The sequence below is a fragment of the Synechococcus sp. 'PEA 65AY6A-5F PE A' genome, assembly GCF_047462575.1.
GTDB lineage: Bacteria > Cyanobacteriota > Cyanobacteriia > Thermostichales > Thermostichaceae > Thermostichus.
This window is the reverse complement of the sequence record NZ_JAOALE010000005.1, coordinates 56362-100779: the sequence shown is the minus strand read 5'-3', so window position 1 is coordinate 100779 and position 44418 is coordinate 56362. Positions and strand designations below refer to the sequence as shown.

The 44418-nt window shown below is 60.3% G+C and carries 37 protein-coding genes (1 of these 37 only partly in view); 13 read left to right on the top strand and 24 right to left on the bottom strand.

Features of this window, described 5'->3' with window-relative positions; genetic code table 11:
* The first annotated feature begins 115 nt into the window (after positions 1–115).
* A complete protein-coding gene (locus GG26_RS03235) occupies positions 116–835 on the top strand; it encodes a hypothetical protein (protein WP_414388857.1) in 720 nt (239 codons plus the stop codon).
* 49 nt (positions 836–884) lie between these two features.
* On the opposite strand, the gene GG26_RS03230 is transcribed toward GG26_RS03235, so the two are convergent.
* The 4 genes from GG26_RS03230 to csaB form a co-directional block, all read right to left on the bottom strand.
* Positions 885–1967 carry a mechanosensitive ion channel family protein gene (locus GG26_RS03230; protein ID WP_011431621.1) on the bottom strand — a complete coding sequence of 361 codons (1083 nt, stop codon included), beginning with the start codon at positions 1965–1967 and terminating at the stop codon, positions 885–887.
* Between the two features lie 154 nt (positions 1968–2121).
* A complete protein-coding gene (locus GG26_RS03225) occupies positions 2122–2964 on the bottom strand; it encodes an alpha/beta hydrolase (protein ID WP_346426052.1) in 843 nt (280 codons plus the stop codon).
* Between the two features lie 149 nt (positions 2965–3113).
* The gene (locus GG26_RS03220; protein WP_414388854.1) at positions 3114–3698 is read right to left on the bottom strand and encodes a type II CAAX prenyl endopeptidase Rce1 family protein; all 585 of its coding nucleotides are present in this window, start codon (positions 3696–3698) and stop codon (positions 3114–3116) included.
* A 151-nt stretch (positions 3699–3849) separates the two neighbouring features.
* Positions 3850–5001 (bottom strand): polysaccharide pyruvyl transferase CsaB, encoded by a 1152-nt coding sequence (gene csaB / locus GG26_RS03215; protein ID WP_240527773.1) that lies wholly within the window; start codon positions 4999–5001, stop codon positions 3850–3852.
* A gap of 788 nt (positions 5002–5789) precedes the next feature.
* On the opposite strand from csaB, the gene GG26_RS03210 reads away from it, so the two are divergent.
* The 3 genes from GG26_RS03210 to GG26_RS03200 all read left to right on the top strand — a co-directional run bounded on the left by GG26_RS03210 (position 5790) and on the right by GG26_RS03200 (position 8917).
* A complete protein-coding gene (locus tag GG26_RS03210; protein ID WP_414388851.1) occupies positions 5790–7772 on the top strand; it encodes a transglycosylase domain-containing protein in 1983 nt (660 codons plus the stop codon).
* On the top strand, positions 7769–8128 hold the full coding sequence (locus GG26_RS03205) for a hypothetical protein (RefSeq protein ID WP_414388849.1): 360 nt from the start codon (positions 7769–7771) through the stop codon (positions 8126–8128). The genes GG26_RS03210 and GG26_RS03205 overlap by 4 nt, the downstream gene beginning before the upstream one ends.
* Before the next feature lie 189 nt (positions 8129–8317).
* Positions 8318–8917, top strand: coding sequence for a superoxide dismutase (locus tag GG26_RS03200; RefSeq protein ID WP_011431628.1), 600 nt, complete (start codon positions 8318–8320; stop codon positions 8915–8917).
* Positions 8918–8982: 65 nt separating this feature from the next.
* On the opposite strand, the gene GG26_RS03195 is transcribed toward GG26_RS03200, so the two are convergent.
* Entirely contained in the window at positions 8983–10611 is a 1629-nt protein-coding gene (locus tag GG26_RS03195) for a serine/threonine protein kinase (protein WP_414388846.1), read from the bottom strand.
* A 261-nt stretch (positions 10612–10872) separates the two neighbouring features.
* On the opposite strand from GG26_RS03195, the gene GG26_RS03190 reads away from it, so the two are divergent.
* On the top strand, positions 10873–12951 hold the full coding sequence (locus tag GG26_RS03190) for a cation:proton antiporter (protein ID WP_414388844.1): 2079 nt from the start codon (positions 10873–10875) through the stop codon (positions 12949–12951).
* Positions 12952–13403: 452 nt separating this feature from the next.
* Positions 13404–15602, top strand: a complete 2199-nt coding sequence (gene glyS, locus GG26_RS03185) for a glycine--tRNA ligase subunit beta (RefSeq protein WP_414388859.1) — start codon at positions 13404–13406, stop codon at positions 15600–15602.
* Positions 15603–15644: 42 nt separating this feature from the next.
* Here glyS and GG26_RS03180 read toward each other — a convergent pair whose 3' ends face one another.
* The 11 genes from GG26_RS03180 to GG26_RS03130 form a co-directional block, all read right to left on the bottom strand.
* Entirely contained in the window at positions 15645–16568 is a 924-nt protein-coding gene (locus tag GG26_RS03180; RefSeq protein WP_414388842.1) for a fructosamine kinase family protein, read from the bottom strand.
* A gap of 7 nt (positions 16569–16575) precedes the next feature.
* The gene (locus GG26_RS03175; RefSeq protein ID WP_011431634.1) at positions 16576–17028 is read right to left on the bottom strand and encodes a hypothetical protein; all 453 of its coding nucleotides are present in this window, start codon (positions 17026–17028) and stop codon (positions 16576–16578) included.
* A gap of 112 nt (positions 17029–17140) precedes the next feature.
* On the bottom strand, positions 17141–17680 hold the full coding sequence (locus GG26_RS03170) for a GTP-binding protein (RefSeq protein ID WP_011431635.1): 540 nt from the start codon (positions 17678–17680) through the stop codon (positions 17141–17143).
* A 56-nt stretch (positions 17681–17736) separates the two neighbouring features.
* Entirely contained in the window at positions 17737–18291 is a 555-nt protein-coding gene (locus GG26_RS03165; protein WP_011431636.1) for a protoglobin domain-containing protein, read from the bottom strand.
* A gap of 53 nt (positions 18292–18344) precedes the next feature.
* Positions 18345–18713 carry a roadblock/LC7 domain-containing protein gene (locus tag GG26_RS03160; protein ID WP_011431637.1) on the bottom strand — a complete coding sequence of 123 codons (369 nt, stop codon included), beginning with the start codon at positions 18711–18713 and terminating at the stop codon, positions 18345–18347.
* 124 nt (positions 18714–18837) lie between these two features.
* Positions 18838–19719 (bottom strand): DUF4388 domain-containing protein, encoded by an 882-nt coding sequence (locus GG26_RS03155; RefSeq protein WP_414388839.1) that lies wholly within the window; start codon positions 19717–19719, stop codon positions 18838–18840.
* 334 nt (positions 19720–20053) lie between these two features.
* On the bottom strand, positions 20054–20887 hold the full coding sequence (locus GG26_RS03150) for a DUF4388 domain-containing protein (protein ID WP_099812672.1): 834 nt from the start codon (positions 20885–20887) through the stop codon (positions 20054–20056).
* Positions 20888–21173: 286 nt separating this feature from the next.
* On the bottom strand, positions 21174–23681 hold the full coding sequence (locus GG26_RS03145) for a heavy metal translocating P-type ATPase (protein WP_414388836.1): 2508 nt from the start codon (positions 23679–23681) through the stop codon (positions 21174–21176).
* Between the two features lie 92 nt (positions 23682–23773).
* Positions 23774–24043 (bottom strand): hypothetical protein, encoded by a 270-nt coding sequence (locus GG26_RS03140; protein ID WP_011431642.1) that lies wholly within the window; start codon positions 24041–24043, stop codon positions 23774–23776.
* A gap of 12 nt (positions 24044–24055) precedes the next feature.
* The gene (fabF, locus tag GG26_RS03135; RefSeq protein WP_414388834.1) at positions 24056–25351 is read right to left on the bottom strand and encodes a beta-ketoacyl-ACP synthase II; all 1296 of its coding nucleotides are present in this window, start codon (positions 25349–25351) and stop codon (positions 24056–24058) included.
* 67 nt (positions 25352–25418) lie between these two features.
* Entirely contained in the window at positions 25419–25664 is a 246-nt protein-coding gene (locus tag GG26_RS03130; RefSeq protein WP_011431644.1) for an acyl carrier protein, read from the bottom strand.
* Positions 25665–25868: 204 nt separating this feature from the next.
* On the opposite strand from GG26_RS03130, the gene rpsF reads away from it, so the two are divergent.
* From rpsF to GG26_RS03110, 4 genes are all read left to right on the top strand, one after another.
* A complete protein-coding gene (gene rpsF / locus GG26_RS03125; RefSeq protein WP_228375378.1) occupies positions 25869–26186 on the top strand; it encodes a 30S ribosomal protein S6 in 318 nt (105 codons plus the stop codon).
* Positions 26187–26273: 87 nt separating this feature from the next.
* Positions 26274–26672 carry a single-stranded DNA-binding protein gene (locus GG26_RS03120; protein WP_099812668.1) on the top strand — a complete coding sequence of 133 codons (399 nt, stop codon included), beginning with the start codon at positions 26274–26276 and terminating at the stop codon, positions 26670–26672.
* Between the two features lie 26 nt (positions 26673–26698).
* Complete coding sequence (locus GG26_RS03115) at positions 26699–27328, top strand: M14 family zinc carboxypeptidase (protein WP_011431647.1); 630 nt, start codon at positions 26699–26701, stop codon at positions 27326–27328.
* 212 nt (positions 27329–27540) lie between these two features.
* Positions 27541–28074, top strand: coding sequence for a universal stress protein (locus tag GG26_RS03110; protein WP_041438695.1), 534 nt, complete (start codon positions 27541–27543; stop codon positions 28072–28074).
* A 20-nt stretch (positions 28075–28094) separates the two neighbouring features.
* Here the strand turns inward: GG26_RS03110 and GG26_RS03105 are convergent, their stop codons facing one another.
* The 5 genes from GG26_RS03105 to purM all read right to left on the bottom strand — a co-directional run bounded on the left by GG26_RS03105 (position 28095) and on the right by purM (position 34177).
* Positions 28095–29516, bottom strand: coding sequence for a DUF4340 domain-containing protein (locus GG26_RS03105; protein WP_414388831.1), 1422 nt, complete (start codon positions 29514–29516; stop codon positions 28095–28097).
* Positions 29517–29533: 17 nt separating this feature from the next.
* Positions 29534–31102, bottom strand: coding sequence for a GldG family protein (locus tag GG26_RS03100; protein ID WP_414388829.1), 1569 nt, complete (start codon positions 31100–31102; stop codon positions 29534–29536).
* Positions 31103–31126: 24 nt separating this feature from the next.
* Positions 31127–31912, bottom strand: coding sequence for an ABC transporter permease (locus GG26_RS03095; protein ID WP_011431651.1), 786 nt, complete (start codon positions 31910–31912; stop codon positions 31127–31129).
* Positions 31909–32919: an ABC transporter ATP-binding protein gene (locus tag GG26_RS03090; protein ID WP_099812663.1), complete on the bottom strand. Its 1011-nt coding sequence runs from the start codon at positions 32917–32919 to the stop codon at positions 31909–31911. The genes GG26_RS03095 and GG26_RS03090 overlap by 4 nt, the downstream gene beginning before the upstream one ends.
* 202 nt (positions 32920–33121) lie before the next feature.
* Entirely contained in the window at positions 33122–34177 is a 1056-nt protein-coding gene (gene purM, locus GG26_RS03085) for a phosphoribosylformylglycinamidine cyclo-ligase (RefSeq protein WP_011431653.1), read from the bottom strand.
* 145 nt (positions 34178–34322) lie between these two features.
* Here purM and GG26_RS03080 point away from each other — a divergent pair, with 145 nt between their 5' ends.
* Entirely contained in the window at positions 34323–35426 is a 1104-nt protein-coding gene (locus GG26_RS03080; RefSeq protein WP_099812662.1) for a septal ring lytic transglycosylase RlpA family protein, read from the top strand.
* On the opposite strand, the gene GG26_RS03075 is transcribed toward GG26_RS03080, so the two are convergent.
* The 3 genes from GG26_RS03075 to GG26_RS03065 form a co-directional block, all read right to left on the bottom strand.
* Positions 35427–36449 carry a response regulator gene (locus GG26_RS03075; RefSeq protein WP_011431655.1) on the bottom strand — a complete coding sequence of 341 codons (1023 nt, stop codon included), beginning with the start codon at positions 36447–36449 and terminating at the stop codon, positions 35427–35429. It lies immediately after the preceding gene.
* Positions 36450–36460: 11 nt separating this feature from the next.
* A complete protein-coding gene (locus tag GG26_RS03070; protein ID WP_414388826.1) occupies positions 36461–39493 on the bottom strand; it encodes a PAS domain S-box protein in 3033 nt (1010 codons plus the stop codon).
* 195 nt (positions 39494–39688) lie between these two features.
* Positions 39689–40687 carry a ribose-phosphate pyrophosphokinase gene (locus GG26_RS03065; protein WP_011431657.1) on the bottom strand — a complete coding sequence of 333 codons (999 nt, stop codon included), beginning with the start codon at positions 40685–40687 and terminating at the stop codon, positions 39689–39691.
* 119 nt (positions 40688–40806) lie between these two features.
* On the opposite strand from GG26_RS03065, the gene GG26_RS03060 reads away from it, so the two are divergent.
* Entirely contained in the window at positions 40807–42339 is a 1533-nt protein-coding gene (locus GG26_RS03060; RefSeq protein WP_099834726.1) for an ABC transporter ATP-binding protein, read from the top strand.
* Between the two features lie 410 nt (positions 42340–42749).
* Positions 42750–44418, top strand: the 5' end (the start) of a protein-coding gene (locus tag GG26_RS03055; RefSeq protein WP_414388823.1) for an NINE protein. The gene runs 2954 nt beyond the window's last position; the window shows 1669 of its 4623 coding nt (coding positions 1–1669); the start codon lies at positions 42750–42752; the stop codon falls past the right edge of the window.

The following is a 44418-nucleotide window of genomic DNA, read 5'->3' as shown; positions in this document are numbered from 1 at the left end:
CCCCAAAATAATCCGCCGCTTCTCTCGGTTTTACATACCTAGCCATACCAAGCAGTCATACTGAACATACTGTACATTATTTTCAGTATAGTCCAGTATATCATTGACTAGAGTCATGCTCTGTGGCCGGCTGAGGGCCCGCTACAGCGAACGGGATCCGCGGGTGCTGGGCTTTTTAAGTATGCAATTCCACTACACGGGGCAAATGGTCTTGCAAGCCCTATCCCCTCAAGAGCGCGGCCTCTTCCACCCCTACTTGAAGGTCATGGACGACCACCTCTACATGCCCCTCCAGAGGATGTACGAGGGTGCCGCCGCCCATGCAGGCGATACCTTTTCCGCCCCCCTGGCTGCCGTGCAAGAGCTCTTGCCTCTGGTTACCAGCGTGGCAGAGTCCATCTGTGCTGAGGTGGCGCAGCGTTTCCCAGGCTATCGCTGCGAAAGCGGCCCCTTGAGGGATCTGGAGGTGCGGATTTCCAGCATCCGCGATGTGGAGATGTTCCAGGTGTACTTGGGCCTCTGCGTCCTGGAAGGCAGTGTGGCGGCTGTCCAACAAGAGCTGTTTCCCCTGTGTGTGATGCTCTACCCTCCTTTGAAGGTGGAGTGGAAGCTGGTGCGGCAGATGCTGGAGCTTTTGGATGAGGCGCTGCGCTTTCAGCTCACCCCGGCCAGCTACACCGTCCTGCTGCCTTATCTGCGAGCCGTGCAGAGCATGTTCTCGCTGGAGGTTTTCCTCGAAAGCGACCCCATCTGGAGCCATCATCCTGACGTGATGCGCTTTATGGGAACGGCGCAGAACCTGTTGCAAGAACTGATGGGTCAAGGAGCTATCTGAAAACCCGCCGGCAGCCCCATTCCCATCCCACTTCTTTACTAAGAGAGGACTAAGAGAGGTTGGTGAGGGCACCCTGCTGCTTCGAGCTCAGGTAGAGCAACTGCGTTGGGTAGGCAAATTCGATTCCCTGTTCCTGAAAAGTTCGCTTCAGAGCCAAGTTGATGCGCTCCTGCACATCCATGTAGAGGTTGTAGTCTGGGCTGAGCACGTAGTAAACCACTTCGTAATTGAGGCTGAAATCTCCGTAGGCGGCGAAGTGGGCGCGGTCAAATTGGGCGTTGGGCTCGGCTTCGATAATTTGTCTCACCAAGGTTGGAATGGCCTGCAGCTTTTCGGGGGGAGTTTCGTAAACAACGCCAAAGCCAAAAACCACCCGCCGCCGCTGCATACGTTTGTAGTTGCGAATTCGGGATCCGGTGATATCGGTATTGGCCATCACGATCTGCTCTCCGCCCAAGCTGCGTAGGCGCGTGGTTTTGATGCCGATGTACTCTACGGATCCCATAAAATCGCCCAAAATTATAAAATCCCCAATCTCGAAAGGCCGATCCATCAAAATAGAGATATAGGCAAACAGATCCTGTAAGACTCCTTGCGCCGCCAAAGCAATGGCTATACCGCCAATGCCCAAGCTGGCCACCAGTGCTGCCACATCAAAACCCAGATTTTCCAGCAGAAACAAGATACCGATAAGGGTAAACACCACCCGGATCAGAGGGGAGAGCAACAGCAAGCTTTGCTCGGTGGTGGCATCGCCTTTTTTGCGCATCAGGTAAATGCGCAGAGCATACTCTACACTGGCGCTGAGGAGATTGATGCCCAAGTAGGTGCCAACGACAGTGGCCAGGATGTCCAGAGTTTGCCGCAGGACGGTGGCCAAATTTAGGCTGCTCAAACAGACGTAAATCAGAGCCAGGTAGAGCAAAGGGATCAGGTAGCGCTCTACTAGTTGAATAGGAGTATTGCCGGGGATCCCGCTGAGTTTAGAGAACCAACCTGCCAAGGTTCGGAGAACCAAGCCCCGCAACACAGTGCGGATGGCGAAGATCCCGACTACAAAGATGAAAAATACCAGCAGGTAGTTCCAAAGGGGGTTGCCCAGCAGTTGGAAGCTGAGAATCTCCTGAAGCATGGCCTTGAAAACCGCCTTCTTCGGTCAACCAACAGCGAATAAAAGCAGCGGGAAAGCCCAGGGCAAAAGAGTCGCCTGGATTTGCTGCTTCTGTAACCAGTACCCTCTGGGTCTTAGCTAACAAAACAGGGACATCATAACACTGTGTTTATCGCTACTTAGCCGGCTGCTTGGAGAAAGGATGCTCGGGATCCACCAGCTCGGCCACAAATTGGTGCAGGATGGGCAGGTAGCGCTCCCCGGCCACTTGTAGCAAATTGTTGTGATCGGCTCCCTCGATGGGCACCAAACGCTTGGGATCCCGTGCCGCTTGGTAAAGGGCTTCGGCATGCCAGAAGGGGATCAAGCGATCCTGGGTGCCGTGCAAAATCAGCAGTGGGCAGTTGATCTGGGCGATGCGGCTGAGGTTGTCGAAGCGATCAAAAGGCAGCAGCGGGATGCGGGTCAAGACGCGAAAAGCAGTTACAAAGGTCGATTCCAGGATCAGACCCCCCACCGGCTTTTGGGCTGCCAAGTAAACCGAGGGCCCGCCCCCCACCGAGCGTCCGTAAACCAAAATCCGCTCCGGCGGGATCCCCTGCTCCACCAGATAGGCGTAGGCGGCCTCAATGTCCTTGTAGGCACCGGCTTCGGAAGGGATCCCTTCGCTGGTGCCGTAGCCGCGGTAGTCGTAGGCCAAGACGGCAAACCCCCCCTGCTGCAGGCCAGCCAGGCGCGGCAAGATATCTCCCAAGTCCTCGGCGTTGCCGTGGCTGTAGAGGAGGGTATAGGTGGCTTCGGGGTTGGGCAGATACACCGCCGAAATCTGCAGGCCATCGGCGGTGGTGAGCTTGAAAATGGCATCCCCATCCTGGTAGCTGGCGGGGCGAGGCAAAAAGATCAGCCGCTCCGATTGAAACCAGCCCAGCCAGAGCAGGTAGCCGTACACCCCCAGGCCAATAAGCAGCAAGGATCGCCCCACCTGCAGCCCCGGGAAGGATCCCAAAATCCAATTCAAAGGCTTTAACATCCCTCGGCTTGGCATCGAGATAATTCTCCTCACCCCCGGCCCCTCCCCCAGAGGGAGAGGGGGAATTGGTGGCGGCGACGTCGGCAACTAAGGCCTACGGCCCGCTGACGCGAAAGGCCTACGGCCCGCTGACGCGATCAGGATTCGGCTGGCAAGGCGGAACATTTCCAAAGGCAAACCCCAATCCAGTTAACCAGAGTATGGGCGACGATGGTCACCAGCAGGTTTCCCGACAGCCACACGCCCAGCCCCAGGAGGACGCCCACGGTGCTGGCCCAGACGGCATAGGGCCAACCCTGCCATCCCAGCCAATGCAAAACCCCAAACAAGAGGCCGCTCAAGAGGATCCCGCCCGTCCACCCCAAGGGACTGGCCACCAGGGATCCCATCAGCACGCCGCGAAACAGCCATTCCTCGCTCCAGCCCGGCAGCACCCCCACCCAGAAGATATCTGACCACTGCAGGGGATCCGCCACCAGGTGCAAGTAGGCGGAAGCCGCCCGGCGATAGGCCGGCCAAAGCCAGTAAGCCCCGCAGCTGAGCAGCGCCACCCCCAGCCCCAGCGCCGTTCCCCAGGCAACGGCCAGCGGATCCCAACGGAAGGGCACGCGCAGGGATCCCAGCCAGATCCAGAGGCCGGCGATCACCGCCGCGATCAGGCTGGTCAGGCCCATCCCGATCAGGATCTGTTGGCGCGTACAGGGTTGAATCTCGGCACTCATGGGAGGGGATTTGGCTTGGCACCCTATTCCCAGGGTAGAGCGAATCTCGACAAGGACGGCTGCCTGAATCCACACTGGCAGCGGGGAACACTCCAAGCCCTGAAGGGCGGGGCCTAGGCCGCCATTGTCTCGGTCAACAGGGTAGGAGCTCTCAACTCCCCGCTGCTTGCCAGTGGAGGTGCTGCCTCAACAACTGGGCGTGCTGGGCCGATCGCTCCACCCAAACGGCCACTTGGTCAGGGCCGAGGGCCGGCCCATCGGCATAGCAGGCCAACCAAGCCCGGTGCAAAGCTTCCGGATCCTCTGGGATCGCCTCGAGATCCCAGCCGGGCATGCCCAATTCCTCAAGCAGCGTTGTCACCTTGGGATCGTAGCTGAGGCCAAAGCAGGCACAGCCCTCGGCTGCCGCCATCACCAGGCCGTGGTAGCGCATCACAATTGCCAATTTCACCCCCCGAAAGACCCCCTTTAAAAGATAGGGATCCCGAATTTCCAACACCTGGCTGTGGCCGGGCAAGCGCTGTTGCAGCCGTTGCGCCAAGCGGTAGTCTGGCCCCAGGTCGGGGGATCCAGGCGGAGCCAGTTGGAAGGGCAGCAAAAGCAGATAAGCTCCGGTGGCAGCCTGGAGGCGTCTCAGGCCCTCAGCCAAAATCTCCAATCGCGCTGGAGTGAGCTGGGGATGCTGCCGCAAGACCACGGCAATGCGGGGCTGAGGCCATCTTTCCCACTCCGGCAGGGTTTTGGAGGGCAGGCCCCAAACCGGATCCGGGGCCACCTGATGGGGGATCCCCCAGGCTCGCAGCCATTGAGAAGCAACGGCGTCGCGCACGCTGATGGCTGTACAACCTGCTAGAGCGCGGCGGGCCAGCTCGCGGATCCAGCCCCGCTGCAACGGCCCGATCCCCTGGGCCCAGGCCAAGGTTTTCAGCCCCCGCCGCTGGGCCCAGAGCATCAGTCCCAGGTAGTAGAGGGGGCTGCGCCAACTGGTGCGATCCTGCAGCAGGCTGCCCCCACCCCAGATAAAAGCTTGAGACTGCCTCAGATAGCGCCGCAAAGCCCAGCCATCGAAGCGCGGGCAGGCCAGTACCCCATAGGTGGCAGCCGTTTCCGCGGGGCGAGGAGAGAGCACCACCGGCTGTACAGGGCCGGACAACTGCTGGAGTTGCCGCAGTAGGGCCAGCAACAACGCCTCGTCGCCGGCATTGCCGTAGCCGTGGTAGCCACAGATCAAAACCCGTGGCCCCTGCATCGAGCCGATTTGCTCAGGCAAGTTGCGCCGGGATCCCCAATCAGTAGCAGTCAAGGTTGGTCGAACTCGGCCCGTTGCATCGAGAACCTAATCCAGCCTACAGCTTCCTTCCGGGATCCAGAGCGCTGCCGGCGCAGACATCTCCCTTGCAGCGGAAGGTCTCAGACAGGTCTTCCTTGATGTTCTCCCCACGGCTATAGCTTGCTTCCGCGCAGCGCTCTGCCAGGGGGGTCTTTCTCAGCTTGTGGGATGGCTCCCACTTGCCGAGCTGCCCAGAGCATGCGGTTTGCATCGCAGGGGACGCCGTAACCCCAACCCCCAGACCTATGGCCCGCTTGCGGGAAGGGATGTGGAAACACCCCAGATACTTCCTCTTCTTGCCGCAGTTTCGTATCTCGGCTATTGCTCTAGCCACCTGGCAAGACGCTGCCCTGGATCTTCTGGCCCTGCCAACACTGCCAATGACAAGAGTCCTGGATATCGAGATAGCGCTTCCAGGCGCAAGATCTCAACGCGGTGGGACAGGGATCCCTTTTGCAGAAAAGTTTGCTAAGCAGTTCTAACTGAGTTTTTCGCACGTCGATAACAATCTTGCCGCCCTTCTGGGGCGAGATAGCGGCGAGGCAGCCGCCTGCCCTGCGAAACAGCATGTCGAGATCCGGGCTGGTAGGGAACTGGGGATCCCAGCAGCCAGCAGACAAAGCACTCGGAAACCCCCCACGCTCACCCGGATTTGGCCCACTCAGAGAGGGAAAGGATCCCCTGCCGGCCTAAGAAGCGCCGCCCTATAATGGGTCAGACTTGCGGTCGCTCCGCAACGCTGAAGTGACGGGGTTTTTGAGGTGACCTACGGTCGCAGACCATCGGCCCGCTGGGCTAGGAATTCGGCTTCGCAGCATCCTTACAGCCGCCCCTTTCCGGGGTATGACGAGTATGCCGACGCCGCCCGACCCGCTCGCCCCTCCTGGAGAGCTCAGGCCGCCGCCACGGTGGGCAACCTGTTGCTGGGATCCCTGCTCTTGGGATCTACAGCGACGGCTGCCGGCTTGATGGGGTTGGCCATCAGCTTCCGCAACCTGCCCGATGTGCATCAATTGCGGGACTACGTGCCGGTGGCCACCACCCACATTGTCGATATTCGCGGCGAGCCGATTGCCAGCTTGCACGGGGAAGCCAACCGGGAAGTGATCTCGCTGGAAGAGGTCTCGCCGGAGATGAAAAAAGCCCTGCTGGCCATTGAAGACAGCCACTTCTACACCCACCCCGGCATCAACCCGGTCAGTTTGGGCCGGGCGCTGCTGGGCAGTGTTGAAGGGGGGTTGGGCTCGGCAGGAGGCGGCTCCACCCTGACGATGCAACTGGTGAAGAACCTGTTTTTGAGGCCGGAGCGCACCCTCAGCCGCAAGGTGGCCGAGATTGTGCTGGCGGTGCGGCTGGAGCAAGTCTTTACCAAAGACGAGATCCTGGAGATGTACCTCAACCAGGTGTACTGGGGGCACAACCTCTACGGCATCCAGGCGGCGGCCCGCAGCTACTTCAACAAGGATGCGGCGGAACTGAACTTGGCGGAAGCAGCGATGTTGGCCGGGATCCTGCCGGCCCCGGAAATCCTCAGCCCCTTTCGCAACCTGGAAGGGGCCAAGCGACGGCAGCGGCTGGTGCTGGATCGCCTGGTGGAGCTGAACTGGGTTACCCCGGAAGAGGCCCAGGCGGCACGGGAGCAAGAATTGACCTTGGGCCGCATCACCTCCTTCCAGAGCAACGCCCCGGCGGTTACCGACGCCATCGAGGCAGAGCTGCGGCGCCGCTTTGGCGAGCAGGCCATCCTCCAGGGGGGGCTGCGGGTGCAGGCCACCATCGACCTGCGGCTGCAACGCCTGGCAGAGCGCATTGTCAACGAAGATGGGCCCCGCATCGGAGCTGCTCGCCGGGCCGACCAGATGGCCCTGGCGGCGGTGGATCCCCGCACCGGCTATGTCAAGGCCCTGGTGGGCGGCATCAACGCCCAACGGGGCCAATTTAACCGCGCCACCCAAGCCTTTCGCCAAACGGGATCCACCTTTAAGCCCTATGTGTACTACGCGGCTCTGGCTACCGGCCGCTACGGGCCCAACAGCATCCTCTACGACACTCCCATCACCTATCCTGGCTCGCCTCCCTACAGCCCGAAAAACTACGACAACACCTTCTACGGCCCCCTCACCTTTGCCCGCGCCTTGGAGCTCTCCCGCAACGTGCCCACCGTCAAGCTGGCAGATGAAGTCGGGATCCGCAACGTCATTGCGGCAGCCCAGGCCACGGGCATCAGTGCCGAGATGTTTCCCAACTTGGCCACGGCCCTGGGCTCGGCCAGCGTCAGCCCCCTGGAAATGGCCGCCAGCTATGCGGTGTTTGCCAATGGCGGCTACCGGGTGGAGCCAACTCTCTTGGCTCAGGTGGTGGATCGCAACGGTCAGATTCTCTTCGAGGCCAAGCCCCAGCCGCAGCGGGTTTTGGATCCCTGGGCGGTGGCCACCCTCAACCAGATCCTCAAGGGGGTGGTGACCCAGGGCACGGGGACGGCGGCCCGTCTGGACGATGGGCGCCCGGTGGCCGGCAAAACCGGCACCACTTCCGATTTTCGCGACGCCTGGTTCATCGGCTATGTGCCGCAACTGTCCACCGCCATTTGGATCGGCAACGACAACAACTCCCCTATGTTGCCGGGCACGGCAGGAGGCGCCTTTGTCGCCCCCACCTGGAAGCGCTTCATGAGCGAGGCCCTGCAAGGGATCCCACCCCAAGACTTCCCCAGCCCCCAGCAATTTCTTCCCCCCCGGCCATGAGCAATAGCGAGGAGCGGCTGGCGCGCATCGAGCGCGCCGTCGAGGCCAACGCCCAGGCCATCGCCCAACTGACCCGACAGAACCAAGAGGTGCTGCAAACCATTGCCGGCACCGAGGAGCGCATTGCCAGAGCCGAGGAACGCATTGCCAAAGCCGAGGAACGCATTGCTGGCGCCGAAGAACGTCTGGAGGCCGAGGTCAAACGGTGGGACGAGCGGTTTTTCCAGCTCAGCCGCGATACCCTCAACTTCACCCGCAATGTAGTGACCATCGCCGCCATCACAGCGGTTTTGATCCCCCTGCTCAGGGATGTCGCTCCCCTGCTGATCGAGCTGCTGCGGCAGGGATCCCGTTAGCTCTGGCCCCCTGCTTGGAGAGGAGGGGACGGTCTCAGCCTGCACGGAAATGGCGAGGGGATCCCAAAGCGTAATCATTCTGAGTTACACTAAGACTGCAAAGAAAGGTAACGCCGTTGTCCGATTTATCTTTGCCTTCGCTGCGTCCTTTCTTGCATTCTTTGCACAAGACACAGAGGACAGACGATTATGGCTTTTGAACTCCCGGCTCTGCCCTACCCTGCCGACGCCCTCAAGCCCTATATGTCGGCGGAAACCTTCTCCTACCACCACGGCAAGCACCACGCCGCCTACGTGGCCAACCTAAACAAGCTGATCGAAGGCACCGAGCTGGCCAATAAGTCGCTAGAAGAAATTATCAAGACCACGTTTGGGGATCCCGACAAAGTGGGCATCTTCAACAATGCCGCCCAGGTCTGGAACCACACCTTTTTCTGGGAATCCATGAAGCCAGGTGGGGGCGGCGCGCCGACGGGGCCCATCGCCGACAAGATCAACGCCGATTTTGGCGGCTACGACAAGTTTGTCGAGGCCTTCAAAACGGCGGCGGCCACCCAGTTTGGCAGCGGCTGGGCCTGGCTGGTGCTGGACAACGGCACCCTCAAGGTTACCAAAACCCCCAACGCCGAAAACCCGCTGGTGCACGGCCAAGTGCCCCTGCTCACTTTGGATGTCTGGGAGCACGCCTACTACCTGGACTACCAAAACCGGCGGCCCGACTTCATCAGCGCCTACCTGGAGCACCTAGTGAACTGGGATGCCGCCAATGCCCGGCTGGCTGCTGCCTGACTGACTCTCTTCTGGGATCCTCTGACGGGGGATCCCATCGAGGACTAGCCTTGCCCAGCTCTTTGCTAGGGGATCCTCAGGGATCCCTTTTTTTTCGGCCTAGTCCTTCCCCAAGCGTTCCCGCTCTTCGCGCAGGCGTTCCAGGAAACTGGGCGTGGGGTTTTGGGCAGGGGTGGGGGAGGCAGCAGGAGGAGCGGCCCGATTGATGGGGGGAAACAAGGGTTGGTTGATGGGCTGTGGGGGGAGAGGCTTGGCTGGGACACGAGCTGGAGAAGGTGGAGCAGCGGGTGTGGGCACTGCAACCGGTCGGGGCGGGGGCGCAGCGGGGACAGGGGTGGGTGGGGGGGGGGCGGCGAAGTGGGCGGGGGTGCTGGGGCGGTTGCCGGTGTGGGCGTGGGTTCGGGTTGAGGAGGGTCTTGAGGGTTGTCCCGAGCCGGATCCGGATCATCTTCAAACGCTGGCTCACCCGCTGGATCCCGCAGCAGCCAGTCCAGCAGCGGCTCCGGGATGGCTTGCTGCCCATCGGTGGCAGGGGGCAGCGGAACGGCAGGCGGTCTCTCCATGCCTGTGCCCGGATCCAAGAGCAGACGCAGGCCCCAAAAAGTGCTCCCGGCAATGGCGGCCAAAAGGGCTATCCCTCCCCAGAGGGGGAGCGGCCTACCTTTGGGCTCCGGCTGGGCTCTGAGCCGATGGGCGCCTTCCTGACCATCGAGGGCTGCCAGGGTGCGCTCGGAAAAGGGCGAGGTTGTTGGAGGGGGGGTGAGGGCAGAGCCGGCGCTGCTGTCAGATTGCAGGGATCCCTCCAATTGGTCGCTGAGGAGCTTCATATTCGGGGGCCGCTGGCCGGGATCTTTAGCCAGACAAGCAAGCACCACTTCCTCCAGCGCCGGCGGGATCTCATGGGGCAACTGGGAGCGGTCGAAGGGCCGAGGCTGTTGGTAATTGTGGGCCTCGTACCAACCGGGAAAAGAATCGGTCTTCGGTTTTAGGGGGTGTTGACCGGTCAGCATGCGGTAGAGCACCACGCCGAACGAGTAGATATCGGAGCGGGGATCCAGTTCCTCGCCGCGCACCTGTTCGGGAGAGGCGTAGCGCACTGTGCCCAAAAAGCCGGTGGTTTGGGTGCCGAGGGCCAGGGAAACATCGCTGAGCAGCTTGGCAATGCCGAAATCCAAGATTTTGACGGTCTCCCCCAGGGTTTCATCTTTCAGGACGAAGAGGTTGCTGGGTTTGATGTCGCGATGGATCACCCCCTTGATGAGATGGCCATCCTGCTCAGTCTCCAGGTTGTGGGCGTAATAGAGACCGGCGCATACTTGGCGGGCCATCCTCACCACCTGTTGAGGCGGCAGCACCGGCTGCTTGAGCATTAGCTCCCCCAAACTGCGCCCCGTTAGGTATTCCATCACCAGGTAAGGTTGGTCGTTCTCTAGACCGTAATCCAGCACCTTGACAATGGCCGGGTGCTCCCCCAGCAGCGTGCTGATGCGAATTTCCTGCTGAAAGCGCTTGAGCAAGTGACGACGGGTGTTTTCATCGCCTGCCAAGTTCTGGTGCAACAGCTTCACCGCCACCGGGCGATTGAACAGGCGGGTATCCACAGCCTTGAACACCTGCCCCATGCCCCCTGCCGCAATGCTCTGAACCAGTTGATAGCGCTGACCGATCACTTTTCCAGGAGCAAGCTGGTTCATAAGCGGCCCAAGAGCATGTACCCTCCGATTTTAATGGGTGTCTCTCGAAAGTTTCTCTCGCCTCTTTGCGGGCGCCACCGCCAGGCTGTCTTCATTCCCAGCGTGTTTTTGATGTATTTTGAATGCTTGTTAAACGTCCTGTCGGAGATTGAAGACTGGACGAAGGCTGCGAGCGATGGGGAGCTATCTGGATCTGGATGAATCTGATAGACTCAGGCGGGCGCTTTGCCGAGTCTCTGCGTTGGTGTCTGTCGGGTATTTATGCGAGCTAGCTGGCTGCAAATCTCAGGGATCCCTCTGGCCACGCTCGGCCCGGTGAAAAACCCGGTGCTGGTGTTCCTGATCATCCTGACGATCATGCTGGTGGCGCCGCTGCTGTTTGAGCGGCTGCGCCTGCCGGGGATCATCGGCCTGATCTTGGCCGGCTTGGTGGTGGGGCCCTACGGCTTTGGCATCCTGCAGCGGGACGAGACCATCGTCTTGTTGGGCACGGTGGGGCTGTTGTTTCTCATGTTCATGGCCGGGCTGGAGACCAGCCTGGAGGATTTAAAGCTCAACGCCGGCAAGGCCAGCATCTTCGGGGCGTTTACCTTCCTGTTGCCCATGCTCATTGGCACGGTAGCCATGCTGGCCATTGGGTATGACTTCCTGGCGGCGGTGCTGGTGGCCTCTTGTTTTGCCTCTCATACCCTGATTGGGCTGCCCATTGTCTCCAAGCTGGGGTTGATGCGCCTGCAGACGGTAACGGCTACCTTGGGGGCCACCCTCATCTCCAATGTCCTGGCCTTGTTGGTGCTGGCGGTGGTGGTTCGCGCCCACCAAGGGGAGCTGTCGCTGCGCTTTTGGCTGACGTTGATCCCTTCCATTGCCCTCTACACGTTTGCCACCCTGTGGGGGGTGCCTAAGCTGGGCAGTTGGTTCTTTCAACGCTTTGGTCACGACGAGGGAGCAGAGTTTACTTTCGTGATCGCCACTTTGTTTGTGGTGGCCTATGGAGCAGGGTTAATTGGCATTGAGCCCGTGGTGGGAGCCTTTCTGGCCGGGACGGCCATCACCCCTATCATCCCGCCTCTCAGCCCCCTGATGAACCGGATTCAGTTTATCGGCAACACCCTGTTTGTGCCTTTCTTCTTGATCTCGGTGGGGATGCTGATCAATCCCGGTATTCTCTTGGGGGAGCCGCGCACGCTGCTGGTGGGCGGAGTGATGATCGCAGCGGAGGTGGTGAGCAAGTTTCTGGCCGCTTGGATCCCGGCCCAACTGTTTGGCTGGCGCTTTGCCAGCACGATGATCATGTTCGGCCTGTCGATGGCTCAGGCGGCGGCTACCCTGGCGGCGATCACGGTGGCCTTTCAGGTGAAGTTGGTGGATGAGCTGACGGTGAACGGCACCATTGCCATGATCCTGGTGACCTGTGTTGCCTCGCCTTGGATTGTGGCCCGCTGGGGAGAGCAAATGCAGCCCACCGAAGTGGCGGCAGAGTCCACTGAATTGCCCAAGCCAGATTGGGGAGCTCGCGTCTTGGTGCCGGTGGCCAACCCGGATACTGAGAGGAACCTGTTACAGTTGGCTTTGATTTTGGCCAAAAAAGATGGGGGAACGCTGCTGCCGCTGCATGTTTTGTCTGACCGTGCCGGGATCTCGCCGGCAGCCCTGGCCCGGCAGGAGCAGTTGTTGACTTTCGCAGAAGCTCTGGCCCACAGCGCCGTGACCCGAGTGGAGCCGATTCGGCGGGTGGATGACTCGGTGGAAAAAGGGATCATTCGCTCGGCGGCGGAACGGCAGGCAACCTTGGTGATCCTGGGCTGGAAGGGCTACTCCACCTATACAGAGAACTTTTTCGGCAGCATCATTGACGCGGTGGTGCGGCAGGTGGGGATCCCAGTCTTGATTACGCGGTTTCCGGTACCCATCGAGACGGTGCGCCGCATCCTCTTGGTTGCACCGGAGCTGGAGGTCTCTCCCGGATCCCTGCAGCAGACCATTGGGCTGGCGCAAACGCTGGCCGGCGAATTGAAAGCAGGTTTGCAGATCCTGCTGGTGCAAACCCGACCTGGGCGGAAAAGCTCCCCAGCCTTGCCGGCAGAAAGCTATGCCCACTTGCCGGTTCAGCGGGTGCAGGGGGGGGTGGTGGCGGAAGCCTTCAAAGCGCTGCAGCCAGGAGATGTGTTGGTATTGGTTCCCAGCGAAACCGGCAACCGGTCGCGTCTGGGCCGAGAGCCGGAGACCATCGCCCGCAACCGACCCAGCCTTCCCATCATCGTGGTGCATTTGCCACGGGATTCAGCTCATCCCTTGCGCCAAGGAGATGGGGTTCTGGCGGCCGCAGAGCCCACTTGACAAGGATGGCATTGGGGTGTTGTCTGGCGGACTGGAGCTCTTGTCTCAACGACGCCCCGGCTCCCCTGGTAAACTGGGATACCCCAGGTTCGGAGCAGTCGTGAGCCAGAAGGGAGGCCCAGAGCCATAGACTATGTTGATTGAGGAAGTGGGGATGGTACCCTACGGAGCACAGGAGCATGACTCTAGTCAATAATAAGCTCAACTATACTGAAAATGATGTATGATATGTTCAGTACGGATTACTACCAGTTGATCTTTCTGTTTACTTTCGAGTCTGCCAACATGGTAGCCAAAGCAAAGCAGAAAATTGGTAGTAAGACGACACGGAAACTGCGCTTTGGGTATTCTACTCAAAGCTTTGCGGGATACCGCCATTCTGTTTGGAAACAAACAGAATGCTATCGCTGCATAGTTGAACAGTGATGTTCAGCAGTGTTCAGCGTAAATGTATCAGTATGGTTGCCTATTTGCTGGAAGTCGGCTGTGAAGAGCTGCCAGCCAGTTTTGTGGATTCGGCTCTGGAGCAGTGGCGAACCGGGATCCCGGCCTCTTTGGCGGAGGCCCATTTGCAAGCGGAGCAGATGCAGCTTTTCGGTACGCCGCGCCGCCTGGCGGTTCTGTTGCAGGGGTTGCCCACCCAGCAGCCGGATCGCACTTTGGAGGTGAAGGGGCCGCCGGTTCAGGTCGCCTACCAAGATGGCCAGCTCACCCCTGCCGGGGAAAAATTTGCCCAAAAACAAGGGGTGGATCCCGGCAGCCTGGAAATCCGGCAAGTGGGCAAGGGATCCTTTGTGTTTGCGGTGCAGCGGGTGCGAGGCCGGCCAACAGCAGCTGTGCTCCAGGAACTGGCACCCGCCTGGATTACCAACTTGAGTGGCGAACGGCTGATGCGCTGGGGCTATGGAGACCTGAAGTTTCCCCGTCCCATCCGCTGGCTGGTTTCCCTTTGGGAGGATCAGGTGTTGCCTTTGCTCTGGCCTACCTCCGAGGGAAATCCTTTGCCGGGCTTGGTGGCGGGGCGGGTGAGCCGGGGGCACCGCGTTTTGGGATCCCAGCAGGTTGTCCTGGAGCGGGCCGAGAGCTACGTTCAGCAAATGCAAGAGGCGGGGGTCAGCCCCGATCCAACAGCGCGAGAGGCATACATTCAGGCTGAGGTGACCAAGCTGGCCAGGCAGGTGAATGGGGAAGCGCAGATCCCTGCTCCTTTGCTGCGGGAGGTGGTGCACTTGGTGGAGTGGCCGACGGCGGTTTTGGGGCGTTTTGAGCCGGAATTTTTGCGCCTGCCGCCGGCGGTGATCGAGACGGTGATGATCATCCACCAACGCTATTTCCCGGTACGGGATGGCCGGGATCCCCAGAAACTGCTGCCCTACTTCATCACCATCTCCAACGGCGACCCCCGGCAAGCAGAGCGGATTGCAGCAGGCAACAGCCGGGTGGTGCGGGCACGCCTGGCCGATGCTCGCTTTTTCTACGAGGAGGATCGGCGGATCCCCTTGGCCCAGCGGGTGGAACGCCTGCAGGCAGTTACCTTTGCCGAAGGGCTGGGATCCATGCGCGACAAGGTGGAGCGCATCCGCCAAATTAGCCGTCTCATCGCCGCTGCCTTGAAGTTGGATCCGCAGGAGCAGGCGCTGGTGGATCGCACGGCTTACCTGTGCAAGGCGGATCTGGTGACCCAGATGGTGTACGAGTTTCCCGAGCTGCAGGGGATCATGGGAGCCGAGTATGCCCGCCACGACGGTGAGCCGGAGGCGGTGGCCGAGGGGATCGAGCAGCACTACTGGCCTTTGGGGGCGGGGGACGCTTTGCCCAATTCCTTGACCGGGCGGGTGGTGGGCTGGGCGGATCGCCTCGATACCCTGGTGGGCATGTTTCGCTTGGGGCAGATCCCTACTGGTTCTTCGGATCGCTTTGCCCTGCGGCGGGCCGCCAACAGCCTGGTGTTGATTGCCTGGGATGCCGGCTGGACCTTTGACTTCAACTCCCTGTTGCAGAGGGTGGTGCAGGACTACGCGGCAGGCGACGAGAAGACCTTGAAGGCTTTGCAGGAGTTTTTGCTGCAGCGGCTGCAAATCCTTCTGCAGGAGGAAAAGCGGATTGATTACGACCTGGTCAGGGCAGTGGTTGGGGATCCAGAAGCGCTGCAAGAGGGGGAGCCAGCAAAGTCCGACCTCCCTCGGCGAGCCTTAGCCAACCTGCCCCTCACCCTGCTGCGGGCTGAGTACCTGCAACACCTGCGAGCCACCGGGGAATTGGCGGATCTCTACCCCACCCTCAATCGCTGTGCCCGCCTGGCCGCCCAGGGAGACTTGGACAGCGCCGTGCTGGATCCGGCAGCGGCTGTGGATGCCGACCTGTTGCAGGAGGCGGCAGAACGGGAGCTGTACGAGGCTTGCCAGAGGGTTTACCGCCTGGGGGTGGAGCCAGCCCTCCAAGGAGACTTTACCCCACTGGTGGAGGGCCTGCAGGCAGCAGCCCCCGCAGTGGATCGTTTTTTCGAGGCGGTTTTGGTCATGGATCCGGATCCCAGGCTGCGGGCCAACCGGCTGAACCTGTTGGGGGTATTGCGCAACCAGTCCCGTTTGCTGGGAGATATGGGAGCTGTGGTCATGGCAGGAGAGGCTGCGCCAGCAAAGAGCCACTAAGGAACCAGTAACTGGGCGCAATCATCCTTGGGGGCGGGAGATTCATCCAAGAAAGCTTAAGCATTGCTGCAAGGCCCGCTGCACTGAGCCCAGGTAGCCCTCTCCAAACAAGTTGAGATGGTTGAGCCAGTGGTAGAGCTGGTAGAGGGGCTTGCGCTGGCAATACCCCTCGTCCAGGGGATAGGCCTCTTGATAAGCCCGGTAGAACTCTGCCGGGAAGCCGCCAAAAAGCTCGGTCATCGCCAAATCCGTCTCCCGATCCCCGTAGTAGGTGGCTGGGTCAAAAATCACCGGCGAGCCGTCGGGCAAGGCGCCGTAGTTGCCGCCCCAGAGATCCCCGTGCAGCAGAGACGGGACGGGTCGGTAGTCCAGAAAGAAAGTCTCTAGCTCCGCCATTACCCGCTCGGCTTGCGCCACCCACGCGCCGCGGTAACCCCGCTGACAAGCCAGCTTGACCTGGTAGAGCAGTCGCTGTTCCCGGTAGAAGTCCAGCCAGTTCTGTCGCCAACTGTTGATCTGCGGCGTCGAGCCGATGGTGTTGTTGCGATCCCAGCCGTAGTGGCCGTTGGGGGAGAGCGTGCGGTGCAACTGGGCCAACTGGGATCCCAGCAGACTCCCCGTTTGTGGGCGGGGCGAGGTCAGCTCCAGATATTCCAACACCAGGTAGGCTTGCCCACCGACGGATCCCCAGGCAATCGGCTGTGGCACCCGCACGGCATTGGCCGTCGCCAAGGTTTGCAGGCCCGCCGCCTCTGCTGCAAACATCTCCAGCGCTCTTTCTCCTCCCCCCGCCACCTTGACAAAGTAGTCCCGCCTTTCCTGGCCAGAAGAAGCCTGAAGCACACAGGAAAGCTGGTAGGCGGCGTTGATGCTGCCCCCGCCCAGGGGACGGTAGTGTAGAGGATGCAAGGGATCCCCTGTGATTTCAGAAAGGTGCTGAGCGACGGCCTGCCAAAAGTTCTGCATCAGTACCCTATTTTCCTTCCGTGGGCGTCGCTGCCTCAGGATCTAAAACAGCTCCTGCCCCGTAGGAGTCGATGTCAACCGCTTGGGATCCCCCCACCGCCAACAGCTCCATCAGGGATCCCAGCCGCCACCAGATCAATCCTGCTGTGCTGAAGACAAGGATCCCGCCCACCAGAGCAGCCAAGCCCAAAGATAGGCCAAACACGTTCAAACAGGCAGCCACAAAGCCGAAGGTAAACACACAGCAGAGAGTATAGGTGAGGATCACCCCCGGCGTGCGGTAGCGAATCTGCCCCTGGCTCTCTCGGTTCTGCTGCCAAAGAGCTACCTGGTACTCCAACTTGTCTTTAAAGATGATGCCGAAAATAACCGCGAAGAAGCTGAGCAGGGCAATGGCCGAGTAGATAGGGGGGTTGACAAAGCTACGGGAAAACTCGCCGCCAGCGTAAAGAGACTCCATGAAGCTTACCTGATCCCAGTCCTCCTTAGCTTAACATTTCTTAGCATCTTCTGCTGCGGAGTCAGCATCTAAGAGAAATCGGAGCAGGTCGAGCCGTCTCAGCTACCCCCTCTCAGACAACCACCTGGGGCATCAGTTGCTCAACCAATAGGAGCAGAGTATTGGCCACAGAGGCCGGCTCTTGGGCATTTAGGGTCGTGTGGGGAATCGATTGGTTGTTCAAGATCAGCAAAATGTCTTCTGGATCCCAGGCATTGGGGTGATCGACATGGGTGATCCCAATAACCGAGGGAACATCTGTCCTCGCCTTCATGAAAGCTTGAATAGCCTGAGCGTTGCGAAACTGACCGGGCAGGTGGGCGGGCACCAAAAGGATGTACCCATGGGCGCGCCGGATCAAAATATCCCACATAAAGCTGAAGCGGGCCTGGCCGGGGGTGCCGTAGAGATGCAGCCACATCTCTTCTTCCTCTTCTCCGATCCTCAGGCGGCCAAAGTCCATGCTGACCGTTGTGCTCTGCTTCAGCTCTGCCACCTCATCGGTGGCCTTGCGATCTGTATCGACCACTTCGATCTCACTAATGGTGCGGATAAAAGTGGACTTTCCAGCCCCCACCGGCCCGGTTACGACGATGCGGAGAATGTTGTCCATAGTCAGCCCCTGCCCTAAACCCCTAGCCTAAATCTGCCCCTAGAGCCCTTGCCGAATTAAGAAGCTAAGTTGCTGGCGCCGGTGGCAATAAGACGCTTAAACAACGCCTCGCTCATGCCCGTTTCCTGCTGCACAGCGTTGTAAGCCACCTCCAGATAGGCTTGCTCGATAAAGGAGAGATCGATCATGCAGACCTTGCTCAGGCTCATCCGCAGTTGCTCGGGCTTGCCCTCTTTGACCAGCCGGCGGCTCACCTCCTGCACAACCGTGGCCATGGCCGGCACCACGTGTTGAGGGCCAATGCCAACGCGCACATGAACTAGGCCAATTTTCCAGCGGCGCTCGGCGTACTGGGGGCCCCAGTTGTCCATGCCTGTAAACATTTCCTTAAACCAGTCCGTAAAAGTCTGGCCCAGCCGTTGCCGGTTGTGCTTAGCAATAACAGCTGCCATCTCAGCATCGCGATCCAAATAGCCGTAAAAGGCATCCGACATTTCTGTGGCGATGCTGCTGCCCCAGTCGGCACTTTGCTGCAAAATCTTCCTGTCTTCGTCTGTAAATTCGGTGCGCGAGATCAAGACTTGCAGCAGCTCCAAAGGTTTGATAGTCATAGTTCCCTCAAAATCAAGCGAAAATCAAAACCCAGCTTCCCTGCTTAGCTTGCCTACTTCATCGCTTCTGCAATGCTTGCGGCCACTCGCTTCATTTCCAAAAAGAGCAAGCCTTGCTTAACTTCATGGCTGGCTAGCGTCAGCAAAACGGCGTCAGGTCCGCAACTGGTTAAAACGCCGTACCCTTTTTCTCCCTGCACAAAAATTCTCTCTATGGCTCCGCGGCTCAGCTCTTTCCCAATTCGTTCCCCCAGAGAAAGCATAGCCGCCGACATGGCCGATGCCCTTTCTTCGTCCATGCCTGCCGGCAATGCAGAGGCCAGAGGCAAGCCATCTGGCGTGACCACTGCTGCTCCTTGAACTTCCGGCGTGCTGGAAACGTAATTCTGGAGAATTGCTTGCAAAGAGGATAAATTGGCCATCCTTTCTCTCCCTGCTTTCAAGACTTTTTGTCATTTTTTCTCGTATCTATTTGCTGATACTTCTATCTGCTGTAGAAATAGTACTGCAAAGATCTGCCAGAAGATCTCCTCGCTCAAAAATCTCTCACTTATCCCGAACCCCCCTCAGCAAAGTAGCCAGCCGCGAGACGAGGGAGGGCTTAACCCGGTCGCTTCCCTGTGAGAAAGAGGGTAGTTTGGTGCTCGGCTTTTCCTTCGCAGCTTCCAAGCTTTCTGCCACCGCCGTCAACTTGTCCGAAACCAGCAAAGAGGGAACAATGGCCGTTGGGCCATCACAGGGGCTGATGAGCCCCAGCTTGGCCAGGCGGGCGCAGGCATAGCGCACTTCCAGAAGATCTGCCCCCAACGCCCGGGCCAACTCAGCCAGGTTGCGAGAGGGGGAAACTCCCTCCAAGACTCCCCACTCCAAAGGCGAAAGCCTGTACAAGGGCAGCTCGCTGCTGGTGCGCCAGAAGTAGCTGTCCGGCTGCGGCAGACTTTCTTCAGGACGCTGGTCCAGCTTGAGCTGCTGCAGCGCTTCCAAAACCACGGCACTGGCACCCTTGCTCAGGCCGGTCATCTCGCGATAGGGCAGGCGCACACTAGGCAAGAAGCTGAACTGGCCCGCTTCCAGGGTAAACAAGCTGTAGAGACCTACCTGCAGTTGGTGGCGAAAGAGCTTGGCCAAAGCCACAGGCGAAATTAACCCCTGCCGCTGCAGACACCGCCCCAGCGGCTCTTCCGGGCCACAGAAAGAGGCCAGCTTTTCCACCACCCGCTCGCTAACCAGGCCGGAGCGGGCCAGCAAACCCTCCAAGCGATGTTCCTCTTCGGGGGGCAGAGCTGCAATCACCCGACCTTGGTAAAACCAGATTTTGTAGATGCCGTTTGGGGCCCAGACGGAAAGTTGACCTGTTTTGCTGCCTTTTTCGATGAGCTGCAACAGATCGGGAAGGGAAAATTCTTGGAGGTCTCCAACGATAGCCATGGCAATTCTTTAGCCTCCATTAAGTTGAATATTGGCGCTTTCAGGGATCCTCACGGACACTACCATTCTCATTCCCTGATTCCCTGTCAACAACCGTGTAGCGACGGCAAAGCCATCTTCGCTCAAGTACTCAACCTGGCAGCAATTCTACTGATGAACGATCTTTTTGGAGAGATAAAGTCTAAGCGTTGAGCTGCGTAAGATTTTGGCATCAATTCCTATTACTTTTGTGTTGCTTTGGTCCAGATCTGTTACAGCCATCCAGTTCATCTTTACCTAAATTAACTTCGTAAAGCCGGCGTAGGAGCATGCAATAGAATTTTACTCTACCGGCTTATTTTTCGCGCATGGTTTTGAGGAGAGTAGATAGGCGGCTGACCAAGGAAGGCTTGACCGGCTCCTTCTCTTCCCGAAGGTTGGGGAGAAGCTTAGAAGCCGCCGCAAGCGCAGGCTGGGGTGAAGCGGCCGAGCTGTCGCAGGGGCTGAGCAACCCCAGCTTGGCCAGGCGGGCGCAGGCATAGCGGACTTCTAAGAGATCTGCCTTTAGGGCTTGGGCCAACTCAACCAGGTTGCGAGCGGGCGAAACCTGCTCCAAGATTGCCCACTCCAGGGGCGAGAGTTTGTACAAGGGCAACTCGGTGCTGGTACGCCAGAAGTAGCTGTCCGGCTGGGGCAGATTTTCTTCCGGGCGCTGATCCAACCGAAGCTGCTGCAGCGCTTCCAAAGCCACGGCACTGGCTCCTTTGCTCAGGCCGGTCATCTCGCGGTAGGGCAGGGGCACGTTGGGCAAGAAGCTAAACTGTCCCGCTTCCAGGGCAAAGAGGCTGTAAAGCCCCACCTGCAGTTGATAGCGAAAGAGCTTGGCCAAAGCTGCAGGGGAAATAAACCCCTGCCGCTGCAAGCAAAGGCCCAGAGGCTCCTGCAAGCTGCAGAGGGAGGCCAAATCTGCCACGACTTGCTGGCTGACCAGGTTTAAGCGCACCAGCAAGCGCTCCAACTGATGCTCTTCTTGGGGAGACAAGGCCGCCACCACTCGCCCCTGATACAGCCAAACTCGATAAATGCCATTGGGCCCCCAAATGGAGAGTTGGCCTGTTTTCTTTCCTTTTTCCATCAAATGCAACAGCTCGGCTAGGGAAAATTCCTGAAGATCTCCAAGCATTGCCATGTCTCTGCCCTCTCTCCAACTTTCGGATCTGACTTTTTCAGTATTTTCACGGTTTTTCCCTTGCTACGCAAGGTACAAAACGAGGCAGCTTTGGGCCAGCGCAAGCCTCATTTTACAATTTTACATTTGGCTTTTCAAAAGTCAAAGCTAATTAATTTCCTTGATTGAACTTAATCGAGATCGCTGCTTCCTAGGCCTGAGCAGGGCAAAAGTTGTGGCAGAAGTCAGTAAAACTTCGGAAATAGAAACAGATAGTAGGCGGAATATTGGTTGTCTTTAACACTTTTTAATTTTGCTCGTCAGGGGATCCACCACTTATAAAAGTTCTCCTGAGAAGGAGTGAATTGAAGATTACACTGAGGGAGCTGAAGGCCATGAGGCCGCCGGCCAGGGCGGGGCTGAGGCCGATGCCGAAGCTGGGCAGGAGCGCACCGGCAGCCACCGGGATCCCGACCCAGTTGTAGGCGAAGGCCCAGAGGAGGTTTTGCTGGATCTTGCGGAAGGTGGCGCGGCTGAGACGGATGGCTTCCACGACGTCCCAGAGGCGGTTGCGCATGAGGATGATATCGGCAGTCTCGAGGGCGGCAGCGGTGGCAGAGTGCAGAGCCATGCCCACGTCAGCTTGGGCCAGGGCGGGGGTGTCGTTGATGCCATCACCCACCATGGCGACTCTTTGACCCTGGGCCTGCAGATCTCGGATAACCTGAGCTTTGTCTGCCGGCTGCACCTCGGCGATGACGCGGATCCCTGGCACCTGCAAGGCCTGGGCCACCTGCTGGGCCACCTCGGTTCGGTCGCCGGTTAGCAGGACTACCTGCAGGCCCATTTGCCGAAGCCGTTGCAGCGTTGCCCGGGCGTCGGGCCGCAAGGGATCCTGGGCCGCCAACAGCCCCACCAGGGATCCCGCCACGGCCACCCCCACCACCGTTTTGCCAGCTTGTAGCAGCGCCTGGGCTTGGGCCTGCGCTTGCGGGGAAATCGGGATCCCTAGGGCGGCCAGCCCCTCTAAGGAGGCCAAGATGACCTCTTGCCCTTCCACCCGCGCCGAGGCCCCCAGGCCTGGCTGAGTGTAAAACTCGTCGGCAGAGAGCAGGGGTAGTCCTCGCTCGCGGAGGGCCCCCAAAATGGCCTGGGCCAGGGGATGGCGGGTGCCGCTTTCCACCGTGGCCGCCAGTTGCAGCAGCCGAGCCGGATCCAGGGAGGGGTCGAGGGCCAGGCAATCTGTTAGGTGCGGATCCCCCTGGGTGAGGGTGCCGGTTTTGTCGAAGACAACCGTTTGCAGGCGGTGGGTTTTCTCCAGGACATCGCCGCCGCGGATGAGCAGCCCCCGCTCCGCGCCCAGGCCGGTGCCCACCAGAATGGCCGTCGGCGTCGCCAATCCGAGGGCACAGGGGCAGGCCACCACCAGCACCGAGATGGCCAGCTTAAGGCTGAGGAGCAGAGGGGTGGGGTGGGGCGGGTGATCCGCCAGGTGCAGAGGGGAGTGAAGGCCGACCCCCCTCAGGAGCTCGCTGCCCCACAAGGGGATCCCAACCCAGTACCAGAAGGCGAAGGTGAGAAGGGCCAGCACCACCACCCCGTAGGTGAAGTAGCCGGCCACCCGGTCGGCCAGGCCCTGGATGGGGGCCTTGCGGGCCTGGGCTTCTTCCACCAAGCGGATGATCTGGGCCAGGGTGGTGTCTTTGCCGGTGCGCGTAGCTTGGCACAGCAGCAGCCCCGATTGGTTGACCGTCCCGGCCACAACCGGATCCCCTGGCTGTTTGAGCACGGGTAGGGATTCCCCGGTGAGCATGCCCTCGTCCACCGTGGCCTGGCCGGCAATTACTTCCCCATCCACCGGGATCTGCTCGCCAGCCCGCACCTGCAGCCAGTCTCCCACCTGCACCTGTTCCACGGGGCACTGCTCTGCCGCCAGCTCGCCTTTGCTCAGGTCTTCGGCTGGGGATCCTGACCGTTGAGAGGGTCGGACTCGCCAAGCAACGCTGGGGCGCAGGCTGAGCAGCGATTGCAAACTGCTGGCCGCCCGCAGACGGCTCTGCTGTTCCAGGGCCCGCCCCAGCAGGATGAAGCTGAGCAGCATCACCGGCTCTTCAAAGAAGCACTCCCAGCCCACCTGCGGGGCCAGCAACCCCACCAGACTGGCCAGGTAGGCGGATCCGGATCCCAGGGTGACTAGCGTGTTCATGTTGGGGGCCAGCCGCCGCGCCGCCCGCCAGCCGTCCAGGACAAGGCCGCGGGCCGGGCCGACAAAGGTCAGCGTCGCCAACCCCCAGTGCAGCCAGACGTCGTTGAGAACGGGCAAGCCCAAACGGGTGAACAGATCCAGGTGGCCAGCGGCAGAGACAAGCAGCAAAAAAACGGCGGTGAGGGCCTGGCGAAGGTGGTCTTGGGCTTGCCGCCGTTGCCGCGCGAGGGGATCCGCAGGCGCGTCCAGGGCATTGTCCCATCCGTCGGGGGAAGGAGCCTGAGCTTGGGGAAAATCGCCCCTGCCGGCGGCGCAAGAGCTGGGAAACCCTGCATCCGTCAAGATCCGGGCCAAATGCTCGGGATCAGGCTGGATCCCAGGGGCAAGTTCCACAAGAGCTGATTCGGTAACCAGGTTAACGCTGGCTTTGACCACCCCCGGCTGATTCAGCAGGGTCTGCTCGACGACCCGAACACAGCCGGCGCAGCTCATGCCCCCAACATGGAGCAGCAGGGATCCGTTCCCAGCCAATTCTGAGGGCCTATCCTCCACAGCGGGCTTGGCTGGCTGGGTTTCTTCCCCAGGGTGCGGCGCCTCTGCAGGGGCCATCACAGGGACTCCCTCGACCTCGCTTTTTGGCGCCATCGGCAAAATCAGGAATGAGGGGTACTCTCCCCATCCTAACGCTGGGATCCCCGCCACTACCCCCTTTGAACTCGCCGCTCAAACTCCTCGCGGGTGGCATCCACCAGTTGCACTGCCTCTGGATAGAGATTGGGGTGGTTTTGCTTGAGCCAACTCAGGAGGCGCGCCAACTGGGCGGCGCAGAGATCCAGATCGGCCTGAAAAATCACTGCCGCCGCCATGTGCTGGGCGTATTCAGGGGGATGGCCCTGCTGCGTCAGCTCCGCCGTCAAGGCGGCCAGGGCCTGCTGGCGAACAGAGGGGGCGGAGCCTTCAGAAGTGGACATGGGCAGGATCCCTTAGTTGGAAGAGTAGCGGCGCAGGGCCAGGGTCACGTTATGCCCCCCAAACCCGAAGGCATTGACCAGGGCCACGTCAACGGCCATCTGCCGTGCCCTGTGGGGGACAAAGTCCAGCCCCTCGCACTCGGGGTCGAGGTTGTCCAGGTTGAGGGTGGGGGGAACCCAGCCGTGGTGGATGGCCAGGGCCGTCGCCACGGTGGCAACGCCGCCTGCTCCCCCCAACAAATGGCCCGTCATGGACTTGGTGGCGCTGATGGCTAGGCGAGGGGCATGCTCACCAAAAACTGCCCTGATGGCCTGCACCTCGGCAACATCCCCCACCGGCGTGCCGGTGGCATGGGCGTTGATGTGCTGCACCTGGTCAGGCTGGATCCCGGCATCTTTAAGGGCTAGCCGCATCGCACGGGCGGCACCTTCGCCCGCGGGGGCGGGGTTGGTGATGTGGTGGGCGTCGCAGGTGAGGCCGTAGCCGACGATCTCGGCATAGATCTTGGCGCCGCGAGATCGGGCGTGTTCCAACTCCTCCAGCAGCAGGATCCCCGCCCCTTCCCCCATGACAAAGCCATCCCGATCCCGGTCAAAGGGCCGACAGGCCTGTTCGGGGGCGTCGTTGCGGGTGGAAAGAGCCTTCATGGCGCTGAACCCCGCCACCGAGAGGGGAGTCACTGCCGCTTCTGTGCCCCCCGTAATGGCCACCTGCACTTCCCCCCGCTGGATGAGCCGGAAGGCATCGCCGATGGCGTTGGAGCCAGAAGCACAGGCCGTCACCGTACAGGAGTTAGGCCCCTTGGCGCCAAAGCGAATGGCCACGTGGCCTGCTGCCATGTTGGCGATCATCATCGGCACCATGAAGGGGCTACAGCGATCCGGCCCCTTTTGCAGGTAGATGGTCTGCTGCTCTTCCAAAACCCGGATGCCGCCGATGCCGGTGCCCAAGATCACCCCCACCTGCTCAGCGTTGAGATCGGTAATGCGAAATTGGGCATCCTCCAGCGCCTGTTGGGTGGCGGCCAGGGCCAGATGGACAAAGCGATCGGTGCGCTTGACGTCCTTGCGATCCAGGTAGTCGAGGGGATCAAACCCCTTCACCTCCCCGGCAATGCGGCACTCGTGGCGAGAGGCATCGAAGTGGGTAATTGGCCCAATACCAGAGCGGCCTGCCAGCAAGCTCTGCCAGAACTCGCCAGGAGAATTGCCAAGGGGGGTTATCGCCCCTAGCCCCGTGATGACAACACGGCGATGGAAGTTGGATGGGATGGACATAGGAGCGGCGGCAGGATCCACGACAACCATGAGCAGTTTCGACCCGGTACCCTCCGGTTAGAAGGAAGGCAAGCCGGCAGAATTGCCCTCTCCCAGGCTAGGCAGCTTTCTTAGAGAGGATGTAGTTGACGGCATCCTGCACAGTGGCAATGCCCTCCGCATCTTCATCGGGGATTTCCAGATCGAACTCCTCCTCGAAGGCCATGACCAGCTCCACCGTATCGAGGCTGTCGGCTCCTAGGTCGTTCTGGAAATTAGCTTCCAGGGTTACTTTGTCGTCCTCTACGCCTAGTTGATCGGACACGATCTTGCGAACACGGCTGTAAACTTCATCTGCGCTCATGCTTGGAACCCTAGATATCGATCGACTGAGAGTGTCTTGGCTAAGCCAACCGGCAGCTATCGAAGTATCCCCTATTGTATCGGACAACGGATCCCCTCTTGTGAAGAGGCTTGCTTTTGTCGCTGCAGAGGGGTGGAGAATTGAGCTGTGGCCCTTTTCGATTGTCGCAAATAGAAGCTAGGATAGCCTACTGCACCTTTTGATTTGGATTCCCAAGGAGAACTGGCTTCCATGCCCCGCGCCTATGAGACAATGCTGATCGTGCGCCCCGACCTCTCGGACGAACCCTTGCAACAACTCCTCACCGAGCAGGAATCGCTCCTACGAGAAAACGGGGCAACTGGCCTGGAAATTACCAACAGAGGCAAGCGCCGCTTTGCCGGGTTTGAGATGAAGAAGTTCAAGGAAGGCCTCTACATCCAGTTCAACTACGAGGCCGAGCCAAGGACAGTGGCCACCTGGGAGAAAAATCTGCGCATCAACGAGAGCATCCTGCGCTACATGACTCTGCGCGTGAACTAGGTTGACGGGATCCGGGTCTGGAGGCATGGTAAAGGTAGTTGAGCTGCCTTCTTTTAACGCCCCAATAGACTTTACAGTGGCTCTGTCATGAACTCGATTGTCTTGATGGGGGAAGTGGCCAGCGAGCCGGAGCTGCGCTACACTCCCGACAACCTGGCCGTTACCTCACTGGTGCTGCGCTTTCCCAGCTTGCGCCCGGAGGAGCCACCGTACCAAGTGCGGGTTGCCTTTTTTGGAGAGCTGGCCCAGCGGGTGGTGGACACCTGCCGCGTGGGGGATCAGATCACGGTGGAGGGCCAACTGCACATGAATGTGGTGGAGCGGGATGGGCGTAAGGAAAAGTTGGCCGAGATCACCGCGCGTCGCGTCCACCAACTGGGATCGGCGCGGGTTCTCTCTCTGACGGGGATGGGTGAGTCTGCAACTGTGGACTCCTCTGAAGGAGGGGGGGCTTCCCCAGCGGAGCCGGACGATATTCCGTTCTAGCGGTGCAAGTTTTGCTGGGATCCCCTATGTTGCCAAGACTGGGCGCCGGTGAGCCCTTGGCATCTCTGCAAGTGATCGGCCACTCGGTGCAGGGGCGTCCCATTTACCTTTGGCAGCTCACCCAGGGGATCCGCCCCTTGCTGCTGGTCGGCGGCGTACATGGCGATGAGGTGGAAGGCTATGCCCTGATCGAGCGCTACGTGGCTTCTGGGAAATGGAGATCCTTGGAGGGCAGGGCTGCGCTTTGGGCGATCCCATGCCTGAACCCGGATGGCTGTGCCCTAGGGCAACGGCTCAACGCCAACGGCGTGGATCTCAACCGCAATCTGCCCACGCAAGATTGGATCGCGGCTTCTTTGGAAGCTCGCTATCCGCCGGGAGCGGCCCCAGGCTCCGAGCCGGAGACACAAGCGTTGTTGGCGAGTTTGGCCCAGATTCGACCCCGATTTGTCCTTTCTACCCACTCCTGCCAGAACGATCCCTACGTGAACTACAATGGCCCTGCCCTTGAGCTGGCTCAGGTGATGGCTGCTCGCAACGGCCTGCCGGTAACCGACGACATCGGCTATCCCACCCCTGGCTCTTTGGGCACCTGGGCGGGGCAGGAACGGCGGATCCCCACCCTGACGCTGGAACTGCTGCGCAGGCGGTGTTAGAGTGGACAGCCCAGGAGGATGAGTTCTGACCTGTGTCAAGATCTCTGAACTTTCATTGCCAATCCGACAGGTCATCCGAGATGCCCGCGGTTTTCTCGCCCAGTTCTTTTACAACACAGATAGATGAGGGCAAAGAAAAAAGGAACTTGGAGTCGAAACCGAAGTCAAGCCTTGTCTTTTGCCCATCTGTTAGCCATTTGGAGGAAGTCGGTATGTTCAGCAGGATTTTGGTGGCGGTGGATCGGTCGGAGCTGAGCCAGGGAGTGTTTCAAAAGGCCGTCCAACTGGCCAAGGCCATGCAGGCCGAGATGATGATCCTCCATGTTTTGTCCCAGGAAGAGCCCGGTGCCCCAGAGCCGCCCATGATCTTGGGGGTGGATTACAGCTCCACCATCAGCGCTGAGCTGTGGCAGTCTTATCGGGAGCAGTGTGCCATCTTCGAGCAAAACCAGATGGACTACCTGCGCTCGCTGGTGGAGAAAGCCGCTGAGCAGGGAGTTCGCGCCGAGTACCGCCTCAACTACGGCAACCCCGGTCGGGTCATCTGCGACTTGGCCCGCTCTTGGAAGGCGGACTTGATTGTGGTGGGCCGCCGCGGCCACTCCGGCCTGAGCGAGCTGTTTTTGGGCAGCGTCAGCAACTACGTGCTCCACCGGGCCCCCTGCTCGGTGTTGACGATCCAGGGCGAGGCTCTGAAAAAAGCAGCCTCAGCCAAAGAAGAGACAACCACCGCCTCTGCCAGCTAAGAAAAGCCCGCCGGCCACCGCTAGGAGCCTGAGGAAGACCCTCCCCGTTGGTCCCTTGTCTCCTCCGCTTTGCCCTCCAGCAAGCGGTTCACTTCGGTTTCCACGCTGTTGAAGGTGCTGAGGTCGATGACGGCAATATCCGGCTGATAGCTGCTTTGTACATAGGCACGCAGGCCGGCAGACGTCAAGCTCAACCTCAAGGGATCCCGACCGTCCTCGCCCTTGGCCTCAAAGGTCAGCTTCAGATCTGGCTCGGCCAAGGCTTTTTGGGCGTCTGGATCCGTCTCCGGCAGGAACTCCTTGGCGCGGGCGGCATTGAGGCTGGAGAAGAGGGAGCTGAGGTTGACCGGCTGGCCCGGTTGCTCCGGATTTTCCCAGCGCAGATCCAGGGATCCCTTCTCCTGGGGCAGAGGATTGAGGGTAACCCGCTCCCCTTGGGATTCCAGGGTAACTGGGCCCACCTGGTTGGGGTTGAGGCGGGCGATGCGGTGATCCCGCAGCTCCTCGAAGTCGGAGCGGAGAATGTCGGCGGTGCTGGTGAGGAGGGTGGCCACCGCCGGGTGCTCGGAGGTGATGACGTACACCTGGCCCTCTTTTTCCGCTCCCAAGACCACAGTCAGGGTCTTGCCATCCTTGAGCTCAACGGTTAGCTGGGCAGAAGGCTTCTCCAGACCATAAGGAGCCAGCTCCGCTTTGGTTTCAGCCGGAAACTCCACCGCTTGCAGGCGAGACAACGTATTGAGCAGACGGTCGACGTTCAGGTCATCGGCAGGCAGCTCGCGGGGCTCGACGATCTGCCACGTATTTTCTTGTCGCTCCAAGCGAACGACCTCTGGCTCTGCCTCGGCCAACTGCACCTGCAGAGACTTCACCGCCGCTGTGTCAAAGCGCAGCAGAGTTTTGTCCCGCAAAGCCAGCAGAGAAGGCAAGAGGGATCCCTTCTGGGTGCTGGCCAAGAGCACCACCTCTCCCCCTTCTGGCCTGGCGTAGAAGCCGGAGCCGTCGAAGTTGTCGTTGCCAATGTCCAGGCGGTAGGGATCCCCCTCTTGGGGGAAGAGGGCGATCTGGTGGCGCGGCTTATCTAGGCCGAAGGCCGCCAAATCCTCAGCCCCTTCCAGCGTGATTTGAGGCGTGAGGCGGGAGAAGCTGTTGAGCAACTGCTCCACCGGGAAGTCCAGCGCTGCCGACTGGATGGGACGGATAATGCGCCAACGGGATCCCTCTTCTGCCTCAGGAGTGCGCTCCAAAAGGATTTCCTCCGGTTCCCCCTCTTGCTGCTGGCGAATCTCGATGCGGGCAATGGTGTCGGGGGCAAAGTGGAAAAGCCGCGCCCGCTCCGCTTGCTGCTGCTGGCGCAGTTGCTGGAAGTTGTCAAAGAGGAAATACCCCAGCAGAGCAGCCACTGCCAAGCCCAAGAGAATCCAGGTGCTGCGCTTGAACATGCTCGTCCTCCTTGGCCCTATCGTCTTTGCCACCAGAGCACGGCCCCCGATCCCAACGCCACCAGCGGCAGGAGCACCGTCGATCCCAGCACCAGCCAGCGGAAGTTCTGGCCGGTCACGGCAAGACGGCGGTCGGTGATGGATTTGGGGCGAATGGAGATCTGTTCGGTTCGCTCAGTGAGCCAGTTGAGGGTGTTGAGGAAGAGATCGCGGTTCCCCTGCTGCCTCAGGTTGCCGTCGAGGGCGAAGTTGACGTTGCCGATCACCACCAGCCGAGCCTCGGTCGGCCCCTCCTGGGATTCTGAGGTCTTCTGATCGCCTTTCACCTGGCGGGTCAGGGCTACGCCCAGGGTCAGGGGGCCGGGCTTGTCTTGATCCGGGTCAAATTGCAGCGGGCCGGCCTCTAGGTTGGGGCTGGTCTCTCCCCAGCTCTGCGGGCTGGTGCGCAGCAGAGGCGTGGCCTGGATCCCTTCGCGGACCTCAGTGTCTACAGAACGGGCCAGGGGGAAGAGGGTCATCAGCCGCTGTTCTGCCAGGGGAGCGGTGATGGGGTGATCCCCGTAGGTAGTAACCAGGGCAACCGCCGGCCCTGTCCTCAGAAGCTGGCTGACGCTGCTCACCTCAATGATGATGTCATCCCCCAAAACCACGCCCCACTCCTCCAGCAAGGGATCCAGGCCGGCATCCACCCGTGGCCCAATCAAGAGCAGCAGCCGCCCCCCTTTGGCCAGGTAGTCCTGCAGCTTCTCCACCTCGCCGGGGAAGAGAGCCCGCTGCGGCCCTGCCAAGACCAACACATCCGCCTCCTCTGGGATCTGCGACTGCACCAGGTTCAGCGGCTCCACCCGGTAGCCCTCCTGGCCGAGGGCTGCCACCGCCTGGGCCAGGGTTGGGGTGCCCTCGCGAGCTTCCAGGCTCACCTCCCCATGCCCCTGTACAAAATAGGCCACCACTTCGCCGCGGTTAACCACCTTGGCCAGCACAGGGGTGAGCTTACTCTCCAGCTCAGGGGCGGGCGGCTGGGGCAGTTGTTGGCGGTTATTGCCCGATTCGACCACCAGGGTGTTATTTTGGGTAACCTGCAGCCGCTGGACAGTGAGGGGATCGCGGTTGGGATCCACAAACTCAAACTGGAAGCGCTCGGGGTTGAGGCGGCGGTAGCGCTCCAGCTGTTCCCGCAGGTTGGGATCGGGAGCGGTGGTTACCGCCCAGACTTTAACGGGCTGCGCCAGTCCCTGCACCAGCTGCCGGGTCTGAGGCGACAGGGTAAACAGGCCCTCCTCGGTGAGATCCAGGCGCAGGTCGTAGCGCACCGCCACCACATTCACCAGCACCAGAATGACGGCCATAGCCGTCACCGCCACCAGGATGTTGGCGTTGGTTTGAGTAGAGCGCAGGCCCAGGAAGACGCCGACTTCCCGTTGGTGGGTGAGGCCCCAAACCACCACCAGGGCCAAGCCCGTGGCCATCAGGCTCAGGGGCACCGCCGTCCAGCCGGTGAGGGCAGCTCCCACCAGCAGGCCGATGGCCACGACGCCAAGGCCGACGATCCCCGTCCAATCTGCCAATGCCTGCCAAGCTTTCATCACCGCACTCCTCCCAACGCAACCCTAGCTCTGCTGCCAGCGCAGGCTTTCCACCGATTGCACCGTGGCAAACAGCCCCAGCACGATGATGCTGAGGAAAAGGACAACACTGCTGCTGCTGAGGATCCCTTGCACCCAGTTGCTGTACTGCTGCAGCAGCGAGACATGCCTCAGAGTGGCGGCAATCCAGTTGCTCTCCTGGCCGGCTGCCGCGTCGATGACCCAGAGCAGCAGGATCAGCCCAAAGGTAGCCACCGCCGCAATAAGGGTGCTGTCGGTCAGGGAAGAGATGAACAACCCCAGGGCCATGACGCTGCCGGCCAGCAGAGCAAGCCCCACATAGCCCATCAGGGTCAGGCGGTAGTCCACTGCTGGGTTGGCGCTACTCAGCACCAGCACGTGGTAGACCAGCGGCGGCAGCAGCAGCGTGATGAAAAACACCCAGACCGCCAGCCACTTGCCCAGGGCCACCTCTAGGTTGGTGATGGGGGAAGTGGCTAAGAGCTCCATGGTGCCCCGCCGCCGCTCCTCGGCGTAGGAGCTCATGGTAAAGATGGGCAATAAAAATAAGGAAAGCGTGCCCAGCAGATTGAGAAACTGCTGCGACAGGATGGTGGCGGCATCAAAAGGGTTCTCTTGGCCAAACTGGGCAAAGAGATCCACCTGCTGCGAGAAGTTGATCACCCGCACCAAGATGTTGACGAAGAAAAACCCCGCCAGTCCCCAGAACACCGCCGCCACCACGTAGGCAATGGGGGAGGTGAAGTAGCCGCGCAGCTCTTTGCGAAAAATGGCAACCACGCCGTTCATGCCGCTTCCTCCAACGCGCCTTCGGATCCCTCTTGGGTAGTGAGCTGCAGGAAAATCTCCTCCAAAGAAGCCTGGGGACGGCCGATCTCGTAGAGGTCGATCCCCGCCTGTACCAGGGCCCTGGCCACCTCCGGGATCCAGCCTTCTGCAGAAACATGGCTCTTCAGGTGCACCTGCCAGCGAGGGGGATCGGATCCCAGGGCCTGCAAGCTCACCACCTCCACCTGGGGCAGGTTCTGCAGGGCCGCTCGGATGGCCGTTTCCTCAGGAGCGCCCACCACCAGCTTCGCCTGCTGCCGATCCTGAAGCTGGGCCGTCAGCTCGGCGGGCGTGCCAATGGCCGCCACCTGGCCGCGGTTGATGATCACCACCCGGTCGCAGGTCATGCTCACCTCCGGCAGGATGTGGGTGGAGAGGATGATGGTGTGCTCTCCTGCCAGGCTCTTGATGAGGTTGCGCACCTCGATAATTTGCTTGGGATCCAGCCCAATCGTGGGCTCGTCCAGGATGATCACGGGCGGGTCGTGCACCAGGGCCTGGGCCAGGCCCACCCGCTGCTTGTACCCCTTGGAGAGCTTGCGGATCAAGGTGTGGCGCTTGTCTTCCAGGCTGCAGCGGCGGATCACCTCGTCCACCCGTCGCGGCCGATCCCCGGCGCTGACCCGTTTGATCTGGGCGACAAAGTCCAGGTAGCTCTCCACCGTCATGTCCGGGTAGAGGGGCGGGTTTTCTGGCAGGTAGCCGATGCGCTGCCGCACCGCCATAGGGTTTTCATGCACATCGAACCCGGCCACCCGCGCCGTCCCCTCGCTGGCAGGCAAATAGCCAGCCAAAATGCGCATAGAAGTGGTTTTGCCGGCGCCGTTGGGCCCCAGAAACCCCATGATCTCGCCGGCGTTGACCTGGAAAGAGATGTCGCGGATGGCTGTAAAGCTGCCGTAGGTTTTGCTCAGATGTTCCACTTCGATGGCAGCCTTGGTTGCAGGAGCAGTGGATAAACCTGTCATCGGCGGCTCCTAACCTAGAGGGTCAGCGGGAGTTGGCCAACAGCCCAAGTCCGGAGATGGGAAAGCGCGCAGCCCTTCTCTTGTGAAATAGGCGGAGGTTGAGAGCAACAGAGGCAGCAGCGCCGAGGCCATCAGCAAACTTAGCACAGCAGCGGCAGGGATCCGCAAACACAGCCAGCTCCTTCCCCCCTTTGGTGGGGACTCAAGGTACCAAGGATCCCCACTCCTCCAGCCCCAAGACCCGGCTCTCCCCTGGGCGGGCCGGCACCACCTCGCCAATGGGAAAGGCTTCGGGGAGCAGGGATCTCAGCCGATTTTCCGCCTCAGGAGGGATCACCAGCACATAGCCTACCCCCAGGTTGAAGGTGTTGAACATCTCCAAGGTCTCCACTTGGCCTTGCTCCTGCAGCCAGAGAAACTCCGGTGGGATGGGCCAACTGTGGGGCTCTAGCCGCGCCGCCTGCTCCGGAGCCAAACAGCGGGGCAAGTTTTCTGGGATGCCGCCGCCGGTGATGTGGGCCATGCCGTGGAGGGGGATCCCTGCTGCCTGCAGCCGCTGCACTGCCTGGACATAGATGCGGGTGGGAGTGAGAAAGACCTCCGCCAAAGGCCGATCCCAGCCAGGGGGTTGGTGATCCCAAGGCCAGCCCCGCTCGGCCACAATGCGCCGCACCAGGCTAAAGCCGTTGCTGTGCAACCCGCTGCTGGGCAAGGCCCACAACCGATCCCCAAGCTGCACCCGCGAGCTGTCGAGAACGTCTGCCCTCTCGACGATCCCGACGCAAAAACCCGCCAGGTCGTACTTGCCGGGCGGGTAAAACCCCGGCATCTCTGCCGTCTCCCCCCCCAGGAGTTGGCAGCCGGCCTCCTGGCAGCCCTCCAAGATGCCGTCGATCACCTGCCAAAGCGCTTCCGGCTCCAGCTTGCCGGTGGCAATGTAGTCCAGGAAAAACAGCGGCCTGGCCCCCACCGTCAGCACATCGTTGACACACATGGCCACCAGGTCGATGCCCACGCCGCGGTGCTGCCCCCACTGCTGGGCGATCTCCAGCTTGGTGCCCACTCCATCAGTGCCGGCAACCAGAACCGGGGCCCGGTAGCCCGCCGGTAGCTCCAACAAGCCGGCAAAGCCGCCAATGCCGCCCAAGGTTCCTGAAGAACCTGAAGACTGAGCTTGAGAGCCTTCAACGCGCTCCCGGATCCCCTTGACAAAAGCGCGTCCGAGTTCAATGTCAACCCCTGCTGAGCGGTAGTCCAAGATGCCGAAAATCCTTATGCTGACGGGACTTGGGCTTTTGCCCTTGGCCGGGCAAGCTTGTCAACTTCGAAACCTATGGTACATTAACTTCTGTTTTACTGTCGCATTGGACGTTGTACAGGAGTTTCGAGAGGAGCGCGGCCTCATGCGAAATTGGAAGCGGCTTGGACAGGGACTGGCTCCCGCCCGCCAAGTGGGCTTGGTCGGCTGTCTCTGTGTTACGGCCTTCAGCTTGCCGGCAGGTATGTTGGGCAGCCCAACCTCGCGGGCGCAAGCCTCAACTCGCAGCGGCTCCCCTAGTGCCAGAGCAACCCAGCTATCCCCCAAAACCCACTCCCTCTCCCCGGCAACTGACCTTGTCTCTCCCCCCCAACCCAACGCTCCCCCGCCAGCCAAACTCGGCACCTTGAACCCCCAACACTCGCAGTCTCTTTCCCTGGCTCGCCGGGCAATCCCTTCTCGGCCAATGGAAGAGCCCATCCTCAAGATCGGCGAACAGCAGCAGTCGTCCAGCCAGCCTGTCTCCACCCTCTACGACTACCAGATGGACGGGCGGCAGGTGGTCACCGTCTACGTTCGGGATCTCCCCGTTGTCAGCTTTGTCGAGCAGCCCGGGTTGGAGTCGCCGCTGCTGCGGGCCAGCTCCCTCGTGGCCCGGCTCAACCAAATGGCCCAGGGATCCCTGAAGGACACGACCATTACTCTGGCTTGGGCAGAGCCCCAATCCGGGGATCCCCTCTACGCGGTTCGGGTAAACGACGAGGAATTGCTGCGCATCGACGAAGGAGTGCTGCTGCTGGATAACCAACGCCCGGTGGATACAGCGGTTTTGGCTGCCAATCGTCTGCGCCGTCTGCTGCTGGATGCCCCTCCTCTTGCCCCTTCGGCCCTGCCCCAGCCGGCCACCCTGACTGCCGCCAAAGCCACCGCTGCCCGCCGATCAGAAACTCAGGCCCAGGCGCAACCGGACTCTGTCCGAGTGGTCGGGCCTGTGCAAGAAGGGATCGCCTCCTGGTATGACCTGCACCCCACCCGCCACGAGATGACAGCTGCCCATCCCACCCTCCCCTTCGGCACCGAGGTGCGGGTAACCAACCTGGACAACGGGCGCCAGGCTGTCGTGCGCATCAACGATCGCGGCCCCTTCATCCCCGGTCGGATCATCGACCTTTCCCTGCGGGCGGCGGAGGCCCTGGGGATGGTGCGCTCGGGGCTGGCGCCGGTGCGCCTGGAAGTCGTGCAGCGCTAGCTAAGGCACGGGCGAAAAGCGCTTGGAATCGGGCGAGTAGTGCCAAGCAATGCCGTCCGGATCCCGGCTGCGGCTCCACTCGGGAAACCCACTCTTGAACTTCCAGTAGGTGATGGCGGAGACCACCACCCCCAGCCGCTCTGCCAACTGAGTTTGGTTGAGGGGGCGCAGCGTCGCCCGCGGCACTGTAATCGCCTCCTCGGCAGCGGCAGGGCTGGGCGGCGGGGCAGGACAGGCCGCCGCTGCGGGGGGCTCGGAGAGGGTAGCCGTAGCTGTGGCTGGCGGCTTCTCCCCTTCTAGCAGGCGACTCCGGCTGGGCTCCTGGGCCCGCAACAAGCTAAACTGGCTCAGCAGGCCGACATTTTCCAGGTTTAGCAAATCTTCCAGGTTAGAAGTCTGATGAATCAGTTCCAGCTCGCGGTGAAACTCTTCCTCCAGCACCCGTAGGTAGTGCTGCCGCTTCTGCTCCGACTCTGCCTCCTTGAGCAATCCTAGGGCAAACTTGAGGTTCGAGAGGGGCTCACTCAGATCTTGCAAGAACTTCTTGAACAAAGTGCCCTTGACCTCTGCAAACTGCTGCAACTGCTGCAGCTTCTGTCGCAGCTCCTCCAGCCTTTTCTCCTCCAGCCTGCGGCTTTCTAGGCTCTGCCGGTGGTTGTGCAAGGCAATTTCGATGGCGGTGTAGAGCTCCCGCTCTTTGAAAGGTTTGATGATGTAGCCAAAAGGCTGTGTCTCCTTAACGCGAGAGAGAGTGTCCTCATCAGCGTAGGCCGTCAGGTGCACCACCGGAATGTTGAAGCGCTCGGCGATCCGCTTGGCGGCTTCAATACCGTCGAGATCCCCTTTCAAAACGATGTCCATCAAGACCAAGTCCACCGACATTTCCTCCAGCCATCGGATCGCTTCTTCGCCAGAGGACGCGATGGCCGGCACCGCATAGCCAAATTTTTTCAGGACGTTGGCGATATCCTTGGCGATGATCTTCTCGTCTTCGACAACCAGAATGCTGCCTTTGGCAAGCATGGGAACTTTCTTCAAGGCTGGCTCCTCGGAAAGGTAATGATGAAAGTGGTACCCGACTTGTTTCTCAATTCTATCTTGCCCTGGAGCTGATCGGTGAGAGTTGCAACCAGTTGTAAACCCAAAGATTGAGTTTCCTTGAAATCGAAGTTGCTGGGCAGGCCAATGCCGTTGTCAGAGACGCGCAACTGAGTATAAGTACGGGTTTGCTTAAAGTGGACGTCGATCTGGCCGCTGCGGCCTTTGGGAAAGGCGTATTTGAGGCTGTTGGTGACCAGCTCGTTGATGATCAGGCCACACAAAACTGCCTCATCGAGGTTGAGGCGGATCCCTTCGGCGCGGATGCTGGCGCGAATGATCTCGGGGTTCACGCCGTAGGAGTGGAAAAGATTAGAAATTAAATTGTGGAGGTACTGCCTCAAATCCACAGCAGCCAGGTTGTTGGACTGGTACAGGCCCTCGTGGATCAAAGACATCGCCTGAATGCGGCTGCCGGCGTCCTTAAAAACGCGGGCATACTTGTGGCTTTTGATTTGATCCGCCTGGAGCCGCAGCAGGCTGGAGATGATTTGCAGGTTATTTTTGACGCGGTGGTGGATCTCCCGCAGCAGAATCTCTTTTTCCTGCAGGGCCGCCTGAATCTGCAGCTCCGCCCGTTTTTCTTCGGTAATGTCTTCAGAGATGCCGATGATGAAGAGGTTTTTGCCTTCGGGATCCCGCACTGCTGAGACTGCCAGGCGACACCAAACCACCTTGCCGCTGCAGTGGATATAGCGTTTTTCCAGGTGGTAGCGATCCCGTTGGCCGTTCAAAACTTCCTGGAAGAGTCGCCAATCTTCCTCGAGGTCGTCCGGGTGGGTGAGGTCGCAGAAGCTCTTGTTGACCAATTCGGCGCCGCTGTAGCCAAGGATCTCTTCCAGGGCGGGGTTCACCTTGAGGTAACGGCCCTGCCTATCGACGATGGAAATGCCCAGGGCCGACTGCTCAAAGATGCCCCGCAAACTCAGCTCGCTTTGGCGAAGGGCTGCCTCGGCTTGCTTGCGCTCGGTAATGTCCAAAATTTGGCTGAGAAAGTAGCTGGGATCCCCTTGGGCGGTGCGCACCAGGGTGATGCGGAGAAGGGCATAGACAATTTGCCCGTTCTTGTGAATGTAGCGTTGCTCCTGTTCGCAGTGGTGCACCTCGCCGGCCAGCAGGCGGTTGGTGCTCTCCAAGGTGACGGCGATGTCGTCGGGATGGGTGATGTCGAGGACGGTTTTCCCCTCGAGATCTTCTAGGGTGTAGCCCAGGGTTTCGGTAAAGGCGGCGTTGATTTGAAAATAGGTGCCATCCAGGTGGGTCATGGCCTTGGCGATGGGGGACCACTCAAAGGATTGGCGGAAGCGTTCTTCGCTTTCTTTGAGGGCCACTTCTGCCTCGACGCGGGCGCTGATGTCGATCACCTGGTTGAGAAACTGGGTGGGCTGGCCGGCTCCATCGGTAAGCAGGGCGGCCTGGAACAGCACATGGACAACTTGGCCGGAACGGTGGATGTAGCGAATCTGCCGCTGGCTGATGGAGACTTTGCGTGTCAAGAGAGCCTCGTTAGCCGCCAGCAGTTGGTTGACATCGTCGGGGTGGAGGATGTCCAGTTGTTGCCGACGCTGCAACTCTTCGGGGGTGTAGCCGACGATCTGGGCAAAGGCCTCGTTGACCTGGATAAATCGCCCCTGCAGATCCACCAGAGCAATGCCGTTGGGAGCCAGCTCAAAGATCTGCCGGAAATGATTGGCGCTCTGTTGCCAGGCTTGCTCTATACGACGACGTTCGGCTTCCAGTTGCTTGGACTCGGTGATGTCTTCGGCGATCCCTGCCACCCGGTAGACCTTGCCCTCTTTGTCGAGGATGGGAAAGGTGCGTTCTCGCAGCCAGAGGAGGCGGCCATCGGGGCGGCAGAGGCGAAAAACCACATCGGTGGGTTGGCCCTGAAGTTGGGCTTGAAAAATGGCGGGGAACAGCCAGCGATCGTCAGGGTGAATGCGGCGCATCCAGGCCTGGGGATTGGCGTAGGCCTCTGCAGGGGAAAGGCCCCAAATGGCTTCACAGGCGGGGCTGACGTAAATCAGCTCTTTGCCGCAGAGCGTTGAAATCCAAAACAGTTGCTGGCTGTTCTCAGCCAGTTGCAAAAAACGATGTTCGCTCTCTCTGCGGGCTTCTTCCAGTTGCTGTTGCCGTTCTTTAAGCTGGCGGGAGGCTGTAATATCGGTAACAAACCCTTCAAAATAGAGGGGCTCCCCCTGCTCGTTGTACAGGGCGCGGGCGTTTAAAGAAATCCAGATTTTTTTGCCGTCCTTGCGGCAGACCTGCTGCTCCGCGTGCACGACCTGGCCTTCCTTCAGCATGCGCTGTACGAACTCAGATCGCTGCTCTGGATCGCCGTAGATCTGAGTGCCGATATCGGAGACGTGGCGCATCAAATCTTCCGGGGATTCGTAGCCGAAAATATGGGCCAGAGCCGGGTTGGCCACCAGATATTTCCCTTCTGGAGTGGTTTGAAAAATCCCTTCGACGGCGTTCTCGAAGATCGGCTGGTAGCGGGCGGCGGTGCTGCGGCTGTGCTGCAGTTGCGTCTGGAGCTGCTCGAGGGCTTGTCGCTGCTCCTGGGCCTGGAGCAGGATGTGTCGCAGGCTAAGGGTGATGAGGTCGATCTGTCCCCGTTCGGGGAGGCTCAGTTGGCGGGGGCGCTCCCCCAGCAGGTAAAGTGTTGCCAGCCGCCTCCCTCCCTCATCCAGCAGGGGAAAGGCTTCCTGAAAGGGCCAAGATCCGCCGATGGGGTTGGGCGGCTCGTTGCCGGGGATCTGCTGGGGGTTGGGGTAGAGGATCCCTTTTGCAGGCGAGTCGGAATGGGATCCCGGCTGGACCAGTTCTAGATAGACCCAGGGTACGTTCAGCAGTTGCCCCAGCAATTGCAACAGCGGGTACAGCGCCGCAGCGGACTCTGTCTTCAGTTCAGTTGGAAGGGACAGCTCTTCCCTGGCGGCGGCCTGCCCGGCAACACAACCGTTCACAACGGATCTTGGTGACCTAGAAATGGGAGGCGACATGGGAAAAACTCGGCTGGGAAGCTAGCTCTACCCAGTCCATCAGGATAGATGGGGGGTACCTGTTGAGTTGGTCTTCACAGGGCAAAAAGCAAGGGATCCCCTCCAGGTACGCCCGTTCTGCACCCCCTATCTATACTTTAGCGATGCTCTGGAGAAACTTTAGTGAAACATGCTGCTGACGGAGCTGTCTTCGTGAATGCGCCAGATCGCTTCTCCCAGCACGCTCGCCACCGAGAGGACGGTTAAGCCTGGAAAATGCCGCTCTGGAGGGATGGGGATGGTGTTGGTGACGATCACCTCTTCAAACAGCCCGCCCTGCAGGCGTTCGATGGCGGGATCGGAAAAGACCGGGTGAATGGCGCAAGCGTAAACCGCCTTGGCTCCCGACTTGCGCAGCAACTTTGCCCCTTCGGAAATGGTGCCCGCCGTATCGATCATGTCATCCACAAGGATGGCGATTTTACCGCGCACATCGCCAATGAGGTTCATGACTTCCACGTCGTTGTGGGCCTGGCGGCGCTTGTCGATAATCGCCAGCGGGGCTTCCTTGAGTTTTTTGGCAAAGGCGCGAGCCCGCGCTACTCCCCCTACATCGGGAGAGACGACCACAATATCCTCGTCGAGCAGGCCTTTTTCTTTGAGGTAGGCCTGCAGAACCGGCTGGGCATAGACGTGGTCGAGGGGGATGTCGAAGTAGCCCTGGATCTGGGCCGAGTGGAGATCCATGGCCAGCACCCGGTGGGCTCCCGCCTGGGTGATCATGTTGGCCACCAGCTTGGCGGTGATGGCTTCCCGTCCGGCGGTTTTGCGGTCGGCGCGGGCGTAGCCGTAGTAGGGCAAGACGGCGGTGATCTGGCGGGCCGAGGCGCGGCGGCAGGCGTCGATGATCACCAACAGCTCCATCAGGTGATCGTTGACCGGGCGGCAGGTGGGCTGCACCAAGTAGACATCGGCACCCCGGATCGACTCCTGAATTTGGATGTACAGCTCGCCATCGGCAAAGCGCTTGCGCAACATCGGGCCCAGATCCATGCCCAAGTAACGCGCCACCTCTTGAGCCAGAGCCGGGTTAGCGCTGCCTGAGAAGATTTTGAGGCGGTTGCTATCCGAGATGGGTGGCAGGGGGGAAGGGCGAAGAAGGGGTGCAGGGCGAACCACAGATCGATGCTGAACTCGTCCGCAGCCAACGCCTAACGGCGAGCTGTCGCTATCGTAGCACCAGCACTTGCAACCTCAGCAACTGTATTCTTGGGGATTTTCTGGGGAGGCAGGTTACTATGAGCAGAATGAAGGTCGAGCTGCTGCACATCCACAAGCGTTTTGGGGCGGTACAGGCGAACCGCGATGTGTCCTTGCGGGTGGAGGCGGGCACAATCCACGGCCTGCTTGGGGAGAATGGGGCCGGCAAAAGTACCTTAGTTAAGATCCTGAGCGGCTTTCTGCGCTGCGATCAGGGGGAGATTTGGATTGATGGGCAACCGGTTCGCATCAACAGCCCTGCAGCGGCCATTCGTCTGGGCATTGGCATGTTGCACCAGGATCCCTTGGATTTTCCTTCTCTGACGGTACTAGAAAACTTTATTGCCGGGCAGCGGGGGCGCTTGGGTTTGGGGCTGCGAGAAAGCCGGAAACGTCTTGAGAAAGCCTGTGAAGAGTTTGGTTTCAACCTCAACCCCGATGGAGCCATCGGCAGCTTGACGGTGGGGGAACGGCAACAACTGGAAATGCTGCGGTTGCTTTCCCTGGGGATCAACACCTTGATTTTGGATGAGCCAACGACGGGCATTTCTGCAGCGCAAAAAGATCTTCTGTTCGCGGCTCTGAGAAGGTTGGCGGAGCAGGGCAAATCGGTGATCTTCGTCTCCCACAAGCTGGCCGATGTGGAGTGCCTTTGCGATCGGGTGACGGTGATGCGGCAGGGGGAGGTGGTAGGGGAGCTGCCTGTTAGAGGTGAGGACATTGCCCTGTTGGAACAGCAGTTGATCGATTGGATGTTCGGGCGGGAGTTGACACCCCCAGCTCGGCCCCATTCTCCGCAAAGGAGAGCGGATCCCCTGTTGGAGTTGCGCTCCCTGGTGGTGCGGCATGAGCCGTTTGCCTTGGCTTTGCCAGATCTGGCGGTGCAGCCGGGGGAAGTGATTGGGTTGGCCGGTTTGGAAGGCAGTGGGCAACGCTCTTTCCTGCTCACCTGTGCAGGGTTGTTGCCGCCCAGGCGTGGCCGGATTCTGTTGGGGGGGCAGGAGATGACGGGCCGTCCTTACGGCGACTACCTGCGCTGTGGGGTGGGGTTTTCTCCGGCGGATCGGCTGCGGGAAGGGCTGATCCCCGGCTTAACCTTGCAGGAGCATTTTGCCCTCCAGCAGCAGGATCCCTGGATCAACTGGGCTCTGGCCCGTCAACAGGCCCAAGCGGCCATTGAACACTTCAGCATTCGCGGTCACCCCTACAGCCGGGTGGAGCAACTCTCGGGGGGCAACCAGCAGCGCAGCCAGTTGGCTCTCTTGCCCACACCCCTGAGTCTTTTGCTGATGGAGCACCCAACGCGAGGGTTGGACATTGAGTCGGCGCTGTGGGTCTGGGGGCAATTGCTGGAACGCACCCAAGCGGGTACGGCTATTCTTTTTGCCTCGGCGGATTTGGACGAGATCCTGCAGTACAGCGACCGAGTGATGGTGTTCAGCGGCGGACAGGTCTCGGAACCCATTCCGGCGGCGGAGCTCACCGTTTCACGCCTGGGACAGATGATGACGCTTCCCGTCTTGCGCAGCACTCACAGCAGCGAGATCCCAGGGATCCCAACTGAGGTTTAGAGGGCTGGTCGCATCAGCAGGAACTGACACTCTGCCGGAGCAAGAGCATGACTCTAGTCAATAATAAGCTCAACCATACTGAAAATAATGTATAATATGTTCAGTACGGATTACTACCAGTTGATCTTTCTGTTTACTTTCGAGTCTGCCAACATGGTAGCCAAAGCAAAGCAGAAAATTGGTAGTAAGACGACACGGAAACTGCGCTTTGGGTATTCTACTCAAAGCTTTGCGGGATACCGCCATTCTGTTTGGAAACAAACAGAATGCTATCGCTGCATAGTTGAACAGTGATGTTCAGCAGTGTTCAGCGTAAATGTATCAGAAGGATTTGAGAACGGCATGGCAACCGGCTAGAGCAAGGCTTAGAGTAGCAGTAGCCCCAAGCCTTTTGCTCAAGGAATCTGGCCATGGGATCCCAGGATCACCTCTTGCCTCCAGGAGCAGAGGAGCTGCAATCTGACCGCTCGCCCTCCTCGGAGCAAGTCCTTTTGGAGCTCACCGTTCAGGGATCCCGGCAGCAAGTCTTGCAGGGTTTGCGGGCCTGGCTGGAGCTGAGCTTGCTGACTCCAGAGCACTTTCGCTTGCTGGTGGAGCAGTATCGGCTAGAGGGGGAGGAACCAAGGTCAGCGGCAGTTTCCCCCAGCGACGAGATCCCGGCTCGTCTTGGCTCGGCCTACGTGCTCTGGATTTTGGGTTTGTTTGGCATCTGTGGCCTGCACCGTTTTTATCTGGGCCGCTGGCGGACGGGTTTGCTCTGGCTGTTGACCTTTGGGCTGCTGGGGATCGGACAGCTCCTGGATTTGATTTGGATCCCAGGGATGGTGCGAGAAAGAAATGCTCGCCTGGCCGGATCTGGGGTTGAGGAACCTGCGGTCGAGGGGGGAGAAGAGCCCCAAGCTGCCCCTCAATCCACTCGCGCTACTCGGACGGAGTCCTTGCCCCCCCCTACCTCGGCGCTGGCTGTTTTGCTGCGGAACTTGCTGTCAGAGCTGAGCGTGGCTTGGCTGTTGCTGCTGGGCCTGTTTTTGGTGGTGGTGTCCTCGGGGGTGCTGGCGGCCAGCCACTGGGAGCAATTTTCTCCAACTGCTCAGTATGGGGTGCTCTTGGCCTATACGGCGGCTTTTGGGGTAGGTGCTGGATGGATCCAACGGCAGGAAGGGCTGCGTCTAACCGGTCAAACCTTGGAGGCTATTGCCCTGCTGCTGGTGCCGGTGAACGTGTGGGCCCTGGATGGGCTGGGGATCCTTTGGGGGATCCGCATCCTGGCGCTGGGCTTGCTGCTGGGGATCCCGTTGACGGCTGAGGGTCGGGTGCGCTCGCTGGGTTCAGGTGCCGGCTTTCGCGACAGCGGTGTGGAGCCCAATGCCTTTTACGGAACCTTGGTGAACTTTTTGGCCCTCTCTGGCTTGCACGCTTTCTGGAGCTTGGGGCCGCAGGAGCTTCGCCCTGCTTTTGTCCTGGGGATCCTGTATCTGGGGATCCTCAGCACCGTGATTTACACCTGGAGCCGCCGGTCTCGGGAATTACGGGGCTCCAAGATCTGGCTAATCGGGGCTGCCGGATCCCTGTTAATCCTACGGGGGCTGCTGTCTGGGCATGTCCAAGTGCCGCAGTTGGGGTTGGCGGTGGCCCTGTTGGGTTGGCTAGCAGCGGAATGGCCCCAGGGATCCCCGGACGTCGTAGCAGAAGGCGCTCAGGAGGGGACGCTCTCCCGCTGGTGGGAGGGGAGCTGGGTGCTGTTGGTGGTGGGCTGGCTGCTGGCTGCCATTGGCTTGGCGGAGAGCCCTTTCAGCGGCTGGCAGTTGCTGGGGATTAGCCTGCTGGGGATCCATGTCTTAATCGGGCGCTTGCGCCGACACACCCAGTCGCCCCAGCGGGACGAAGTCCTTAGGGTGCATTTGACGTTGCTGTTCTTGCTGGGCCTGGAAACTTGCTGGGCTTTTTGGCAGGTGTGGCCAGCAAGCTGGCGGCAAGAGGTTGTAGCTACAGTAACCAACTGGTTTCAGCCCCTTGATTCCCCTTGGGGCTTGCTGGGGTTGGCGCTGCTGCCCTACGAGGTGCTGTGGCTGGGGTTGG

What these genes read in the sequence shown, in the direction of transcription:
- GG26_RS03180 (WP_414388842.1), bottom strand. Translation starts at nt 16,568, where the DNA reads ATGCAGAACTTTTGGCAGGCCGTCGCTCAGCACCTTTCTGAAATCACA.
- GG26_RS03105 (WP_414388831.1), bottom strand. Translation starts at nt 29,516, where the DNA reads ATGTTCAAGCGCAGCACCTGGATTCTCTTGGGCTTGGCAGTGGCTGCT.
- GG26_RS03155 (WP_414388839.1), bottom strand. Translation starts at nt 19,719, where the DNA reads ATGGCTATCGTTGGAGACCTCCAAGAATTTTCCCTTCCCGATCTGTTG.
- GG26_RS03205 (WP_414388849.1), top strand. Translation starts at nt 7,769, where the DNA reads ATGAGCAATAGCGAGGAGCGGCTGGCGCGCATCGAGCGCGCCGTCGAG.
- GG26_RS03170 (WP_011431635.1), bottom strand. Translation starts at nt 17,680, where the DNA reads ATGGACAACATTCTCCGCATCGTCGTAACCGGGCCGGTGGGGGCTGGA.
- GG26_RS03160 (WP_011431637.1), bottom strand. Translation starts at nt 18,713, where the DNA reads ATGGCCAATTTATCCTCTTTGCAAGCAATTCTCCAGAATTACGTTTCC.
- GG26_RS03220 (WP_414388854.1), bottom strand. Translation starts at nt 3,698, where the DNA reads ATGAGTGCCGAGATTCAACCCTGTACGCGCCAACAGATCCTGATCGGG.
- GG26_RS03150 (WP_099812672.1), bottom strand. Translation starts at nt 20,887, where the DNA reads ATGGCAATGCTTGGAGATCTTCAGGAATTTTCCCTAGCCGAGCTGTTG.
- GG26_RS03145 (WP_414388836.1), bottom strand. Translation starts at nt 23,681, where the DNA reads ATGGCCCCTGCAGAGGCGCCGCACCCTGGGGAAGAAACCCAGCCAGCC.
- GG26_RS03195 (WP_414388846.1), bottom strand. Translation starts at nt 10,611, where the DNA reads ATGAACCAGCTTGCTCCTGGAAAAGTGATCGGTCAGCGCTATCAACTG.
- GG26_RS03075 (WP_011431655.1), bottom strand. Translation starts at nt 36,449, where the DNA reads ATGCTTGCCAAAGGCAGCATTCTGGTTGTCGAAGACGAGAAGATCATC.
- GG26_RS03130 (WP_011431644.1), bottom strand. Translation starts at nt 25,664, where the DNA reads ATGAGCGCAGATGAAGTTTACAGCCGTGTTCGCAAGATCGTGTCCGAT.
- GG26_RS03110 (WP_041438695.1), top strand. Translation starts at nt 27,541, where the DNA reads ATGTTCAGCAGGATTTTGGTGGCGGTGGATCGGTCGGAGCTGAGCCAG.
- GG26_RS03200 (WP_011431628.1), top strand. Translation starts at nt 8,318, where the DNA reads ATGGCTTTTGAACTCCCGGCTCTGCCCTACCCTGCCGACGCCCTCAAG.
- GG26_RS03115 (WP_011431647.1), top strand. Translation starts at nt 26,699, where the DNA reads ATGTTGCCAAGACTGGGCGCCGGTGAGCCCTTGGCATCTCTGCAAGTG.
- GG26_RS03140 (WP_011431642.1), bottom strand. Translation starts at nt 24,043, where the DNA reads ATGTCCACTTCTGAAGGCTCCGCCCCCTCTGTTCGCCAGCAGGCCCTG.
- GG26_RS03120 (WP_099812668.1), top strand. Translation starts at nt 26,274, where the DNA reads ATGAACTCGATTGTCTTGATGGGGGAAGTGGCCAGCGAGCCGGAGCTG.
- GG26_RS03060 (WP_099834726.1), top strand. Translation starts at nt 40,807, where the DNA reads ATGAGCAGAATGAAGGTCGAGCTGCTGCACATCCACAAGCGTTTTGGG.
- GG26_RS03235 (WP_414388857.1), top strand. Translation starts at nt 116, where the DNA reads ATGCTCTGTGGCCGGCTGAGGGCCCGCTACAGCGAACGGGATCCGCGG.
- GG26_RS03080 (WP_099812662.1), top strand. Translation starts at nt 34,323, where the DNA reads ATGCGAAATTGGAAGCGGCTTGGACAGGGACTGGCTCCCGCCCGCCAA.
- fabF (WP_414388834.1), bottom strand. Translation starts at nt 25,351, where the DNA reads ATGGTTGTCGTGGATCCTGCCGCCGCTCCTATGTCCATCCCATCCAAC.
- GG26_RS03090 (WP_099812663.1), bottom strand. Translation starts at nt 32,919, where the DNA reads ATGACAGGTTTATCCACTGCTCCTGCAACCAAGGCTGCCATCGAAGTG.
- GG26_RS03230 (WP_011431621.1), bottom strand. Translation starts at nt 1,967, where the DNA reads ATGCTTCAGGAGATTCTCAGCTTCCAACTGCTGGGCAACCCCCTTTGG.
- GG26_RS03095 (WP_011431651.1), bottom strand. Translation starts at nt 31,912, where the DNA reads ATGAACGGCGTGGTTGCCATTTTTCGCAAAGAGCTGCGCGGCTACTTC.
- GG26_RS03100 (WP_414388829.1), bottom strand. Translation starts at nt 31,102, where the DNA reads ATGAAAGCTTGGCAGGCATTGGCAGATTGGACGGGGATCGTCGGCCTT.
- GG26_RS03165 (WP_011431636.1), bottom strand. Translation starts at nt 18,291, where the DNA reads ATGACTATCAAACCTTTGGAGCTGCTGCAAGTCTTGATCTCGCGCACC.
- GG26_RS03190 (WP_414388844.1), top strand. Translation starts at nt 10,873, where the DNA reads ATGCGAGCTAGCTGGCTGCAAATCTCAGGGATCCCTCTGGCCACGCTC.
- GG26_RS03175 (WP_011431634.1), bottom strand. Translation starts at nt 17,028, where the DNA reads ATGGAGTCTCTTTACGCTGGCGGCGAGTTTTCCCGTAGCTTTGTCAAC.